The sequence below is a fragment of the Streptomyces sp. NPDC044002 genome (assembly GCF_056434525.1).
The window spans coordinates 157,296-214,620 of record NZ_JBWKEZ010000005.1; the positions used below are offsets into that span (position 1 = coordinate 157,296).

A 57,325-nucleotide genomic window follows, 5' to 3' on the forward strand; every position below is an offset into this window, starting at 1 on the left:
CGTGCGGTTGGGCAGCCCGGTCAGCGCGTCGTGGGTGGCCTCGTAGCGCAGCCGGAGGTTGAGCAGCCGGCGTTCGGTGGTGTCCTCCATCAGGGCCAGCTGGTACTGGGGCACTCCGTCGGCGTCGCGCAGCAGGGACACCGTCAGGTTGGTCCACAGCACGGTGCCGTCGTGGCGGTAGTAGGGCTTCTCGACGCGGTAGTGCTCGCGTTCCCCGCGCACGAGCTCCCCGTACATGCGCCAGACGTGCGGGGTGTCGTCGGGGTGGCCCCATTCGCTGACGTTGCGGCTGCGGACGTGGCCTTCCAGGCCGCCGAACATCTTCAGCAGGGTGTCGTTGACCTCGAGGACGTTGCCGTCGAGGTCGGCGATGCCGATGCCGACGGCCGCGCCCTCGAAGACCGCCCGGAAGCGCTCCTCGCTGGCGTGCAGGGCCTGCTGGGCGTCGGTGCGGGCGGTCAGCGCGGAGCGGGCGATGGCCTCCTGCTCGCGCAGGGTGCGCTCGCGCAGCGCGCGGGCGAAGCCGGCGGCTATGCCGTGCTGGAGCCGGGCGCAGCGGGAGCGGTACTCCTCCGTGCCCTCGGTCCCGGCGCCGTCGGGCCCGCAGTAGAGCACGAGGTAGGACTCGACCACCCCGAGCGTGCCTGCGAGCGCCTCGGGGTCGGTGCAGTGCACGGCGACGAGCTCGGCGCCGACACCCTGGGCGACGCCTGCGTCGAAGGGGCGGGCGTGCAGGGCCTCGGTCAGGGTCCGGGTGAGGGGGACGAGGTGCTGTTCGAACTCGGGGCGGGTCAGGGAGGTCGCCGTGACGGGGAAGATCGCCCGGCCCCAGATGGTGGCGAAGCGGGCGATCCGGTCCTCCAGCCCGCTGCGCAGTTCACGCACCGGCGCCCGGCCCTGGTGCGGGCCGGGCTGCCGGCCGGGGTCCGCCGTGGCCTGCGGGGGCACCTGCCGTCCGGCGGCCTGCGCCCCGCCGGCGGCGGAGCCGGCACCAGGAGCGGCGGTCCCGGGAGCGGCGGTCCCGGGAGTGGCGGTCCCGGGCGCGGAGGCGGGCTTCGCGGAGGCGGGGCCGGCCGGGCGCGGGCCGGCGGGCGGCGGCGTCGGGGCGGGGAGTCTCACGCCTTGCGTCCCACGCCGCCGTAGCCCGAGAAGGCGTACGGGTCCTCGGGCTGCTCGCCCTCCGCGAGGGGCCCGGTGTTCTCGGGGCGCCAGTCGGGCATGGACACCAGGCCTGGCTCCAGCAGCTCGAACCCGTCGAAGAAGCCGGTGATCTGCTCGTGGCTGCGCATGACGAGCGGGTTGCGGATGTCGCGGTAGACGCCTACGGCACCGCCCGCGACCTCTTCGCTCAGCGGGATGCCCTCGTAGGAGGCGTGGGTGAGGACCAGCAGGCTGCCCGGGGCCAGCGCGTCGCGCAGCTCGGCGACGGCCTCGTACGGCCGGTCGGTGTCCTCCAGGAAGTGCAGTACGGCGACGAGGAGCAGCGCGACGGGCCGTTCCAGGTCCAGCAGCCGGCCGACCTCGGCGGAGCCGAGGATGTCCTTCGGCTTGCGCAGGTCGGCGGGGACGACGCCGGTGCGGTCGTCCCCGGCCAGGACGGCGCGGCTGTGGGCAACGGCCACCGGGTCGTGGTCCACGTAGACGACGCGGGCCTCGGGGCTGGCGGCCCGGGCGATCTCGTGGACGTTGCCGAAGGTCGGGATGCCGGAGCCGATGTCGAGGAACTGGGTGACACCCTCGGCCACGGCGTGCCGGACGGCGCGGCGCATGAAGGCCCGGTTGGCCTGCATGATCTTGGGCAGGCCCGGCATGAACTCCATGGCGCGGCGGGCGGCCTGGCGGTCGACCTCGAAATTGTGGGAGCCGCCCAGGTAGTAATCGTAGATGCGGGACACACTGGGCACCGATATGTCGATGCCTGGCGGGGCCCAGGCGGGGCGTTCCATCGGGGTCTCCAAGCCTCGTCGTGCCGTGGTTCGGGCGGGTTCCGTCCCGGGCGGGACGGTGGTCGGACTGCTGTCCGAGCCGAATGTACTGATCATTTCCCAACAGGGCGAGCAAAAGCGGAAATTGGCGGTCCGTTCTTGGTCACACACCAAAGGCACGTGCGGACCCCGCCACCTGCGAAGAAGAAACCGACAAATACGATGTGAGATTTCGACCGCGCGCCCTTGGAAGCCGTCCGGGGCTGGCTCAAACATCTACGCTCCACACTCCACCCGATCAGGCGAACCGGAACCGGGCCTCGCGTGCGCGGGCGCGCGCGGGCCCATGCTCCCGGGGTGAACAGAGCCTTAGCCAGACGTCTGCTGGCGGTCCCGGTCCTGCTGTGGGCATCGCTTTCCGCCACGCCGGCCGTGGCCGATAGCTGCGCCTACGCGGCGGTCGGCTCCGCCGGCGGCGAGACCGTCGTCGAGCTGTACGCGTACGCCGGCAGCGGCGGCAGCGGGGCCGGCCGGGGTGGCGGACATCACGGCGGCCACGGCAACGGACACACCTGCGGCCACCGCGGCAAGGGCCACGCGCACGACTGCCCGCCGCCTCCACCGCCGTGCCCGCCCAAGCCGACCCCCAAGCCGCCGCCCCCGCCGCCACCCCCTCCGCCGCCGAAGCCGCCGCCCAAGCCCACCCCGCCACCGCCGCCGAAGCCGGCCCCCGAGCCGCCCCGGCCGGCCCCGGCCCCGCCGCCACCGCCCGAACCGGCGCCGAAGCCGCCACCGCCGCCCGCGCCGCCCCGGGTGTTCAAGGCGCCCGCGCCGCCCCCGCCCGCGCCCGCGCCGCCGCCCCCGCCGGCGCCGGCCCCCGCGCCCAAGCCCAAGCCCGTCGCCCGCCCCAGCTACCACACCCCCGCCCGCAAGCCGGTGGAGCACCACATCTCACCGGTCACCTTCACCCTCATGACCGCCGCCCCCGCCGTGCTCGCGATCGTCGCGCTGCGCCCGCGCTAGGCCGCACCCACCGCTCATCGATTGGGAGTCATCTTGTCGGAATGGCTCGTCCTGTCCCTCGCGATGGCCGCGGCCTGTGCCGTGGTGCTGTCCATCGCCTTCTTCAACCACCGCAGGATCGGCGAGGACGACGATCCGAACGAGACCCCGGACGTCATCGAGTACATGACGATGATGATCGGGGTGATCTACGCGATCGTCCTGGGCCTGGCGATCGCGGGCGTCTGGGAGGGCCGCGGGGCCGCCCAGGAGTACGTGCGCCAGGAGGCGCAGGCCCTGCACGAGATCAGCGTCCGCTCCCAGGTCTACCCGGCCGAGGTGCGCGGGAGGATCCGCGCCGACGTCGACGCGTACGTGACCTACGTGGTCGACACGGAGTGGCGGAGGATGGCCGACGGCGAGGACGTCACCGAACGCAGCGGGGAGCTGCTGGAGAAGATCCGCCGCGACGTCACCGACTACGAGCCGCAGACCGACCACGAGGGACAGGCCTATCAGCCGCTGGTCGACCAGGTCGCGATCGTGGACGACGCCCGCAACGCGCGCGGCCAGAGCGCCGGGGCCACCATGCCCGGCGTGGTGTGGTTCGGGCTGATCGCCGGGGCCCTGGTCACGGTGGGCCTGATCTTCACCCTGCAGATCCGCCGCTCCTTCCGCGAGATGCTGCTGGCCGGCCTGTTCAGCGCGCTGATCGCCTTCCTGCTCTTCCTCATCTGGGACTTCGACTCGCCCTTCGGGCGCGGCATCTCCGCCACCGCGGAGCCGTTCCTCGCCCAGTTCCCGCACCTGGGCCTCAAGAGCTGAACGGGCGCCCGCTCCCGGGAAACCGGGAGCGGGCCCCCCGTCGCCGGTTCGGCCTACGGCCGTGCCCCATTCGCCCGCTCCTGATCGCGGGTCACCGGACCGGCGCCTAGCGTGGCGGACAACGAGGCGCACGACCCCCACCTGCGCAAACGCTGCGCGAGTGCGTCCCGGGATCCGGAGGACCGACCATGGGTGCGATACGCGGCTCCGCCACCGCCCTGCTCAGCGCCGGCGCCCTCATCGCGCTCGGCGCGTTCTGCGCGCCCGCCGCCGTGGCGCCCGGGACCGCACCCGCGGCGCCGGCGCCCCAGGCCGCGCCCGTGACCTCCTTCGCCTTCGCCCTCATCCCGTCCACGGTCGCCCCGGGCGGTCAGGTGATCCTGTCGGTCAGCGACTGCGACGCCGCGTACGCCACCGCCTCCTCCGGCGTCTTCGACACCGTGAGCATCCCGCGCGGCCAGACCGTCCGGGTGACGGTGGACAGGGACGCCCGGCGCGGAGCCCTGTACTCCGTCACCTTCACCTGCAACGGGGAGAACGGCTCCGCCGACCTCACCATCGCCGGCGCCACGTCGACGCCCAGCACCAGCTCCACCGCCGGCGTCCGCCGCACCCCCTCCGCGGAGCCCACCATCGGCGTCCGGCCGCGAGCCACCGCCCCCACGACCGCCCCCACGGCCGCTCCCACCGCCGTGCGCACCGCCCCGGCCGCCCGGATCACGCCCACCGCGCGCGCCTCGGCCCCGGTCGCGGCCCAGCGCAGCACCCCGGCCGCCCTCGGCGTGCGCGGCGGTCTCGGCGGCAGCGTGGCCGGGATGGACCCCGTGGAACTCGGGGTGGGTGCCGCCCTCTTCGCCGCCGCCGCGGGCGGTACCGCGTACGCCGTGCGCCGGCGCCGCCCGTCGCGCGGCCACTGACCCCGCACCCCGCCCGTGCCACCGGCCGGTCGCCCCGGGTCGAGGACCCGGGGCGTACCGTGGCCGCGGCCGGCCGGCGGGCGCGTCAGCCGCGGGAGCCGGCGGGACGGCGGCGGCGGATCACGTGCGCGCCCGCACCGAGCGCGGCCGCGCCGACGAGGCCCGCGCCGATGGCCGTCTCGGCGGTGGACGGGCCGAAGGAGCCGCCGAGGCCGCCCTGCGCTCCGTTGCCCGGCAGGATCGTGAACCGGTGCGTGGCGACGAGGCTGTTGTCGTGGCACTTGACGGACAGCGTGTGGTTGCCCGGCGAGGCGTGGTTGAAGATCCGGACCGTCGCGAAGCCGATGGAGCCGGCCGAAAGGTTGGTCTGCGGAAAGTTGCCGTTCGACCAGACCGTGCCGCCGTGGCCGCAGCCGGAGGCGCTGACCTGCATCGAGGCGCCCTGGTGCACGGAGTACGGGTTGACGGTGACGTTGCTGGGCCCGTTGCCGCCGCCCTGCGGCGAGTTCGCGGCGGCGAACGGGGCACTGAGACCGATCGCGGCGCAGGCGGCCGCCGTCACGGTGAGAGCGCGCAGAACACGCATGGTGGAACCTCCAGCGGGAAGCGCCCCGGAGCGGTGGCCCGGGCAGATCGACGAGAACGCCTCCCATCACGAACCCTCGGGCCACCGTGCAACCAGCGCATTTCCGCCTTTGGGCCGCCCGGTTGAGCGACACGCCGAAGCGCGCACCGATCATCTGACGGATCCGCAGGTCATGAGCCGTCAGGCATTTATGTGACGAATACCTGGATGGGCGCACCCCGACCGGACGCGGCCACCCGTTCGCCCTTCCCCGATCGCCGTCCCGGGCGTGCACCCTTAGCGTGCGTGAAGAAGGGCGTACCGGGGAGGGACTGGAACGCGGGTCGGGACCCCCGCGTCGGGAAGGGAGAGCCATGACCGAGGACGAGTGCGAGCAGCGGCCGAGGAGACGCTCCCCCTGGGGAGCGCTCGCGCTGGTCATGCTCAGCGGCCTCGCCATGATGAGGAACGGGGCGAACGCCGGGGAAGGCCCGCCGCAGCCGGCCGCCGCGGCGGCCGTCGCGCGCGCGGAGCACCTGCCGGCCCAGGCGCCCAGGCCGCCGGCGGACCTGGAGGTGCTGGAGCACTCGTCGGTGCAGCGCATCCGGATTCCGACGATCAACGTGGACGCGCCGGTGATGACGGTCGGGCTGGACGCGCAGGGCTGGATCGACGCCCCGCCGCCACAGGACCGCAACCTGGCGGGCTGGTACCTCAACGGCATCTCGCCGGGCCAGCAGGGCTCCGCGGTGATCGTGGGCCACGTGGACAACGCGCAGGGCCCGGCGGTCTTCTACGGCCTCGGCTCGCTCAAGCCGGGGAGCCGCGTCGAGGTGGAGCGCTACGACGGGCGGACCGCGGTCTTCGAGGTGTACGGCGTGGAGGTGTTCTCGAAGGAGGCCTTCCCCGGCTCCCGGGTGTACGGGGACACCGGCCACCCGGAGCTGCGCGTGATCACCTGCGGCGGCAGCTACTCCAAGGCCAAGGGCTACGACGGCAACGTGGTCGTCTTCGCCCGGATGGTGGCGGCCCGCTGACGCGGCGGTTCACCACGCGGCCCGCTCCCCCGGCGGGAGCGGGCCGGGCCGCCGGCCTCAGCGGGTCGGCAGCGTCATCCGGTAGCCGCGCCCGATCAGCTGCGGAAGGTACGCCTCCAGCGCCCTGACGGTCTGCGAACGGTCGCCGCCGGCGTCGTGGTTCAGCACGACCACCCCCGGCCCGGCACCCGACAGCACCCGGGAGATGATCGTGGTGCTCCCGGGCTCCTTCCAGTCGAGGGTGTCCACGGTCCAGGCGAACGGCTCCATGTTCAGGTCGGCGCCGATCTCGAAGGCGGCCCGGTTCCACGCCCCGTAGGGCGCCCGGAACCACAGCGGGGCCTGCCCGGTCACCTGGTGCACGACCTCGCTCGTGCGCCCGATCTCGGCCTCCAGGGCGGACCGGGAGAGGCTGGGGATGAGCGGGTGCGTCCAGGTGTGGTTGCCGATGGCATGGCCCTCGGACGCCATCCGGCGCAGCAGGTCGCGGTTCTCGGTGGCCATCTCCCCGCAGACGAAGAACATCGCCCGGACCCCGTACCGGGCGAGGGTGTCGAGGACGGCGGGGGTGTAGCGGGGGTCGGGGCCGTCGTCGAAGGTGAGCACCATGGCGTTGGCGGTGTCCGGCCCGGCGGGCAGCTCCAGGATGGGCCGGGTGCGGACGGCGGGCTTGGCGGCGGGGGGCCGGGCGGGGGCCTCGGCGGTCATGGGCCGCAGCCGGTAGGACTTGTCCGGGGGCCCTTCGGGGCGCAGGCCCGGGGCGCCGGGGGCGGGCGCGGGGGTGCCGGGCGCGGGGGCGCCGGCCGTGGACCCGCCCTGGGGGCCGCCCTCGCCGGCGCTGAGCAGTCCGGAGGCGGCGGCGATTCCGAGGAAGACGGCGGTACGCAGGAGCACGCGTCGTCCCACTGTCGGCTCGTCATTTTTCATTATTACTACGTATCAACGACATCGCCGGAGATGTCGAGAGGCGCGGACGCGCCCCGCCCCCGTCACCCCCTCGGACCAGCCACCCCGTCGATCAGCCCTGTCGCACCAGGGGGAACGGCAGCGTCTCGCGGATCGTCAGGCCCGTCAGGAACATGACCAGCCGGTCGACGCCGATGCCGAGCCCGCCGGTGGGCGGCATCGCGTACTCCAGGGCGTCGAGGAAGTCGTTGTCAAGCTCCATCGCCTCGGCGTCGCCGCCCGCCGCCAGCAGCGACTGGGCGGTCAGCCGGCGGCGCTGCTCGACGGGGTCGGTCAGCTCCGAGTAGGCGGTGCCCAGTTCGGTGCCGAAGGCCACCAGGTCCCAGCGTTCGGCCAGCCGGGGGTCCTTGCGGTGCTGCCGGGTGAGCGGGGAGACGTCGGTCGGGAAGTCCTTGTAGAAGGTGGGCAGCTTCGTGCGCTCCTCCACGAGCCGCTCGTACATCTCCAGGACCACGTCCCCGCGGGTGTCGTCGGGGCCGTGCGGCACTCCCACCCGGTCGCACAGCACGCGCAGCACGTGCTCCTCGGTGTCGGCGTCGACCTCCTCGCCGAGGGCCTCGCTGATGGCCCCGTACATCGTCTTGACCGGCCAGGGCCCGGAGATGTCGTGGACGACGAGCTTGCCGTCGGGGCCCGCCTTGTGCGCGACCGGCGAGCCGAAGGCGGCCGTGGCGGCGCCCTGGATCAGCTCCCGGGTGAGGTCGAGCATCACGTCGTAGTCGGCGAAGGCCTGGTAGGCCTCCAGCATCGTGAACTCGGGGTTGTGCTTGTAGGAGACGCCTTCGTTGCGGAAGGTGCGGCCCATCTCGAAGACCTTCTCCATGCCGCCGACGCACAGCCGCTTGAGGTACAGCTCGGGGGCGATGCGCAGGTACAGGTCGAGGTCGTAGGCGTTGATGTGGGTGCGGAAGGGGCGGGCGTTGGCCCCGCCGTGGATCTGCTGGAGCATCGGGGTCTCGACCTCCAGGTAGCCGCGGTCCAGCAGCCCCTGGCGCAGTGCCTGCACGGCGCTGGAGCGGGCGCGTACGACGTCCCGCGCGTCGGGGCTGGCGACGAGGTCGAGGTAGCGGCGCCGGACCCGGGCCTCCGGGTCGGCCAGGCCCTTGCGCTTGTCGGGCAGGGGGCGCAGGCACTTGCCGGTGAGCTGCCAGGAGCCGACCACGACGGACGGCTCCCCGCTCCGGCTGGCGCCGACCTCGCCGGTGGCTACGACGTGGTCGCCGAAGTCGACCTGGGAGGTGAAGGCGTCCAGCACGTCGGGGCCGGACTCGTCGCGGGTGAACATCAGCTGGACGTCGCCGGTCCAGTCGCGCAGCACGGCGAAGACCACGCCGCCGAGGTCGCGCACGACCATCACCCGCCCGGCGAGGGTGACCCGCTCGCCGGTGCGGGCGCCGGGGGTCCGGCCGGGGTGCGCGGCCCGGAGGGCGGCGGCGGTGTGGGTGCGCTGCGGGATCCCGACCGGGTAGGGGTCGGTTCCGGCGGCCCGGATCCGCTCCAGCTTGGCGTGCCGGACCCGGACCTGTTCGGGCATCCGCTCGGCGGGGGCCCGGTCGCCGTCCTCGCCGACGAGGTCCAGGCCCAGGGAGTCGATGGAGGGCAGCCCGGCGGTGTTGGCGGGGGCGGTGAGGCCCTTGGCGTGGCCGTTGCCCCAGAGCTTGCGCATGCTGGGTACGGAGACGAAGCCCTCGGCGATGCCGGAGGCGAGGCTGACCCGGGCCAGCGAGCCGGCGTCCTGGTAGCACAGGAAGCGCGGGTACCACTCGGGGCCGTACTTGACGTTGGAGCGGTACAGGGCCTCCAGCTGCCACCAGCGGGAGAAGAACAGCAGCAGCCGGCGCCACAGCTTGAGCACGGGGCCCGCGCCGATCCGGCCGCCCTCCTCGAAGGCGGAGCGGAACACGGCGAAGTTGAGGGAGATCCGGCGCACGCCGAGGCCGGGGGCGGCCGCGCACAGCTGGGCGACCATGAACTCCATGACCCCGTTGGGGGCGGAGCGGTCGCGGCGCATCAGGTCGAGGGAGATCCCGTCCTTGCCCCAGGGGACGAAGGAGAGCAGGGCGATCAGTTCGCCGCCCGCGTCGAAGGCCTCGACCAGCAGGCAGTCCCCGTCCTCGGGGTCGCCGAGCCGGTCCAGGGCCATGGAGAAGCCGCGTTCGGTCTCGGTGTCGCGCCAGCGGTCGGCCCGGTCGACGATGGTCCGCATCTCCTCCTCGGTGAGGGCCGAGTGGCGGCGGATGACGGTGGTGGCGCCGGTCCGCCTGACCCGGTTGACGGCCTGCCGGGTGACCCGCATGTCGCGGCCGTCGAGGTCGAAGTGGGCGACGTGCAGGATGGCCTCGTCGCCGAGCTGGAGGGCGCTCAGGCCGGAGCGGGCGTACGCGGTCGCCCCGTCCTCGGAGGCGCCCATCACGGCCGGCTGCCAGCCGTAGCGGCGGGCGACGGCGAGCCAGGCGTCGATGGCGGGGGTCCACGCGCCGGGGTCGCCCACCGGGTCGCCGCTGGCCAGGCAGACCCCGGCCTCGACCCGGTAGGTGACGGCGGCCTTCCCGTTCGGGGCGAAGACGACGGCCTTGTCGCGCCGGGTGGCGAAGTAGCCGAGGGAGTCGGCCCGTCCGTAGGCGCCCAGCAGCGCCCGGATGCGGGGCTCCTCGTCCCCGTGCAGGGCGGCGGTCAGCCGCTGCGAGCGGAACAGGGTCGAGGCCGCGTTCAGCAGGGCGAGGGCGCCGAAGAGGCCGAGCAGGAAGTAGAGGGGGCGGGGCGGGCGGCCGTCGAACTGCCGGGCGGAGAAGAGCCCGCCGAAGACCTGCTTGGCGGCCCAGTCCAGCCACTGCCCCTTGGGCAGGGTCCCGGGGAAGAGCGCGACGAGGGCCCAGCCGAGGAACACGGCGCCGAGCAGCCCGAGGCCGAGCACCAGCATGGCCCGCCACACGGCGCCGGGGCGGGAGGCCGCGTAGAACTCCTTGCGGGCGGCGACGAGGACGCCGAGGGCGGCCACCGCGAGGACCATCGAGGGGCCGCCGACCCAGAAGTCCCCGTCGGCGATGATCAGCAGGTCGACCAGGATCAGCAGGGCCAGATAGGTGACGACGATCCACCAGGCGATCTTCTTGCGGGTGCCGAGGGCGGCGGCGAGGAGGAAGAGGAAGACGGCGTAGGCGAGGTTCTCGCTGACCGGCACCACGAAGTCGTCGAGGAAGCGCACCACGGGCCGCAGCAGTCTGCGCAGCGTCGGGGAGAGCGCCAGCAGCGCGCACACCAGGCCCAGAGTCCCGAAGAACGCCCCGAAGGCATCCGGGACCCGGTGCAGGAAGCGGTTGCGGGTCCCCCGGGTCTCCTCCAGCGTGGCACTCATGCTTGGCACTGTAGGGAGGGCCGCGCCGGTCCGCTCGCCGAACCCGATAGCCTCGGGAAGGTGACGGAGCACGTGAGCACGGGATTCGAACGGGGCACCGACGGGCCGAAGGTGATCCTCGCCGGGGTCGACGGCTCGGAGTCCTCGCTCCGGGCGGCGGCCTACGCGGCGGGGCTGGCCCGGCGGCAGAACGCGCTGCTGGCCCTGGTGTACGTCCAGCCGGTACTGGCCGGCGGGGCCGCCCTGGGCGCGCCGGTGGCCGACACGACCGGGGAGATCGCCGAGGGGCTGGTGGCCGAGATCCGTGCCTCGGCGGAGCGGCTGAAGGGCATCTTCGAGGTGCGCTGGCAGTTCCACACCTTCCGCGGGGACCCCTACGCGGGCCTGGTGGGCGCCGCGGAGGAGCTGCGGGCGGACGCGGTGGTGGTGGGCGCCTCCGAGCAGGCCGGGCACCGGATCGTCGGCTCGGTCGCGGTCCGCCTGGTGAAGGCGGGCCGCTGGCCGGTCACGGTCGTGCCGTAGGGCCGGCCCTCCCGCAGCCCGCTACCGGGCGCGTTTCAGGCCGTCCTTGGCGGCGCCGCGGCTGAGGACGGCCTCGGTTACGGCCTCGTCGGCGCTCTCGTACTCCTCGTCGCCCGGGTCCTCGGCGAGGGCGGCGGGCAGGTTGACGACCCTGCCGATGGACAGGTCCATCATCTGCGGGACGAACTCGGCCCCGGTCACCTGCCAGCGCTGTCCGGGGGCGGCGGGCGGGGCGAAGGTGAAACGGGCGATGGAGCCGTAGTTGCCGCGCATGTCGCGGGCGCCGGAATGGTTGAACATCTCGCCGGCGACCTGGTCGCCCATCCCGTAGACGATCCAGGTCCCGTTGACCTTCTCGTAGGCCTGCGGGATGTGGGCGTGCGTTCCGAGGATCATGTCGATGTCGGGGCGTCCGCCGGTCTGCGAGGCGGTGAGCGCCTTGCCCAGCGAGAGCTGGGTCCCGTCCGGTTCGGTCTGCCACTCCGTGCCCCAGTGGATGCTGACCAGCACCACGTCCGCCCCCGCCTTCCGGGCCGCGCGGGCGTCCGCGAGGATCTTGTCCTGGCGCATCAGGTTGACCGCCCACGGCTGTCCGTCGGGCATGGGGTAGCCGTTGGTGTCGTAGGTGTACGCGAGGTGCGCGACCTTCGCGGAGCCCGCCGTGTAGAGGGTGGTCCTCGCCGCCTCGGCGGCGGTGCGGGCGGAGCCCGCGTGGCCGAGGCCGACCTCGTCGAAGCGGTCGAGGGTGCGTTTCAGCCCTTCGGCGCCGTCGTCCAGGGTGTGGTTGGAGGCGGTGGAGCAGCCGTCGTACCCGGCGTCCTTGAGGGCGTCGGCGACGGTGGGCGGGGAGACGAAGGCGGGGTAGCCGCTGAAGGGGCCGTCGTCCTCGCCGTAGATGGTCTCCATGTGGCACAGGGCGAGGTCGGCCGCCGCGACGACCGGTTTGACCTTGGAGAACATCGGCCGGAAGTCGTACCCGTCGCCGCCCGCGTCGGCGGCCGCGCGCTTGATGACCGAGGTGTGCGGGAGTACGTCCCCACTCGCGACCAGGGTGAACCCCCGGGCTGCGGTGGGGGCGGCCGGGGCCGTTCCCGCGGGCGCACCGGCGGCGCTGGAGCCGAGGCGGGCCGGGGACCGGTCCCCGGTGGCGGAGCAGCCCGCCGCCGACGCCGGGAGCAGCAGGGCGGTCAGCAGGGCGAGGGCCCGCCGGGTGCGCTTGGTCATCTGTCCCAGCTCCCGTTCGTAGGACTGTCGAATCAACCGAAATCCATAGGAGAAGGGCTTTCAAGTCAAGGAGCGGCGCCGCCCTCCGGCCGTGCGCCACCCCGGTGGCCGATGGCCGTTCGCCGCGCCGTTCGACCGTTCGTCGCCCGGCGCGGCCGCCCACCGGACCACCCGGGGCCTTGGGCGCAACGCCCCCGCCGGACGGTTCCCGGGCGGCTCCGTGCAGGTGAGGGTGAGTGGGACGCCCACAGCCCGGGCCCACCGCCCGAGCCCCACGTACCGGGCCCCACGGCCCGGCGCGCGGCCCGGCCGCCCGCAGTGCGGGCCCGCGGCCCGGCAGCCCAGCGGAACCCCGGACCCGGAAGGAGCCAGTCGTGTCGCCCTCCCCCACCCTCCAGCGCACGGAACCCGAGGCGCTCGCGGAACTCCAGCGCGAACACGGGCGGGCCCTGTTCGGATTCCTGCTCGGCCTCACCGCCGGGGACGCCCAGCGTGCCGAGGACCTCGTCCAGGAGACCCTCGTACGCGTCTGGCAGCACCCGGAGGTGCTGACGACCGGGCACGAGTCCATGCGGCCGTGGCTGTTCACGGTGGCGCGGCGGCTGGCGATCGACGCCCGCCGGGCGCGGCTGTCGCGGCCGCAGGAGGTCGACCCCGACGGGCTGGAGCAGGCGCCGGCCCCCGAGGACGCGGTGGCCGGGTCGGTCACCGCCATCGACGTCCGGCGGGCGGTGGGCAGCCTGGGGCCGGAGCACCGGGCCGTCTTGATGCAGGTCTACTTCCAGGACCGTTCGGTGGCCGAGGCCGCGGCGGAGCTCGGCATACCCGCCGGGACGGTCAAGTCCCGCACGTACTACGCCCTGCGCGCCCTGCGGAAGGGGCTCCAGGGGTACGGGCTCGGCGCCTGAGCACCGCCCCCGCGCCGGCCCCGCGGCGGGGCGGTGGAGAAACACTCAAGGAACGCCCGCGATGCGCACGATCCGGACACGGAGCACACCGATATCGGCACCAGTGCGTGCAAGTTGAGTAAACATCCCCCGTTGCGCGAGCCGTCCGGTGAAGGCTCGGGGATGACGGCGGAAGGCTCGACACGCGGGAGAGGGTGGCACGGTGCAGCCCGAGGGTATGAACGGCACCAGCGACGGCGGACTGGCGGTTCCCATGGCGTGGCTCTACGCGGAGTACATCGCCGACGAGCTGCTGCGCACGGGCCGGCTGATCCCGGCGAGCACGCTGGAGTTCCGGGCCGGGCGCGACACGCTCGCGCTGACGATCTACCTCTCGGACGCGGCCGGCGAACTGTCCGGGATCCGGGTGGTCTCGCAGCTCGACGAGTGGCTCTCCCTGACGGCGTACGGTCACCCCTGGCGCGACTGGGTCCACACCCGGTTCCTCGCACTGGGCGAGGAGGCCCGCGAGCGCGGCCGCGGCGAGGACCCGGACCTCGAACTGGCCCGGGCGGCGTGGCGCTGGCTGGACCACACGGAGCTCTTCGCCACCAACCTCGACCCGGGCCGGCACGGCGGCGCCGGCACCCCGCCGGCCCTGGACGAGAACGCCCGCGTCTGGACCCCGGCCTGGCAGCTCGGGCTGCCGCTGGGGCACCTGGCGATGCACCTGTTCTAGGAGGTGCCCGGGCCGGTCCTAGGCCGACTCGGCCGGGTCCGTCACCAGGCCCGTGAAGTCGGCCTCGTTGCGCTCGGCCCGGCCCACGTACCAGCGGGCGATCAGCCACATCACCGGGTACGCCGCCAGCCCGAGCGCGGCCCAGACCAGCGGGCCCGCGGCCGGCCGGGGCAGCAGGAAGGCCAGCGGCAGCAGCCCGAGCACGAGGGCCAGCACGGCCAGCGCCCCCAGCCCCGCGCGCAGCTGGCTGCGCATCAGGGCCCGTACGTAGGTGGCGCCGAGGCTGGTCTGCTCGGAGATCTCCGAGCGGGCGGGGGTGTGCGCGGGCGGACGGCGGCGGGCGCCGCGCGGGACTCCGGTGACGATCTCCCGCCGGGGCGGCGGCTGCTGCTCGGCCATGGTGCCGAAGTCTAGGGGGTGCCCGCGAAGTGGCGCCGTCCGCCCGGAGGGCCGGCCCCGCGGCTCCCCCGGCTACCGCCGGGAGGTGCCCCCAGGTGCGTGCTCTCGGCGGGCCGGGCCCGGGCCACGGCCCTCCCGACGTCCCCTGCGCAGGACCCCGGTCACTTGAGGAGGCGGGAGAGCCTGCGGTCCGCGAGGGGCTTGCCGCCGGTCTGGCAGGTGGGGCAGTACTGGAGCGAGGAGTCCGCGAACGACACCGAGCGGACGGTGTCCCCGCACACCGGGCAGGGCTCGCCGTCCCGGCCGTGGACCCGCAGCCCGCTCTTCTTCTCGGCCTTCAGGTCCTGCGCCGCCAGTCCGTGGGCCCGCTCGACGGCCGCCCGCAGGGTGTCCCGCACGGCCCCGTACAGGTGGGTGACCTGCTCCTCGTCGAAGGAGGCGGCCAGTTTGAACGGCGAGACCTTCGCGGCGTGCAGGATCTCGTCGCTGTACGCGTTGCCGATGCCGGCGATCACGCCCTGGTCGCGGAGCACGCCCTTGATCTGCCGCCGCTCCCCCGCCAGCAGCGCGGCGAACTCCTCCCGGCCGAAGCCCTCGCCGAGCGGGTCGGGGCCGAGGCGGGCGATGCCCGGCACCTCCTGGGGGTCGTGCACGACGTACACGGCGAGGCCCTTGCGGGTGCCCGCCTCGGTGAGGTCGAAGCCGCCGCCGCCCTGCAGTACGAGGCGCAGCGCGAGCGGGCCCTTGCCGGGGCGGGGCGGCTGCCCGGGGAACTCCTCGCGCCAGCGGAGCCAGCCGGCCCGGGCGAGGTGGGTGACGAGGTGGAGCCCGCCGACGCGCAGGGCGAGGAACTTGCCGTAGCGGGCCACGGGGCCGGCGGGCTGCCCTTCGAGGGCGGTGGGGGGAGGGTCGTAGGTCTTGAGCACGCTGACGGCGAGCGGGAGGACGCGTTCGACCACCCGCCCGGCGAGGTGCTCGTCGAGGAACTCCCTCAGGGCCTCGACCTCCGGCAGCTCGGGCACCCTCCCAGCCTGGCGCCCCCGCCTGCGGCGCGCGACCGGAACGGCCCGGGGCGCAGCCGCCCGGAACCCGGGGCGGCCGCGCGGCCCGGCCCGCGTTGGCAGCGCGCCCGGAGCGGCCCGGCCCGGCGGCAGCCCGCGCCCCGGCCGCGCGGCCCCACAGCGCGGGCGACGGCTCGGCGGTCAGCCCATCACGAACTCGCACCACACGCACTTGCCGCTGCCCCGGGACTCCACGCCCCAGACGTCCGCCAGCCGGTCCACCAGCATCAGGCCCCGCCCCGACACCCCCGCCTCCCCCGCCTCGCGGCGGCGCGGGAGGGCGCTGGAGCGGTCCTCCACCTCCACCCGCAGCCGGCGCTCCGGGCCGGCCAGGACGCGCAGGGTCACGATCGCCGGGCCGTCGGTGTGCATCAGGGCGTTCACGATCAGCTCGTCCGCGACCAGCTCGATCTCGTCGGCCCGCTCCCGCGCGCCCCACGAGCGGACCGCCGCGCCGATCATGTGCCGGGCGGCGACCAGCGCCTCGGGGTCCCCGGGGGCCACGTGCTGCTGGAGCCGGCCGCCGCCGGGCCGGGCGTCCTCGCCCTGGCGGCGCAGCAGGAGCAGGGCCATGTCGTCGTCGCCGCCCCGGTCGTCGACGACCTCGCACAGCCGGTCGGCGAGCCGCTGGAGGTCGGCCGGGCCGCCCTTGACCAGGGAGGTCAGCAGGCTGACGCCGTCGTCGAGGTCGGCGCCGGGCAGTTCCACCATCCCGTCGGTGCACAGCACGAGCGTTTCGCCCGGGTCCAGCTCCACGGTGGTCACCGGATACTCCAGCCGCCCGAACTCCGCCGACAGGCCCAGTGGCATCCCGCCCTCCACCGGCAGCCTGCGGCACTCCCCGTCGCGGGTGCGCAGGAGCGGGTCGATGTGGCCGGCGCGGACCAGCTGGAGGACTCCGGTGGAGAGGTCCGCCTCCACGTAGGTGCAGGTCGCGAAGCGGTCGGTGTCCAGTTCGTACAGGAACACCGAGGCCCGGGCCATCACCGTGCCCGGGGAGTGCCCCTCGGCGGCGTACGCGCGCAGCACGATGCGCAGCTGGCCCATGACGGCCGCGGCGTGGGTGTCGTGGCCCTGCACGTCGCCGATGACGGCGCCGACCCGGCCGCCGGGCAGCGGGATGACGTCGTACCAGTCGCCGCCGATGTCCCGGCCCATCCGGGCGGACCGGTAGCGCACGGCGATCTGGGCCCCGGGGACGTCCGGGATCCGGCGGGGCAGCATGGCCTGCTGGAGGCCTTCGGCGAGGTCGTGCTCCTGTTCCAGCAGCATGGCGCGCTGGAGGCTCTGGGCGATGCTGCTGCCCAGGGCGACGAGCAGGTTCCGCTCGTCCTGGGTGAAGCCGTCCTTGTCCTGGTAGAGCAGCCCGATCGCGCCGATCGGCCGGGCCTGCGCGATCAGCGGCAGGTAGGCGGCGGCCGATATCTTCATGCCGGAGATCTTCGACCAGAGGTCGGGGTACCCCTCGGCGAACTCCTCGGCGGAGTCGAGGAAGCGGGGCTGGAGCGAGCGGACGACCTCGCTCATCGGGTACTGCTCGTCGACGCGGGTGTAGCGGGTGCCGGGGACGAAGCTGTCGGCGGGGCCTTCGGCCACCAGGTGGATCCGGCCGGCCTCGACGAGGCCCATCACCATGCCCATGGAGCCGAGCCGTTCCAGGCCGTGGGCGTCGCCGATGACGTCGATGACGTCGCGTACGGTCCGGGCGTGCGCGAGGGCGGCGGTGGTGCTCTCGACCACGGTGGTCTGCCGCTGCCGCTCCTCGTCGAGGCCGAGGCGTTCGGCGGAGTGGCTCAGCTCCTCGGTGGCGTCGCGGACGATGCCGATGATCCGGTACGGGCGGCCGTCCGGGTCGCGCATGACGCGGCCCTGGGTGTGGGTCCAGCGCAGGGCTCCGTCGCGGCAGCGGATGCGGAAGTACGCGCCGTACGTGTCGACGCCGCTCTTGAGGGCGCTGGAGACGAGAGCGTCCAGCCGGGCGGACTCGGCGGGCGGGACGCGCGGGGAGAGCGATCCCGGCCGTCCGTCGTACTCGTCCGGGGTCGTGTCGAAGACGTCGAGGGCCGCCGCGTCCATGTGCATGAGCCCGGTGACCAGGTCCCAGTCGAAACTGCCCATCCGGTTCAGTGACAGGGAACGGTCCGCGTGTGCGGGCCAGTCCTCCGGCAGCGATACGGTGCTCGGCACCGGTCCACCATGACACAGCGCGGCGTCAGGCGCTCTCCAGGTACGGCGGCTGGTCGGTGACCTGCTGCCCGTCGGGGAAGCCGTCGGGGAAGCCGTCCGGGGCGGCGGGATCGGCCGCGTCCGGGGGCGGGGCGGGATCGGTGCCGCCGGTGCCCGGGCCGTCGTCCGGGGTGTACGTCGGGGCCTGGTCGGGCGGGAGGCCGCCGCCCGCGTCGGGCGGGGTCGCGGCCGGGCCGTCGGACGGGGGCAGGCCGCCGGGGACGTCCTGCGGGGCGGCGGGGGCGCGCGGGGCGGTGCCGGCGGCGGAGGGGCAGGGGCTGGGGCTCGGCGAGGGGGTTGCCGCGCCCGGGCCGACGGGGTCCGCGGCCGGCGGGCCTGCGGCCCCGGGGGCGGCGGGGGGCGTGGCCGGGTCCAGGCCGGGCGGCGGGATCAGGTCCGAGGCGGGCGGCTCGGCGGGTGTCGCCGGGTCCAGGCCGGGCGGCGGGATCAGGTCGGAGGCGGGCGGCTCCCCCGCGTCCGGTGCGCCAGGGCCGGGGAGCGGGGGCTGGGCGGGCGGCCCGTCCGGGACCGCGGCCGGGGGGCCGGCCGAGGGGGCCGGGGGGCCGGCCGAGGGGGTCGGGGGGCCGGCCGGCGGCGGGAAGGAGGGCGGGGTGGTCCGCGTCCGGCCGTCCGCTTCGGCGCCGGCGCAGGGGTCGTCGGCCGGGGTCGCGGGGGCGTTCGGGATGCCGTCGGCCGGGTCGTAGGGGGGAAGGGCCCTGGGAGGCTTGTCCTGGGCGCCGTCGTCGCCCGCCTTGCGCTCGATCCAGGTGTTGTCGGCGACGTTGACGATGACCAGCCGCTTGATCACCTGGATGGTCGGCTCGATGACGATGACCTGCGTGGGCTGGTAGCCGTTCCACTGGTCGCCCTTGAGTACCGGGTTCCCCTTGGCGGAGCGCGGCGCGGCCAGGGGGTTGCCGCAGCCGCAGCGCACCCGGGGCATGCCGTGGTCGTCGACGAGGACGGCCGTCCCCGCCTGGAGCACCGACTGGTAGCCCTCGGCCCGGCCGTCCCGGAACCCGTGGTTGGTGACGCGGGTGTCGGCCCGCAGCACCACGGGCGTGAGGGCGCGCAGGAAGTCGGGGATCTTCTCCTGTTCGATCCCGGCGGCCTGGGCGAAGGAGCTGGCCTTGGCGGCGTCGGAGGTGAGGAAGGCGACCTGGCGTTCCACGTCGCAGCTGCCGAGCCGGTTGGTGCCGCCGTACAGGCCGGGGGTGGCGGCGCCGACCGTGCGGATGCCGCGGCCGCTCGCGTTGGGCAGCGGGGGCTGGACGGGGGCCGACTCGGCGGTGGCGGAGGAGGGGGTGAAGGGGTCGGGGCCGGCCGCCCCGACGGGCTGGAGGGTGAGCTCCAGGCTCTCGGGGACCGGGCCCTTGGTCTGTTCGGGGGCGGTGCCGGTGCAGCCGGCGGCGATCAGGCCGAGGGCCGCCAAGAGGGCCGTGCGGGCGGGTACGTGACGGCGCGGTGCCTGACGGCGCGCTGCCTGACGGGATGTCGGTGCGGGCACGTCGTTCAGGTCGTTCACGCTGCTCTCCCTTTTCGCCCCGGTTGCTCCCTCTTGTCTGCCCCATGTCCCGGGGTGCCGCAACCGGAGCGCCGCCGGATACTGGAGGCGATGGAGTGGTTCACCGCGCCCGGCTACTGGCTGGGCCGGCTGGTCTTCCAGCGGGCCCTGGCCGGTGTCTACGTCTTCGCCTTCGTCGGGGCCGCCCTGCAGTTCCGGGCACTGATCGGGGCGCACGGCATGCTGCCCGTCCCGCGCTACGTGCGGTACGTGCCGTTCCGCCATGCCCCGAGCCTGTTCCAACTGCGCTACTCCGACCGGCTCTTCGCCTGCTGCGCCTGGGCCGGGGCGGGCGTGGCCGCGGCGCTGGCGGCCGGGGTGGGCGACCTGGTGCCGCTGGGCGCCGCCATGGGGATGTGGGCGGTGCTGTGGCTGCTGTACCTCTCGATCGTCAACGTGGGCCAGACCTGGTACTCCTTCGGCTGGGAGTCCCTGCTGCTGGAGGTCGGCTTCCTCGCGGTCTTCCTCGGCAACGCCCGGGCCGGGCCGCCCGTGCTGGTGCTGTGGCTGCTGCGGTGGGTGCTCTTCCGGGTGGAGTTCGGCGCCGGGCTGATCAAGATGCGGGGCGACGCCTGCTGGCGCCGGCTGACCTGCCTCTACTACCACCACGAGACGCAGCCGATGCCGAACCCGCTGAGCTGGTTCTTCCACCACCTGCCGAAGCCGCTGCACCGGGTGGAGTGCGCGGCGAACCACGTCACCCAACTGGTGGTCCCGGTGCTGCTGTTCACCCCGCAGCCGGTGGCCTCGTACGCGGCGGGGGTGATGGTGGCCACCCAGCTGTGGCTGGTGCTGTCCGGGAACTTCGCCTGGCTGAACTGGCTGACGATCACGCTCGCCCTCTCGGCGGTGGACTTCACCGGGATCGCCGGCCCGCCGCCCGCCGCCGCCTCGCGAGGGGCGCCCGTCTGGTACGCGGTCCTGGTGTGCGCGGTGACCGTGCTGGTGCTGGCGCTGAGCCGGCATCCGGTGGCGAACCTGGTCTCGCGCCGCCAGGTGATGAACCGCTCCTTCGACTCCCTGCACCTGGTCAACACCTACGGGGCCTTCGGCACCGTCGGCCGGATCCGCGACGAGGTGGTCGTCGAGGGCACCGCCGACCGGATCCCCCGGGAGGACGGGGACTGGCGCGAGTACGGCTTCAAGGGGAAGCCGACCGAACTGCGGCGGATCCCGCGCCAGTTCGCCCCGTACCACCTCCGGCTCGACTGGCTGATGTGGTTCGCGGCCCTCTCCCCCGGCTACGCCCGGGACTGGTTCGGGCCGTTCGTGGAGCGGCTGCTGGCGGGCGACCGGGACACGCTGCGGCTGATCCGCCACAATCCCTTCCCGGACGCCCCGCCGCGGTTCGTGCGGGCCAGGCTCTACCGCTACCGGTTCACCACCTGGCGGGAGCTGCGCGAGACGGGCGCCTGGTGGCACCGCCGGCTGCTGCGCGAGTACCTGCCGCCGACCCGGCTCGCGGAGGCGGCCTCGTCAGAGCCCGAGTAGGGCCGCCTCCCGCTCGGGGGCGAGGCCCTTGGACGACCGGTCGGGGCGCAGCGGGGCCACGCCGCCGATCGAGCGGAGCCAGGCCCAGGTGTCGGCGACGGTCTCCTCGACCGGGCGGCAGACCAGGCCGGCGGCGAGGGCCTTGCCGACGTCGCTGCCGAACATGTAGTCGTGCAGTTCGCCCGGGGGCAGCCAGCAGGGCAGTTCCGTCCAGGGCTCGACGCCTGCCTCCGCGATGCGTTCCGGGCCGGTCCAGCGGAGCTCCGCGCCGCCTCCCGTGACGGCCGCGCAGGCTTCGAGGAAGCCGGCCATGGTGGCGTGGCCCGCCGGCGAGACGAGGTCGTACGGGCCGCCGAGGCCGGCCGCGGCGGCGTCCAGGGTCCAGTGCGCGAGGTCGCGCACGTCGATGTACTGGAGCGGCAGGTCGCGGGGGCCGGGGGCGAGCATGGGGCCGCCGCGGGCGGCGCGGTCCAGCCACCAGGGCAGCCGGCCGACGTTCTCGTACGGGCCGAGGATCAGCCCGGCGCGGACGAGCAGGGCGCGGTCGCCGAAGGCGTCGAGGGCGGCGAGCTCCGCGCCCCGCTTGTCCTCGGCGTAGGCGGTGGAACCGGCGTCGGGCGAGCCGTCGACCACGGGGCCGTCCTCGGTGAGGCCGGCGGGGGCCGGGTAGGCGTACACCGAGCGGCTGGAGACGTACGCGTACCGGCCGGCCCGGCCGGAGAGGAGCCGGGCGCTGTCCCGCACGGCCGTGGGGGCGCCGCTCCAGGTGTCGACGACCAGGTCCCACTCCCCTTCGGCGAGGGCGGTGAGCCCGCCGGGGGCGGTGCGGTCGCCGTGCAGAGCGGTGGTTCCGGGCGGGGGCGCGTGGTGTCCCCGGTGGAAGACCGTCACTTCCCAGCCCCGGTCCAGGGCGTCCTCGGTGATCGCGCGCCCGACGAATTCGGTCCCACCCAGCATCAGGAGTCTCATGGGTCCGACTCTGCCGGGCGCGGCAGGACGGCGGAAGGCGTGATCGCCCACGGCGATGACGCTGACGGCGTACGGCCTGCGGGAACCCGCGGCGGTGGGGCCGTACGTGCCGCGCCCCCGTCGCCGTCGGGCGCGGGGGCGCGGATCCGGTCTGCGGGGCCGGGGCCGTCGGTCGATGCCGTCGGTCGACGCCGTCAGTCGATGCCGGGCAGGATGTGCGGCTCCGCGAGGTCGTCCTCGTAGCCGGCCAGCCGGATGGGCGCGGAGCGGGCCCAGACCTCCAGGCTGCCGAGTTCGTCGGACCGCGTGCTCGCCCCCCGTCCCGGGAGCTCCAGAGTCGGGTCGGTCTTCTTGGTCTCAGTCACCGCGCACTCCCTTGTGTCGCGTAACCCGGCGGGCGCGACCGCACGCCGGATAGGGGGGATTCAGAGGTTCGTCCGGACGCGGTGGCGCCTTGGTGGAGCGGGGGCCCGGGTGGGGGCTCCTTGCGCCTTAGGGTACACATATGAGCGGGGGTCCGCTCGATGGAACGGTAAAATCCGCACCGGACCGCTTGTTTTCGCCCCGAGTTCAGGAAGTCGTACACCGGCGTGTCCGCCGGGGCTGATCTGCTCGTCGGCGGTGGCGCGTGCGCGCGGACGACGGAGGGAGCCGTTGTGGCTATGTCGGGGTTGCCCACGATCGACAGTGTCGACGAGCTGATGGAACTCCTGCACGCGCACCGGAGCGGCCGGGGGCTCCAGACCGCGGCCCTGCTGCGCCGCTCGCACCCCTTCGACAAGGAGCTCCAAGTGGCCGGGCTGGTGCACTTCCTGGGCCCGCTGCTGTCCGCGCGGGGAGGCGACGCGGCCGAGGCGGTCCGCCCCCTGCTGGGCGACCGGGTGGCCCGCCTGACGAGGGCCGACGGGCCGGACGCGGCCGGGGACGCGGCGGCGGAGGCGCTGCGCCAGGCGGTGCGGGCGGGCGGCACCTCGGGCCTGGACGCCGGGGTGGTGGAGGACTGGCGGCCGCTGCTGGAACTGGTCGCGGCGGGGGCCTACGGAATCCACGGGACGGTTCGCCCGTACGAGTGAGGGGCCGGCCGTCCCGGCGGGACGGCCGGCCCCTCGTGGGCCTGCTACCAGTTGGCGGGGGCGTAGTCCTTCAGGAAGACCCCGTAGAGGTCCTCGCCCGCCTCGCCCCGGACGACCGGGTCGTAGACGCGGGCGGCGCCGTCGACCAGGTCGAGCGGGGCATGGAAGCCCTCCTCGGCCAGGCGCAGCTTGTCGAAGTGCGGGCGCTCGTCGGTGATCCAGCCGGTGTCGACCGAGGTCATCAGGATGCCGTCGGCCTGGAACATCTCCTGGCCGCTGGTCCGCGTCACCATGTTCATCGCGGCCTTGGCGGCATTGGTGTTCGGGTGCCCGGCACCCTTGTATCCGCGGCTGAAGACGCCCTCCATCGCCGAGACGTTGACCACGTAGGCGCGGCCGCTGGACGCCTTGCGGGCGGCCTCGGCCATCGACGGACGGAGCGCGCTGATCAGGATGAACGGCGACGTGTAGTTGCAGAGCTGGGTCTCCAGCAGCTCGACCGGGGAGATCTGGTCGATGGTCTGCACCCAGGTGTTGGTGTCGACGACGTCCGGCAGCAGGCCGCCCGCGTCGATGGCGGTGCCGGCGAGGTGCCGCTCCAGGCTGGCGTTGCCCGCCACGAGGGCGAGGTCGGCGACCTTCTGCGCCTCCAGGCCGCTGACCCCGACGGGGAGCGCCGCCAGGCCGTCGACCGCACCCGAGTTGAAGGCGCCGATGACGTGGTGGGCGGGGAGCTCGCCGGCCGGCAGCGGGGCGCTCTCCCCCTCGACGAGCGCGGCGTACGCGGTGGGCAGGCGGCGCACGGTCTGCGTCGCGTTGTTGATCAGGATGTCGAGCGGACCGGCCGCGGCCACCTGCTCGGCGAGGGCCACGGACTGCGCCGGGTCGCGCAGGTCGATGCCGACGACCTCCAGGCGGTGCATCCAGTCGGCCGAGTCCTCCATCGCCTTGAAGCGGCGGATGGCGTCCTTGGGGAAGCGGGTGGTGATCGTGGTGTGCGCGCCGTCGCGCAGCAGCCGCAGCGCGATGTACATGCCGATCTTGGCGCGGCCGCCGGTGAGCAGCGCGCGCTTGCCGGTGAGGTCGGCTCGGGCCTCCCGCTTGGCGCGGTTCTCGGTGGCGCAGCCCGGGCAGAGCTGGTGGTAGAAGTAGTCGACCTCGACGTACCGCGTCTTGCAGACGTAGCAGGAGCGCGGGCGCTGGAGTATCCCGGCGATCCGGCCGGCCTCGGTGACGGAGGAGGGCAGGATGCCCTCGGTCTCGTCGTCGATGCGCTCGGCGGAGCCGGTCGCGGTCGCCTCGGTGACGGCCTTGTCGTTGGCGGTCTTGGCGGCGCGGCGCTCCTGGCGGCGGCGCTGCTTCACCGTGCGGTAGATGCCGGCGGTGGCGCGGCGTACGGTGATGGCGTCGGGGTGGTCGACGTCGATCTTGTCGAGTTCGTCGAGCACGCTGAGGCAGACGGCGAGGCGCTCGGGGTCGATGCCCGGCCCGTATGCGTGGTTGTCTTCGGTCACCGTCATGGCCGCTGCCGTTCCTTGTTCGCTCGTCCGCGTCCGCCTGCTGCGGAAGTCCCCAAAACGGAAACTGTACGGATCCGACACGCCCGGGTCCAAACCCGTTCCCGCTCGGCTCACGGACCGCGAGGGGCCTGTCACGGTATGGAGGGGATCAAGCCCCTTCGCCCCCCTCGGGCGGCTTGCGCGTACTCCCGCTGGTGTATGCCAGGAGGATGACTCGGCCCGCGATCAAGGGGTCTGCGGGCGGATGAACGGCGCGTCCCTTTGGGGCATGGTGGATCTCATGAGTGCCCTGGCCCTGTCGGTTCTGCTCTGCCTGGTCTCCGCCGTCGCGTACGCGGGCGGCGCGATCCTCCAGGAACACGTCGCGGCGAGTTCGCCGGACCGCCCCTACGCGCCGCTGCGCCGCGCCGGCTGGTGGGCGGCGGTCGCGCTGAACGGCCTCGGGGCGCTGCTGCACGTGGTGGCGCTGGCGTTCGGGCCGCTGAGCCTGGTGCAGCCGCTGGGCGCGCTGACCATCGTCTTCGCGCTCCCGATGGCGGCCGTGTTCGTACGGCGCCGGGCGGGTGCGGCCGCCTGGCGCGGGGCGCTGCTGGCGACGGCCGGGCTGGCCGGGCTGCTGGCCCTGACGGGCGGGGAGGGTGCGGGGCGGCAGGCGCTGGTGGGCGGCGAGCGGGGCCTGCTGCTGGCGGTGACGGCGGCCGGGGTGGCGGTGCTGGTCCTGGCGGCGGGGCGGATGCGGCGGGCGGTGCTGCGCAGCGTGCTGCTGGCCGCGGCGGCCGGTACGGCCTTCGGGATGGGCTCGGTGTTCACCAAGTCGGTGGCCGAGGGCTTCTCGCCGGGGGTGCTCGGCGCCCTGTGGCCGGACCTGGCGGCGATCGCCGTACTGGCGTCCGGCGGGCTGCTGCTGTCTCAGGCGGCCTACCGGGGGGCGGGCCTGACCGCGCCGCTGGCCACGGTGACCGTGGTCAACCCGGTGGTCGCGGCGGCGGTCGGGGTCTCGCTGTTCGACGAGGGCTTCAGGTACGGGACCGCCGGGGCGGTGGCGGCGCTGGTGAGCGGCGCGCTGGCGGCGGCCGGCCTGATCCTGCTCACGGCCGTGCCGCCGCACGTGCGGGGGTCAGATCCCTGGGCCCCCTCGGACCCTTCGCACCCCTCGGATCCCTCGCACCCCTCGGATCCCTCGCACCCCTCGGATCCCTCAGATGCCGACGCCCTTGTTCCGGAGGTACTTCAGGGGGTCGATGTCGGAGCCGTAGCCGGGGGCGCTGCGCATCTCGAAGTGCAGGTGGGGGCCGCTGGAGTTGCCGGTCGAGCCGGAGCGGCCGATGCGCTGGCCGCCGGAGACCTGCTGGCCGGCCTTGACGCCGAGCGCGGACAGGTGGGCGTACTGGGAGTAGCGGCCGTCGGTGTGCTTGATGACGACCTGGTAGCCGTAGGCACCGGCCCAGCCGGCCGACTCGACCGTGCCGGGTCCGACGGCCTTGACGCTGGTGCCGGTGGGCACGGGGAAGTCGACGCCGGTGTGGTAGCCGCTGGACCAGGAGGATCCGGCGACGCGGTAGGCGGTGCCGATGCCGGCGTCGACGGGGGCGGTGAAGGCTCCGCCGCCCGCGGCGGGCTTCTGCTCCGCTGAGACGGGCTTGCCGGCGGGCTTGGCGGCCGGCTCGGGCTTGGGCTTCTCGGCCGGCTTGGACTGCTCCGGCTGCGGCTTCGGCTGCTCGGGCTTGGGCTGCTCCGGCTTGGGCTGCTCGGGCTTCTGCTGCTCCGGCTTGGGAGCGGCCGGTTCCACGGGCTTGACCGGCTCGGCGGTGCGCGGCGGCTTCTCGGGGTTCTGGGCGGGCGGGGCGGTGGTCACCCTGAGGGTGAGGCGCTGACCCGGGAAGATCAGGTTGGGGTTGCCGCCTACCGTGGACCGGTTCGTCTCGTACAGGGCCTGCCAGCCGCCCTCCACGTGCTGCTCGGAGGCGATCGTCGAGAGGGAGTCCCCGGGGGCGACCACGTACGGGTTGGGCAGGACGGAGGTACCGGTCGGGCGGGGCATGGTGACGGGGGTCGGGGTGGTGGCCTTGGTCGGCTGGACCAGGTCCTTGTGCGCCTGCCCCGAGGGCTTGGCGGCGGGCTTGGCCGCCGGCTTCGCCTCGGGCTTGGCCGCCGGCTTCGCGGGGGCCTTGGTGTCGAGGGCGGGGGCCGGCCCGCTGCGGCTGAGCCCGGCCTGGGGTCCGCACGCGGGCCAGGCCCGGGGGCCCTGGCCCTTGAGCACCTTCTCGGCGACAGCGATCTGCTGGGCCTTGGTGGCGAGGTCGGCGCGCGGGGCGTAGGCGGTGCCGCCGAATTCGCGCCAGGTGCTCTGGCTGAACTGGAGGCCGCCGTAGTAGCCGTTGCCGGTGTTGATCTGCCAGTTGTTGGTGGACTCGCAGGCGGCGACCTTGTTCCAGGTGTCCACGGACGCGGCCTGCGCGTCCGTGGCGCCGATGAGGGGGAGCGCGATCCCGGCGCCACCTGCGGTGACGACGAGCGAGGCCCGGTTGATGCTGCTCGGCTGGTACCGGCGATGCCGGCCCCGTACACCCATGGGAGCCCCCTAGAAGACATCAGGAACCGCACAACCTAACGGCGGCCCGATGAGCTGACAAGGGCGACAACCAGCCGTAGGGCGGCGTGAGTTGACGATCGCACAGACCTGCGGCCGGAGTCCGGCGAATCCGCGGATCCGTGGCGGCACCCCCGCCGGGACCGGCATCCCCGCCACGGCCGGCACGATGCCGAGCGGATCGCCCCGGCGGCACAGGGCGAGGCGATGCCTGCCTGGTGGGCCCAGGACCGGGGCGCCGGCGGCCAGGGTCTCGGCGCAGCGCGGGCGACCGTACTTCGGGATGCAGCTGCTGCCCCCGCTCGGCGGTAACGCCCGGCGGCCCCACGGACCCGGGCGCCGCGCGCGCCCCCTCGCCGGCATCCCGATGCTCGTGCGCGAGGCGCTGCGCCGGCGCTTCACCGCGCTGCCGGAGCCGGCGCAGGGCGTGCTGCGGCTCTGCGCGGCCGTGAGCACCGAGGTCGACACCGGCCTGCCGCCCCGCACCGCCGCCGATGGCGGACCGGTGGCCACCGCCCTCGACGCCGCGTCCGCGCCGGGCCGCTCGGAGCCGACCCGCACGCCCCGGGCCGGCTGCACGTCGGAACCCCCCTGGACGAACTGCCGCACGGGGAGCGCGTCCCGCTGCACAGCCGCGTCACCCCGGGGACGCGTGCGCGGGGGCACGGCCGGACGGTGGGCGGCGACCGGGCGCCCCGCCCACCGCAACCGGCACGCCGAGGAAGCCCTGCCGGCCACCGCGGTCCTCGCCGACTGCTGCGCGCCGCCCAGCAGGCCGAACGGCGCCTCGCGCACGAATCGGGTCGAGACGCGGCTGCGGCGGGCCGCCGGGCTCACCGGACGACTGCCGCCCGGCAACACCACGCCCCCCTGCCCTGGGGCAGCGGCCGCTCGTCCGGCTCGGCCAGGTGCCGGCCATCGCCCGCTGCCACGGCGCCGCCGAGGCGGAGGAGCCGCTCGGCCGCAACCGCGCCCTGAGTGCCGTACCGCGCGCCCGGACTCGCGCCGGTTCACCGGCCTGCTACGCACGATCGCCGGCCGGGTACGGCGAGGGCGGGCGTCCTGCGGCACCTCCGGGGTCTGCTGCCGCAGGCGCCGGTGGAGGCCGCGGACCGCTTCGCGGACGAGGGCGTTCCCTCGCCCGGACCTTCCGGCACGCCCCCCGCGTCCTATGCCGTTCGTACGACGCGGCCGGGCGTTCGCCCGCCACATGGACGCGGTTCCGGCCGCCCGGAGCGGCGAGGGCGCGCGGCCCGCCGGGGAACGCTACCGGGAGGCGACCCCGATGGCCGGGGTCGTCAGCTGAGCGGGCCGGGCTGCGGGATCGGCGCGGGTCCCGGGGGCGGGGGCACCGGATCCGGCTCGGGGAAGGGGCTCGGCACGGGGGGCACCGGGCGCGGGACAGGCTCGGGGTCCGGCAGCGGGGGGAACGGACCGGGGACGGGGTCCGGCTCGGGCACTGGCGGCTGCGTCTGCTCAAGGTTTCGCACCATAAGCCCCACCTTCCCCCGATCTCAGCCGGTACGCTCCCCGGCGAGCGCGGCGGCGAGCCCCAGCGCCGGACTGGCCAGCACGGGGATCCGCGTCCGCACGAGGGGCACGGCCCCGGCCATGGAGGCCTGCGCCAGCACGATGACGTCGGCGTCCGTCACCCCGTCGGCGGCCGCCGCCACGGCACGGTGGTACGCGCCCTCGTCCCCGGCCTCGAACAGCTCCCAGGCCCCGGGAACCACCTGGCCGCGCACGTCCCGGCCCGCTCCTCGGCGAGCAGCCGGGCGCTCGGCCCCAGGGTCGACTCCACCGCGGCCAGCACCACGATCCGCGCCCCCGTCGCCACGGCCCGCGCCGCCATGGCCCGGTCCACGCGGTACACGGCACACCCCAGCTCGGCGGCGAGGGACTCGGCAACGCCCCCGATGGTCGAACAGGTCACCAGCACGGGCCCCCCGACCTCCGCCAGCACCTCCCGCACCTCCCCCCGCACGCCCTCCGGCCCCACTTCCCGGGCCCGCTCCAGCAGCCCGGGCCGCACGAGGTGCCGCAGCACGGCACCCGGATGATCCCGCTCCCCCAGGGCGTCGAAAACGGGCACGTGCACCGCGGAGGTGTGCAGCAGGGCCAGCGTCACCACAGGTCGGCGTCCTGCTCCAGCTGAGCCCGCGCGGCGGCGACCACCCCGGCCGGCGCCTCGGGCGCCAGCTCGGGATGCCGCCCGGCCCATGCGGCGGCGTAAGGGCAGAGCGGCACGACGGGCACGCCCTCCCCCTCGGCCATCGCGTAGAACCCCTTGACGAGCTCCCCGCCGATCCCCCGCCCCTCGTGCCCGGGCTCGACGACGGTGTGCACCGCCACCAGGGCGTGGGGGTCCGCGGCGAGCACGAAGTACGCGATGAACCCGACCACCCGCCGGTCCTCGACGGCCAGCAGCCGCCCGGCCTTCCGCTCGTCCACCAGCTCGATCGCCACGGCCCCACTCCCTCAGCTCAGACAGCCACCGAATGCGGGCTGCGCTCCTGATCCGTACCCGGCACCGGCGCGGAAGGATCCGCACCCAGCTCCACGATCCGGTTGTCCGCGTCCACGTGCACGACCCGCGGCTTCAGCGCCCGCGCCTCGGCGTCATCGACCTGTGCGTAGCTGATGAGGATCACCAGATCCCCGGGGTGCACGAGATGCGCGGCGGCCCCGTTGATCCCGATCACCCCGGACCCGCGCTCGCCCTCGATGACGTAGGTCTCGAGCCGGGCCCCGTTGGTGATGTCCACGATGTGGACGAGCTCCCCGGGCAGCAGATCGGCGGCGTCGAGCAGATCGGCGTCGATGGTCACGGACCCGACGTAGTGCAGGTCGGCCTGCGTCACGGTGGCCCGGTGGATCTTGGACTTGAACATGGTGCGAAGCATGAGGAAACTCCCGGTTTGTCTGCTCCCTGCCTGCTTCCCGCAGGTCAAGGGCGGTCTCCGGAGCCTACAACGATTCGCATGTCCGGTCAGCTTTCCCCAGGTCTTGCAGGACTCATACCTGACCGTTTGCTGACCACGTCTCGGCCGGTACCTCGTCGAACAGGCTGCGGGTGTGGCCGACCTGTTCCAGCCCGTCGGAGGTGAAGGGTGTGGGACTGCCCTGCACACCCTCGGAGGGCCCTTCGAAGATCGGCTGTTCCGCAACGACGGTGAGCTCCTCGGGCTGGTTGGATACAGCCGTGTGCGGACCGTTCGCGTTCGGCATGAAGACTCCTCGGGTGAGTCGCCTGAAGGCACGTAAGGGCATTCGAGATGTCCGGGTGCGCAGCGGTCCTCACCCCCAGGCCTGGGCCCTGAGGAACCTCGCCGGTGTGGTGGCCAGGTGCGGGGGTGGGTTTCGTACATGCGTGCCGCGACGAGGAGGCCGGCAGCTGCGGTGAGGGCGGCGATGGCGTAGATGGCGGTGGTGAGGCCGTAGGCGTCGGCGAAGATGCCGGCGAGGAGGGCGCCGACGGCGAAGCCGCCGTCTCGCCAGAGGCGGTAGACGCCGACTGCGCGGGCGCGCCAGGCGGGGTGGGCGACGTCGCCGATGACGGCGAGCAGGGTGGGGTAGACGAGGGCGGTGCCGATGCCGAGGAGGATCTGGGCGGTGGCCCAGACGGCGAAGGTGGTACCGGCGGCGACGAGGGCGATGGCGGCGGCCTGGAGCAGCATGCCCATGGTGATGAGGTGCTTGCGGCCGATGTGGTCGGACCACCAGCCCGTCAGCATCTGGCCGGCCCCCCAGACGGCGGGGTAGAGGGCGGCGAGGATGCCGATCTGGGCGATGGACAGGCCGTGGGTTGCGAAGAGCAGGGGGAAGATGCCCCAGGCGAGGGCGTCGTTGCAGTTGTTGACGAGTCCGGCCTGGCTGGCGGCGGAGAGGGCTTTGTCGCGGAGGCTGCACAGGCGGGCGATCTGGCCGGTGGTCAGTTCCCCGTCGTGACCGCCGGCTGCGGGACCGGTGTGGCGGACGGCTTCGAAGCGGGCGTAGTCGCGGGTCTCGCGTACGGCGAAGGCGGACAGGCCCAGGGCCAGGACGGCGTAGGCGGCCCCAAGGAGGAACGGGGCGGGGCGCAGTCCGGCGTGTTCGGCGATGGCGCCGGTGGCCACGGCGGTCGCCGCGACGGCGCCGTATCCGGCGGCTTCGTTGAAGCCCATGGCGAGTCCCCGGCGTTCGGGGCCGGCCAGGTCGATCTTCATGATGACGGTGGTGGACCAGGTCAGGCCCTGGTTGATGCCGAGCAGGATGTTCGCGGCGATGATCCAGCCCCAGCTGGGGCCCCAGGCGAGCATTGCGGGCACGGGCAGAGCGATCAGCCAGCCGGCGATCAGGACCGGCTTGCGGCCGTACCGGTCCGACCAGGTGCCGGCGAAGAAGTTGGTGACGGCCTTCGTCGCGCCGAACGCCACGATGTAGGTGAGGGCGGCGGTGTAGGCGGAGAGGTGGAAGACGTCGTCTGCGAGCAGTGGCAGGACGGTGCGTTCCTGGCCGAGCATCCCGCCGACGAGAGCGTTGACCGCGACGAGCAGGGCGAACTGGGGGAGGTTGGCCCGTAGTCCGAGGCGTATGCCGGAGCCGTTACCCGCATCGCCGTCTGCGTGGATGCTCACGCACCCTCCTGGAGGGGGCGGTGGCCTTGGCCCAGCCGACCGGGCCGCCGTCGAGGACGGCGAGATCGCCGGCCGGCTCTGAGGGAAGACAGTCCCCGGCGGTCCTCGTCGATCCCCATGAGCCATCAGCCGTCGCCGATGCCTCCCCCGGTCGACAAGATCCGTCGGGGGCCTGGCCAGAGCCTGGACAAGGGTCACGCGGGCCTCTGGACGTCTCCAGAAGGAGGTGCGGCTCTTTCCGGTATTCCGGTGTATCAGTAAGTTTCCTCCCCGTTTCCTCACCGTCAAGGGTTTGCTCCGCTTCCGTGCGGTGGCCAGATCCGGCACCACCGCACGGATGGGTCCCGGACGTAAGCTGAGAGGGACCCGTGTCGGGTTCGGTGTGCGCCCGACGGAAGGTGCCGTCATGACCGCATGGCCGATTCCACCCGGGCCCGGTGCCACGGCCTGGGCACCCGAGACAGTCACGGCCGACCCGTACAACGCTCAAACGCCGTCGGCCGCGCTGACCGAGCCGGTGACGCCCGTGGGCGCGTTCTTCGTACGCGATCACTTCGCCATCCCGCGGACCGCACCCCGCCGGTGGCGGCTACGGCTCGGTGGGGCCGTGGCCGCGCCGTTCGACATCGGCTACGACGAGCTGATCGCGATGGAGCACCGGGAACTGGACGCCGTCATGGAATGCGCGGGCAACGGCCGCAGCCTGATGACACCCCGCCCGCCGGGCCTGCCCTGGGGCCAGCGGGCGGTCGGCTGCGCACGATTCGCGGGCGTGCCGTTCCGCTCCCTCGCCACCCGGGCCCGGATCGAGCCGACAGCGATGGAAATCGTTTTCACCGGAGCGGACTCCGGCACGGCGCACGGCCGCCGGACGGCCTTCGAGCGCAGCCTCCCGCTCGCCGTGGCCCTCCACCCGGACACTCTCCTCGCCACCCACATGAACGGCGAGCCGCTCGCGCCCGAGCACGGGGCCCCGGTCCGCCTGGTGGTCCCCGGCCGGTACGCGGTCGCCGCCGTGAAGTGGCTGATCGAGGCGCGGGCCGTCACGAAGCCGTTCACCGGGGTGTTCCAGGCCGAGGAGTACGTCTACATCGCGTCGCGCGGGACCCCCGAGGGTCCCGTGACGACGGTGCGGGTCAAATCGCTCATCACCGCACCCGAGCCGGACACGGCCGTCCGCCGTGGTCACGAGACCGTCGTACGCGGCAAGGCCTGGTCGGGCGACGGGGTGCCGGTGCGAAGGGTCGAGGTGCGGGCCACGTGCGAGGACGACGGCGGTGACGAGGGCGACGGCGGAAACGGAGATCAGGGCTGGCGCGCCGCAGTGCTGGAGCCGCCGACCGGGCCGTACGCATGGACCGGCTGGTCGTACCGGTGGACGCCGCAGCGGCCCGGCCCGTACCGGCTGCTGGCCCGCGCAACGGACGGGCACGGCGACACCCAGCCGCCACGGGCGCCGTGGAACGCCCATGGATACGGCTGCAACCCCGTGGCATCCGTCGAGGTGGTCGTCGTATGAGGGGCTCAGGAGACGGCGTACGCCGCAACGAGCACGGCACGGGGAACGACGATGCGATGCCGCAGGGTGATGGAAATGAACGAGATCGAGGTCCTGACCACCGCGTCGCTGGGTGACACCAGCTATCTCCTCGTGAGTGGCGACGAGGCCGCGCTGGTCGACCCGCAGCGGGACAGCTGGGGACTGGTGGCGTCCTGTACGGACAGGGGGGTGCGGATCCGGTACGTCCTGGAGACGCATGTGCACAACGACTACGTCTCCGGCGCTCTGGAGGTCCGCGCGGCGACCGGCGCCACGGTGGCCGGCCCGGCCCGCGCGCCGTACGCGTTCGACCACCTGGCGATGGCGGAGGACGACGAGATCGCCATCGGGGATGTGACCGTACGGGCGATGGAGACACCCGGGCACACCGCCGAGCACACCTCGTACCTCGTCTTCGACGGCGCGGGAGAGACGCCGACGGCCGTCTTCACCGGAGGCAGCCTCCTCGTCGGCAACGCCGGGCGTACCGACCTGGCCGGCGACGACCACACGGAGGAACTCGCCCGCGCACAGTTCCGGACGCTTCGGCGACTGGCACTGCTGCCGGACACCACCCGGGTGCTGCCGACGCACGGAGCGGGCAGTTCCTGTGCGGCCGGCCCGGTATCGGCGGACAGGACCACCACCGTGGGCGCCGAGCGGCGTACCAATCCCACGCTGGTCACCCAGGACGAGGAGGAGTTCGTCAGCAGGCGGCTGTCGGGCCTGGCTCCGTACCCCGCCTACTACCGCTACATGGCGCCGATCAACCGATCCGGGCCGAGCGTGCTCGGCGGTCCGCCCACGCTCCGGCCGCTCACACCGGCCATGGTGGAGGGACTGGCCGGGGGCGGTGCACAGATCGTCGACGGACACGACCGCAGAACGTTCGCCGCGGCCCATCTGCCCGGCTCGGTCTGCGACGAGCTGGACGACCGCTTCGCGAGCCTGGTCGGCGAGTTCGTGCCGTTCGGCACCCGACTGGTGCTGGTGCTGCCGGAGCCGGCCGAGGACGCGGCCCACGAGGCGATGCTCCAGCTGTTGCGGATCGGATACGAGAACGCCGCCGGGTACCTGGCGGGCGGCACCGATGCCTGGGCCGCCGCCGGGCGGCCCCTGCGCAGCTTCCCCACTGCCGACGCGTCCGAGCTGGCCGGGCGCACGGCCGGAAAGCAGGTGCTCGACGTGCGGCCGGAGCGCCCGGAGGGCGGAATCCCGGGCACGCTCGCCGTGCCCCTGGCCGAGCTGCCCCGGCGGCTCGGTGAGCTGCCCCGTGACCGGGAGACCTGGACGGTGTGCGAGAGCGGACGCCGGGCGACCATCGCGGCGAGTCTCCTCGACGGGGCGGGCATCCCCGTGAGGGCGGTGATCCGGGGCGGCGTGCGGGACCTGATGACACACGTGTGACAGCGGACCATAGGAGAGAATCATGGGCACCAACGGATACGCACATCCGGAGACGCTGGTGGACACCCAGTGGCTGGCCGCCCACCTCGACGACGGGACGGTGCGCGTCATCGACGTGGACGAGGACACCACGGCATACGAACAGGGCCACATCCCAGGCTCCGTGGGCTGGAACTGGACCAAGGACCTGCACACGGCCGTGGGGCGGGACTACCTCGACCATGAGGCGCTCGGAAAGCTGCTCGCCGAGGCCGGCGTCGCGTATGACACCACCGTGATCCTGTACGGAGGCAACAACAACTGGTTTGCCGCGTACGCCTACTGGATCCTGCGGCTGCGCGGCTTCCGCAAGGTGAAGTTGCTCGACGGCGGCCGCAAGAAGTGGGAGTTGGAAAGCCGGGAGACGACTCAAGAGGTCAGGCAGTACGAGCACACGGACTTCACGGTGACGGGCCAGGAGAACCCGCAGTTCCGCGCGCTGCGCGACGAAGTGCTCGAGAGCGTGGGGTCCGCCGTTCGCATGGTCGACGTCCGGTCCCCTGAGGAGTACCGGGGCGAGAAGCTGGCGCCGCCCCACCTGCCGCAGGAACAGGCCCAGGTGCCCGGCCACATCCCCGGAGCGGCCAACATCCCCTGGGCGCAGGCGGCCAACGACGACGGGACGTTCAAGTCGGCCGACGAACTGAAGGCGCTCTACACGGGGAAGGGCATCACCCCCGACCGTGAGGTCATAGCCTACTGCCGCATCGGTGAGCGCTCCTCGCACACCTGGTTCGCGCTCCACGAACTGCTCGGCTACCCCGACGTCAAGAACTACGACGGCTCCTGGACCGAGTACGGGTCGCTGGTACGTGCTCCTGTCGAGATGGGGTGACGCGGAAATCCTTACACCGTCTGGATGTGCTCCCGGGGCAGCGCGTGGAAGGGGCAGTTGGCCAGAAGGATGGCCTCGCCCTCGTGGTGCGGCTCAAAGGCGTACCGCTCCAGTACGTCGAACGCGCCCGTTCTGTTCTGCCGGCCCAGTTGAGTGCCGAGTTCTTCGGCCTTGCGGTGTAACACGGCCCGCACCGGTTCGCCGGGCGCATCGGATTCCGCCACGGCTTGGGCGAGACGGGCTCAAAGTGACCTGCCCCGCCGCTCAGGGGGCGATCTCGAACTTCGGGGGCTCTATGTCCTTGAGGCAGTCGGTGTTCGGGGCCGTGGGGGTGTTGAAGAAGGAGACGGCGATGGACTGGGCGCACTTCGACGTGGCGAGGACGACGTGGGGGTTGTACGGGATGGTGACGACGGTGGCCCGGGGCAGGGTGCGGGCCACGTACGTGCCGCTCTCGGCGCCGGTCTGGGAGTCGAATCCGCCGGACAGGACGAGGGTGGGGATGTCACTGCGGGTGACGTCCCGGGCCGACGGCGGGACCGCGGGAATGTCCCAGCCGACGCAGTCCGGGCGGACGAAGGTGAATTGGGGGGGCTGTTCCAGTACCGAGCGGGGGAACGTGGGGTAGGCCGCCAGGGCGGCCCGCATGGATTCCGCCTCGGTGTCGTACGGCACCATCGAGCTGCAGAACACGCCGTACTCCAGGCCGTGGGAGATCCGGCCGTCGAGCTCCGGGGTGACCCTGCTGGCCGCCCACTGTTCAGCGATCCGCCGCGGATTGCCGTGGGCCAGTTCGTCGAGGGAGCGGGGCACGCCGGGGGCCACGTGGGTGGCGGTGGCCATCCAGTTCATCAGGGCTCCGCCGTCCAGAACGACCTTCACCGGCTCGGGGCTGCCGGGGGTCGTGACGGTGGTGGTGATCGGTTTGGCCGTGAGCTGATGGATCATTCTCTCGAAGGTGGCGGGCAGGTTCGGATAGCGGCGGTTGCACTCCGGCTGCTCCGCGCAGGCCTTGAACATGCTGTCGATGCCTTGCTTGGCGCTGCTCCATGCCTGCGCGAATGCCGGCTTGGACGGTGGCAGGACGCCGTCGAGGGCGACCGAGCGGATTCCCTCCGGGTGGTCGCGCATGTAGCCGAGCGCGAGGTGGGTTCCGTAGGAGATGCCGTGCACGTTCCATTGCGGGATGTTCAGTGCGCGGCGGAGGTCGGCGTAGTCGGCTGCGCTCTGCACGTCGTTGTACGCGCCCAGGTCGACGCCGCGGCCGGCGAGTTGGTCGTGGCAGGCCTGTATCGCCCCGAGGTGCTCGCGCTCGGTGGACGGCGCGTTGTAGACGAGGCCCACGGCACGTGCTTCGAACTCGTCGATGTTGCGGCAGGTGAGCTCCGGGTCGGCCGAGTAGGTCCCTCGCTGGGACATGAGGATCACGTCCCGGTCACTGTTCAGGCCGCCGTCGATGATCATCTTTGCCTGGCTTACTGCGTCGTTGCCGGGCCCGCCGACGAGTACCACGATCGGGTCGGGCTTCGGCTCGCTCGAGACCGCCGGCACGATCGCGACACCCAGGGTGATCTTCCGGCTGTCCGCCTTGGCGCGGTTCTCGGGCACGGTGAGCGTGCCGCACCGGGCCCCTTTCAGCTCCTCGACCGGTTCCGGCGTCCTCGGGCAGGGGCCCGGCTCGTATCGGGCGTCGCCCACGGTGCGGGCGGCCGTGCCGCTCGCACCTCCGGGCGTCTCCCCCTGTGCGCTCGCCGGCACCGCGAGCAGGCCGGTCACGAGGATTCCGGTCGCCGCTGCGGCCGACCTGGAGCGCAAGCGTCTTACACGTGGGCGTGACATCTGTCCTCCGGATCACTTCGGGGTGATCGTGAACGGCTCCCACCTCTGGTCCGCCACGCAGCCGGTGTCGGGCGCGGTCGGGCGGGCGAGGAAGGACGCCAGCACCTTCTGGGCGCAGGGCGACTGCGGGACCACCCAGTGCCCGATGCCGGGGACCTGCACGCTGGTCGAGCCGGGCAGCTGACGGGCCGTCTTCTGCGCCCAGCTCGGCCCGGTCTTCATGTCACCCGTCCCGTTGACGAAGAGCGTCGGCACCGCGCTGACGGGCGCCACCCGCATCTGGGCGGTGCGGTCCGGGACGTTCCAGACACGGCACACCTGCTCCTGGAAGGCCAGTTGGGGTGCCTGGGACAGGACCTCGTCCGGCCAGGCGGGGAACGCCTCGCGGCCCGCCTTCAGAACGTCGGATGCCGAGTGGTCCGGCACCCACTCGGCACACACCACCGAATGCGTCAGACCGTGGGCGCTCTGGCCGACGACCGGGGCCGAACCGGCGGCGCGGGCCCGGGCGAAGCGCTCCGGGTTGCCGCGGCCGAGTTCATCGATCGCCGCCGGGACGTCCTTGAACGGAATCGCCTTGGCGACCAGCAGGTTCAGCAGCGCGCCGCCGTCGAGGACGACCTTCACCGGGTCTCCGCCCTGCGGCGGCCGGACGCTCAGTGTCAGCGGCTGGGCCTCCAGCTTGCGCACCTGCTCGTTCAGGGTGCGCTCGATGTCCGGGTAGCGGCTCTTGCAAGCCGGCTCCGCCGCACAGGCCTTGTAGAGGTTCTCGAGGCCCTCCCGGGCACTGGCCCAGCCGAACGGCAGGGAGACGTACTGCGCAGGGGCGACGGAGTCGAGCGCCACCGCGCGGATCCCCTGGGGGTGCAGGCGCAGGTAGGTCAGGGCCAGGTTGCTGCCGTAGGAGTGGCCGTAGACGTTCCACTGCGTGATCCCGAGCGCCGTGCGCAGGTCGGCGAAGTCGGCGGCGTTCTGGGTGCTGTTGTAGGCACTCAGATCGGTTCCGTCGGCCGCCAGGCGGTCCCGGCACTGCTTCACCGCGTCGAGCATGAGCCGCTGCGTCTGCGGTGCGTAGGAAGGAAGCCCCACGGACGTGGCATTGAAGCGGTCCAGCTCCGGGCAGGCGAGGTTGGGCTTGTCGTAGAGATTGCCGCGCTGGCCCATGACGATCAGTTCACGGTCCCGGTTCAGGCCGGAGGAGACCAGGAACGGGATGTCGTCGAAGACCTCGCCACCGGGGCCGCCCGCCATGAACACCACGGGGTCCTGGGCGGGCTTCGCGGAGGCGGCCGGGATGACCGCCACGGCCAGCCGTATCGTCCGGCCACCGGGACGGGCACGGTTCTCCGGAACCTCCAGGAACCCGCACCGGGCCGTGTCCAGCGCCTCGATCCGCTCGGGCATCGTCTTGGGACAGGGACCCGGGACGAAGCGTGACGCGGGGGCCTCGCCGGGCCCGGCGATGTGGGTGGTACCGGCGCGGATCGGTGCCGCGCCCGCCGCACTCGGGGCCATCACTGTCAGGAGACCCAGAGCGGCCGCGGCAGCCGCCGCCCCGGTACGGAGGCTGCGCAGTGCCATGCGATCCCGTTCCTCTGCCGATCAACGGCTACCCCGCAGGGCTACGCCGTGGCGATATGAGTGGAACGCACACAATCGACGCTAACAGGCGGCCCAACGACCCGCACACGGACGGACAGCGGCCACGGGCACCCACCCCATGCCCCTCTCGGCCACGGCAGCATGACGGTGGCCGCCGCCCCGGCCGACCTTCCCCGGCTAGGGCGGGACGCGGCACGTGTTGACAGCCATCCCCCGGCTCCTCCGGCTCGGACCGCTGGGGAACAGACCGGTGACGGTACGCACGAACTCTTCGCAGACCTCCTGCTCAGCGCCCGCGCTTGTCATCGCACGCTGGGTACCGAAGCCGGGTTCGCTGCCTACCTGTCCGCCTGCGCGCCGACCGGAATCGCAAGCGGAAGCTCATGGCCCTTCTCGACCAGCACGGACTCCGGACGCCGCCGCGGGACACACTTCCGCGCCAGGCTGAGCGTTTGCTGACCTCAGTGTGACCAGAAGGGCCCTGACCTGCACGGATGCCCAGATGTCAGGTGTTGGACCTGAACATGGTGCGCATCATCGAGGTACTCCTGGATCAGCGCACGCGCCGGGGCTACCTGGCGGCGGCCTCAGCTCTGGGGCGCACGGTTCCCTCCACCCCGGATGACGCCAAGCTAAGGGCTGTCCCGCAACGGACTTGGAGGGACAGGGCTGGTTGAGCCCGGCGGGACGGGTGTAGGCGGATAGTGTGGAGCGGCGCATCGGAGTGGCGGTCTTGGGGGGACGAGTGGGACGCAGCAGGCTGCCTGTGGAGAACGCAGGCGAGGGCGATCTCTGTCTCTTCATCGAGCCGTACGGTGAGGACTTCTACCTGAAACCCGGCGAGGTCTTCACAGTCGCGCCTGAAGCCGAGGGGATCGATGTCTGGTTCTCCACCCTCGTCTGGGAGGGAGGCATCACGGTGTGGCCCTATGAGGACGGAGACCCGACCAAGATCGTCCTGGAGTACACAGTGACGGACGCCAACGGGACCCGGCTGGAGTGCGGTCACCAGAGGCCCCCAAAGCCGGCTGGCTCTGACGTGGCTGAGCTGGGTTGACCCTCTCGGTCACTGGGTCAAAGCAAGATTCTGCAGCTGGGCGATGCCCAGCACGGCGTGGTGGACGCCGTCGCCTCTGAGGCGGCAGTCACGGAGGATCTTCCACGTTTTCATACGTGCGAAGACGTGCTCGACTCGGGCGCGGACCTGTTTGTGAGACCTGTTGTGCTCTTCCTTCCAGGGCGTGAGTTCGGCCTGGCCGCGCTCACGGCGGTGGGGGATCACGAGGCCAGTCCCCGGGTAACCGCCGTCGGCAATCGTGACCACGTCACCGACGGAGGCCTTGGCACCGGACTCCTCCCAGGCCTTGCAGTCGTTGCGGTTTCCGGGCAGCGGCCGGCCGACAACGACCACCCGGCGGGTGTCCGCGTCGATGACGACCTGATGGTTGGTGGAGTAGCGGTAGTTCTTGGATCGCTGGGCGAGGGTGTGATCGCGAGTGGGGATGAGCGTGCCATCCACAATGAGCACAGTGCCCTTGCGGAAGCGTTGCCGCTGTTTCAATGCCAGGCGCGGCCCCAGGTCATCAACTACTCGGTCGACCGTGGACTTCGAAACGCCGAACAACAGACCGAGCTGTCGCATCGTCAGGTTGGTCCGCCAGTACGCAACGACCAGCAGTACACGGCCCTCGAAGCAGAGCGCCCAAGGACGTCCCGAGCGTGCTGCATGTGCACTTCGACGGCGCAGAGCAGTGACCAGCTTGCTGAACTGTCGAAGGGTGAGGCCGCTGAACGGACGTATCCAGGACAGCTCAGACGCAGTGATCACAACAGCCACGGGGCGATCGTCCCACCCATGAACACCGTTACGGGACAGCCCTTAGCCCCCGGACATAGCCGCGTCACGCGTGCCGAGGATCTGGTCGATCAGACCGTAGGACAGCGCCTCTTCGGCGGTGAGGATCCTGTCCCGCTCGATGTCCCCGCTGATCTCCTCCTCGTTCTTGTGGGAGTGCCGGGCGAGCATCCCCTCCAGCTGCGAGCGCATCCGGATGATCTCGTTGGCGACGATCTCCAGGTCGGACAGCTGCCCCCGGCCGGTGCCGCCGGAAGGCTGATGGATCAGGACCCGTGAGTGCGGCAGCGCCATGCGCTTGCCCGGCGTACCGGCGGCGAGCAGCACGGCCGCAGCGGACGCGGCCTGCCCCATGCAGACCGTCTGGATGTCCGGCTTCACGTACTGCATGGTGTCGTAGATCGCGGTCAGAGCGGTGAACGAACCACCGGGCGAGTTGATGTAGACGGAGATGTCGCGGTCCGGGTCCATGGACTCGAGGCAGATGAGCTGAGCCATGATGTCGTTCGCCGACACATCGTCGATCTCGGAGCCGAGAAAAATTATCCGCTCCTCGAACAATTTCGCGTAGGGGTCGTATTCGCGAATTCCCTGCGAGGTCCGCTCCGCGAACCGCGGAACGACATATCGCGCGGACGACCCTAAGAAAGCATTGATGCACCCACCAGATCCCCGCGTCTGCGTTTCGTCCATTTCCTTTCCCTTCTGCGAGTTGAACGAAGTCGCTCAGGCCGAGCACCCGCACGAGGTCACCCCACCCAGGTCATGGGTACACGGGGAAGCGGCGGGCGGGGAAGGTGTTCCGCTCTGGGCTCACTGGATCACGGCGCCCCAACCCTGCGGCCCGTACGCCTCCTTGCCCTGGAGAGCCTGGTACGCGCCTCTCCCACCAGCGGTCTCCCGATGGTTCCGGGCCGGCATCGGAGCATCCGCCATTACGCCCCGGGCGCCCGAGAGGTCCAACGGACCCGGATCTCGCCGCTGTCCGCTCGCGTGGCGGCCCGGGTCCGCTCGGGCGGGTCAGCCGACCTCACGACCGCCCGGGAGTGGAGTGGGGCGGGTTCTCGCGGCGAAGACCCACCGGTTGGCGGCGAGCACGTCGTTCGGCTCGGACAACGGACCGCGGCCGTGCAACGTGGTGAATTCGTACGGGCTGCATACCGTGACCGTCCAGCCCCGGGTCGTGAGTTCGGCGGCCGAGTCCGGCCGGCGGCCGGCGGCGAACAGCGCCGGCAGGTCGATGCCGAGCCGCTGCCGGGCAGCGAGATAGACCGGGGCGCTCCGGACCGCCGCGGATTCGGCGACGACTTCCTTCAGCTCGTACGCCAGTGTGCTGCCGGGGGCGCTCAGTGCGTGCACGCCGGCGACGAGCCGCCGCTCGGCATCGGCCGGCAGATAGAGCAGTAGGCCCTCGGCGAGCCAGGCGGTCGGTGCCGTCGGGTCGAAGCCCGCGCGGATGAGGGCTCCGGTCCAGTCCCCGCGCAGGTCGGCCGGGATCGTCCGGCGCGCCGCCGTGGGCCGTGCGCCGGTGTGCTCCAGGACCTCGTGTTTGAACGCCAACACCTGCTCGGTGTCGATCTCGTGGACTGTGCAGTCGGTCGGCCAGTCGAGCCTGAAGGCCCGCGTGTCCAGGCCCGCGCCCATCAACACCACCTGACGCGCACCCGCCCGTGCGGACCGGAGCAGATGGTCGTCCAGAACCCGTGTCCGCAGGCCGAAGTAGCGGCCCAGTCGGCCCCAGAGGGGGTCGGCCGCGCCATCGGGGACCTGGTCGGGGTGGGCCGGCCAGCCCGCCGAGACGGGGGCGGCGCGGACGAAGTGCCCGGCCAGCGGGTCGCGCGCCAGGGCGTCCGGTCGATGGGTCTCGATGGCGCGGGCGGCCGCGACGAGGAGTGCGGTGCGGCCCACACCGACGCTCACCCCGCCGGGGGCACCGCTGTCCGCGTGAGCACCCCCTGACGGGGCTTCGGACAGGGCCGTCAGCCTCCGGACGCCGGGCACGGCGGCTCCTCCCGCCGCTGTTCGGGCGCCGCCCAGGCCGCGGGATCCTCCCGGGACAGGGTCCGGGCACCGTACACGGTGCGGGCGAAGCCCAGCACCTCGTCGTAGGGCAGGTGGAGCGAGGTGGTGCAGTCCGAGAGGACGGTGATGTGGTGACCCTTCTGGAAGGCCGTGCGGGCCGTGGAATCCACGCACACGTCGGCGAACAGGCCCGCCAGGACGAGGTGACCGATGCCCCGGGCCCGCAGGTGCTGCTCGAAGCCTTCGGCGAGGAAGGCGTCGAAGCAAGCCCGCTTGGTGAAGACCCGCTCGCCCGGGGCCGGGAAGACCCGGTGGAACTCCGCTCCCCAGCTCCCCTCCAGACACTTGGGCGGCCTGCCCCGGCGCTGATCGCGCGAGCGCCAGGCGGGCCCTTGGTGTGCGGGGTCACCGAAGAAGCGGACGAACAGCACCTCCACGCCCCGGCTCCGCGCCTCGGCCACCGCCCGCAGGCTGCCCTCGGTCACGCGGTCCAGGTCGGTGGGATCCCCCGCGAAGCGGGCGGTGGCGACCGGGCCGGTACAGAAGTCGTTCTGCAGGTCCACCACCACCAGCGCGGTGGCGGTCCCGTCGTCCGTGTCCGGACCCGAGGCCGTGGCGCCGCTCACGAGCTGTGGTCCAATGCGGCGTGAGCCAGGCCGGCCGCCCGGGCCGTGGTCAGCAGGTCGACCAGCGCGTCGGCCACGGCGGCGGTGGAGTGCTCACCGCCGAGGTCCGGGGTCCCCACCCCTTGGCGCTCCAGCTCCGTGAGCGCTGCCTCGACTGCTCCGACGGCGCCCGGGACGCCCGCGTGCCGCTCGGCGACCAGCGCGGCCGCACGGATCGTGGCCACCGGGTTGACCAGATCACGGCCCGCCAGGTCGTCGGCAGAGCCGTGCACGGTCTGGTACTCGACGGGTCCTGCGTCGCCGAGACCGAGGTAGACGTTCTCGGTGCAGCGGTTCTCCTGCCGTTCGGCGCCGAAGCGGTCCAGCAGGACGACGTGCATGATGTCGGCCCACTCGTTGCCGGCGATGACCAGGGTGCGCTCGGGCAGGCCGTGGGCGATCAGGTTCCGGTTGACCGTGTCGGGCTGGAAGACCTCGATGCGCAGGCCGAGCCGGTCCGCGACATCTGCCACCCAATGGTCGAACGCACCGTCCAGCAGATGGAACTTGTAGGCCATGACGACACGGTCGATCCGCCCGTCCGGCCACTCCCGCCGGGCCCGCCGCACCGCGTACTCGATGACCGCCTCGGTGATGTCCCGGCTGAACGTGAGGGTGCGGGTCAGCCGGCCCGGGGCGTGCTGGTTCTCGCCCGTGTAGAAGCCCTGGGCTTGGTCACGCACCAGCAACACGGAGGTTCCGTCGGCCCGGAGCAGGTCCACCTTGACGGCGCGCAGACGTTGGCGCACCAGGTAGAGCGACTGGGCGTTGATGGCGGTACGGAAGAGCGCGGTGGCACCCCGGGCGGCGAGGTTCCTGCAGAAGTCCTCGTAGTGGTCCGCGTCCTGCGCGGTCAGCCACTGGACGCGGGCTGGATCGCCCTCGGTACGCAGCGAGACGTACGAGTGGTAGAGACGGTCGGGCCGTATGATCCGCACCCCGGTCGGGAGGTCGGCGGTGAGCGCGGCCAGCACCTGCTCGAAGACGAGGGCGAGCTCCGGGCCGGTACCCCGGCCGGTCGCGAGCCCGATCACGGGCACGGCCGGGGCACCGGCGCCGGGGCCGCCGGCACCGGTCTGGTGGCCGAGCACGGTCAACGTGCCACGCCTGAGACCAGCCGGTCTCCGGCGATGTCGGCCCTCTCGGGCCGGTAGTAGTCGCGGATCGCCTCGGCCCAGACCGCCACCTCGACACGGTCGCCGTCGACCGGGCCGAGAGCGTCGAACAGTGCCTGGATGTTGGGGAGTTCGAAGCCGATCGCGGTCATCAGGGCGACGAAGTCGGGGCGGGTGACCATCCGGTCGCCATCCGGGTCGCCGAGCCCGGCCAGAGCCTCGGCGAACTCGTCCACCACGGCGTCGAACCGCTTCGGGTCGAGCACCACGGCCGTGAACTCCTCGGGACTGATGCGGCCGTCGCCGTCCGCGTCCAGCTCACGCACCAGGGTCTCCCAGTAACGGCCGAGCGCGGCCGTGAGGCGGTCCTTCGCGTCGGCACCGGCGTGCGGCAGTGCGGCCGCGACCCGGCTGCTCATCAGGTCGAAGTCCGCCGACTCGATGACGCCGTTGCCGTCGACGTCGAAGACCGAGAACACGAGTCCGATGCGGTCGGTGGCCTCGAAAGTGGGCATGGCGGAACGCCTCTCAGTCCGAAGGAGGGGATCGCGGCCGGGAATCACGGCCCGGGCCGTTGATCAGTATCCGGTCCCAGCAGTCACACGAGGGCGCCAGCGGACATCAGGCGGACCATTGCACCCCATCGAGCTAATTCACCGTCAGTCGGATGACCCCCGGAGGAACAGGCGTCGGACCGAGCCGAGCTCCTCGCCGGGCGGACCCTCCGCCCATGTCTGCCTCAGACGCTCGACAACGCCGTCCTGCGTGCCGCGGCCGGCCGCCGTGGTCGGCCTGTACACGGAGGCGCCGGAGCAGGAGCGGGGGCTGCTTGTCAGCGGAAGATCGCCATGGCCTGTACCTCCAGCACCGCCTCCTCCGCGTTCCAGTCCTGGACCTTGCCCAGGCAGCGCGCGGAGAAGGGGCCCTTCGGCACCTCGTTGCGCAGCCCCTCCGTGGCACAGGTGACCCGTACCCGCGGCCCGCGGGCGGGGTCTTCGGGGTCTCCGTACGGGGCGAGGAAGACCGTGCCCTCCGGGGTGTCGTCGATCTTGCGGAACCGGCCCCGGATGAGCACGAAGTCCTCGATGTCCCGCAGCCGTATGTCCCGGCGTGCCGGGCCGGGACGGGCCGGCCGGGTCTCGGGGGCGGCGGCGAGGGCCTTCGCCAGGGCCTTGTTGCGCAGGACCGTCTGGTTGACGAGATCGACGTGGACGATCACGTCCTTCTCCTCCAGCACGTCCATGACCAGGCCGATCACCGATATGGGCTCGGCGACTTCCAGGTACCTGCTGACGACCTCGCGGTTCTCCCGCCGGCCCGCGTCCGCGCCGACCCCGAAGACCTTGGTCCGGATCGTCCCGTCCTTGCTGTCGCTGGTCCGCTGCTCGACCTCCCGGCGCAGCGCGGCCGCGTAGCCGCGCATCTGGTAGTGGTCCATGACGGACTTCTCGTGCAGGTAGAAGCAGATGCTGTAGGTGAGGTTCTGCCCGGCGGAGCGGCCGCCTCCGGTGAGCCAGGACAGGGCGAGCACCACGAGCGTGAGCGCCGCGCCCGCCGTCAGCAGCCACAGGAGCATCCAGGGCCACCAGACGCCCCACCACTCCTCACTCAGTACAGCCACGGGTCTCCTTGAAGGCGTTCAGCAGTGACTGGGCGGTGGCGTCGGCCATCCGTCCGCCGGTGGCCCGCGCCGCGCGGTCGAGTTCCCGGGGGTCGGCGTCGCCGTAGCGAACGGTGTACGTGTGGACGGCCCGGGCCGCCTCGGGCAGCGCCCGGTACCGGTCGAGGAAGGCGTCGAGCCCGGTCCCGGCGTTGTTCTCGCCGTCCGTCATGAGGACGACCGAGGCGCCCTGCCGGGGGGAATCCCGTACGAGTTCGGCCGCTCGGCCGTAGGCGTGGTCGAGTGCGGACCACACCGCGGTGTCCTCTCCGAAGTCGTCGGCGGCGACGGCCTGCCGCAGCAGGTCCAGATCGGCCTGCGTGCGGTAGGTGATGGTGCGTTCGTCCAGCACCCGGCCGGCGAAGCGGATCACCGTGAACGACTCGCCGCGGTGGAACCGGAGGAACTTGCCCGACCGGGAGTCGTCCGCGCCGCTGAGCCCGGCGAACGTGGCGCGGAGCGCGGCGATGCGCTCGCCCGCCATGGACATGGAGAAGTCGAGGACGAAGAACACCCGCGCGGGCGGCGCGCCCTCGGCCTTTCCGTAGTCGGCGAGCAGCCGGTCGAGCACCTCCTGCCGGTCGGGGAAGTACAGGGCGTTGCCTATGGGCGGGCGGAGGGATTCGATCCGGGGGACGGCGGGGTCGACGGGCCGGCGCAGCGTGCGTTCCATGATCTTCTTCTGGACCGGTCCGCTCTTCAGCCAGGCCACGAGCCGGTCGTAAGCGACTCTCTTCGCCGGGTCGAGGAGCAGCAGGGGGTAGTCGGCGAGCACCATGCCGTCCTCGGGGTGGACGATCTGCAGCGGCTCGCGCAGCCGCCCGCCGGCGTTGAGCGCGAGGAGCTCGGACTCGTAGGTGACGAGTGCGTCCAGCTCGCCCTGGCGTCGTACGAACCCGTCAGCGAGGGCGGGCGGCGAGTCCTCGGTGAGGAGGTGCCCGGTGAAGAACCCCCGGAGCCGTTCGCAGGAGACGTCTTCGGGCCGCAGGGCGGAGCCCGTCCCCGCGGCGGCCGTCGCGACGCCGACGAGCGCGGCCAGGCCGCTGTCGGTGTGCCTGGGGTCGGCCATACCGAAGGTCAAGGAGCCGTCGGCGGCGGCGTCGGCCACGTCGGCCCAGGAGATCCGGCCGTCGGGTGCGCGCTGCCGCAGCCGGTCCGCGGCGGCCCGCTTGAGGCCGATCGCCACCGGGGACCGCATGATGCTGGTGGCGAGCGGGTTCTCGGTGCGGGGTCCGGCGGCCTTCAGCCTCAGCTGGAGGGGGCGGTCGGAGGCGAGCCAGGCGAGGTCGTGCCCGTGGCGGGTGCCGGTGAGCGCCCGGACCACGTCGTCCGTGCCCCGGTGGTCCATCTCCAGCGTGATCCCGGTGTCGCGCCTGAGCTCGTCCAACAGGGGCTTCATGTCTTGGAGTTCGGCATCGGCCAGCACCCGCAAGGTGACCGGCCGGTCGCCGGACGGCGTGCATGCCGTGCCGGCGAACAGCCAGAGCAGGCCCAGGCACAGCGCGAGCAGTCCGGTCGTCCGACTGCGCCCGCTCATCCGGGTGGCCCGCCCGACACGTCGGCGGCCGGGCAGCCGCCGATGCGGGAGATCATCCGCTCCAGGTAGCGGATGCGGGGCATGGGCGAGCGGGTGTCGTTGCCGGCCACCGAGGGCACGGGGATGCGGCGGTCCTCCAGGAACCGGGTGAGCTGGTCGCCCGCCACCTTGCCGGCCGGGTCGAGGATCCGGAAGCCCAGCTCCATCGCGCGGCGCCGCAACCCGGGGTCGTGGGTGAGCAGTTCACCGAGCCGGTCGCCGTCCCGGTTCAGCGCGATGAACTCCGGCTGGGTGACGAACTGGGTGGAGGGGTAGAGCAGCACCCGTTGGGTGTCCAGCCGCTTGGACTCGGCCAGGACCTGCGCCTGGTAGGTGAGGTACTGGTGCTCGTACGCCACGACGAGCGGGGCGATCCCCTTGCCCTCCGGGGAGATGTACGTACGGAACACGTCGGAGGCCGGCAGCCCGTGCTCCATGAGGGGTGCGATGGCGTCGGCGCGGGCGTCTGCCTCCTGGTCGGTCGAGGGGACCTCGCTGCCGTTGCCACGCCGGGTGTACGAAACCAGCGCCAGGTAGGTGCCGGCCGAGTTGGACTCGCAGACGTCCGGCGACTGGACCACGATCCGGTTGTCGTTCGAGATTCCGTGCCGTTGGATGCCCAGGCCGTTCCAGCGCTTCCCCTCGTTGATGCCGGAGAGGAACATGCCCATGTCCAGCACGTAGTAGAGCGGCCGGCCCGGGGCGCCGTCGGCGGAGGAACCGGGCTGTGGGGTGGCGATCCCGGCTTCGCGCAGCGTCTCGGCGTACTCCCGGTAGGTGGCGAGCACGATCGGGCTGACGAAGGGGCGGTGCACCTTGGCGTACTTGTTCTCCGCGGCGAGCCGGGTCGTGATCAGGTCGCCCGCGGGCTGGCCGGAGGGGAAGACGAAGTCGTACCCGGACAGGTCGCGGACGGCGACTTCCCGCGATCCGGCGCTGGTGATGTGCAGCCGTATGTGGTGCCGCAGGAGGATGCGCTGGACTTCGGGGTCCTCGAAGTAGTCCCGCTTGGAGGCCATCCGGCCCTCCAGGGTGACGATGCGCTCGGCCGGCAGGGCCGCGTTCCCCGACTCGGCCAGCAGCGCGCCACCGATCAGCACGACCGCCAGAGCGGGTGCCAGGACGGCCCCGAGTCTGCGTCTGGGCCACCGTGAGGACACCGGCCGCCCGACGGCCAGGCGCGGTTCCTCGACGACCCGTAACTCCCCGCCCACCGACACGCTCCCCCCTCGGCGCTGCTCCCCCGCACCGCCGGGAGCGTACCCGCGCGATCTGGTGTCCGATACTCAGTTCGCCGAGAATTCGCATGCCCGCTCGAAGCGGCCGTCCCGGACCGGCCACGTGGTCGCCCGCGCCTTCCGCCACGGCGACGGGAGCCGCGCCGTCGACCTGCGCACCGTCACCGTCGCCGTCACCGTCACCCCGTGGCGGACGGCCCCGGATGGCCCTGGTGGCTGAAGGCGGCCCAGATCGCCGGGCGGTGCAGGTCCGGGCCGCGGGTCAGCTCTTCGAGCAGGCTGTCGCCGAGCGATCCCGGGTTCCGGCGCTCCGGGTCGAGCATCCACGTCTGAGCGGCGTGGAGCGCGTCGACCGGGCTCATTCCCCCGACGGTCAGGTAGTGGTGGAACACGGCCATCATCAGCGCCGCGCCCGAGTCCTGGGCTGCCCACCGGGAGCCCACCACGTCCCGTGCGCCGCTCGCCACGAAGGCGGTCGTCAGGGTGAGCGCCTCGTCGTGGTCGCGCCTGCTCAGGTCCGTCTCGCAGGCACTGAGCACGACCAGCGGCCCGTCCGGGGAGTCCTGTCCGTCCGTCTGGCGGTCGAGGAGCCGGGAGACGGTCAGCAGGTCGGTGGGCCTGCCCTCCTCCTCCCGGTCACCGTCGGGAGCCAGGCGCAGCGCGGAGGTCATCGGGTTGGTGCCGGCCGAGCCGTGGCACGCCACGTGGAGCAGGGACGGAGCACCGGCGAGTGCGTCGAGGAGGTCGTCCGGAGTGCCGGTGGCCGCGGGCTCGGCGGGCGGTTCGTAGAACTCCCCGTACAGGCGCGCCCGCGGGTAGAGGGACTGCTGCAGCGCCGCCACCTCCAGCTCCGCGTACGGCAGGCTCATGGTGGGGTCCGACACCAGGACGGGGGCGTCGGCCGGGGCGCGCCGGCCGCGCCGGACCGCGTTCAGGAACTGGCTGCCGGAGGCCGCGTAGCTGATGACCATGATCTGGCAGACGTAGTCGCCGGGGGCCTCCGCGGGCAGGCGGGCCGCGTGCCAGGGCACGATGCCGAGGCGGCCGCAGGGCACCAGCACGATCCTGGGCGGGCCGGGGCGGTCCTTGCGCCGGTTCTCGTTCTCGGCCAGCCGTTCCGCGATGCCGCTGATCACGGGGAGGATCACCGCCTCCGTCGCCCAGTCGCAGAGATCGGACAGGGCGCCTTCCCAGGTCTGCGCGGCGGCCGGGTCCCCGGGTCGCTCCTGGTGGGCTGCCGCGGCGTCGAGGTAGTGCTCCAGGGGGCCGCTCTGCTCTTCGGACAGGAGGGGCAGTGCCCGTACTCCGGTGCCGATGTCCGGGCCCACGACCACCGCCATGCCCGGTGTGCCGGCCTCGCCCGCGAGCAGGTAGACCAGTGCGTCCGCGTTGCCCTCGGCCACCCCGGCCTTGAGCTCGTCGACCGTGGGGGTGCGGAAGAGGGCGCCGCCCGGTTCCCGCGGCCCCAGGGCCTCCAGGGCGCGGCGCCGCAGGGAGCTGGGCAGCTCCCAGAGGAGCGTGTCGGGCGCCCCACCGGTTCCGGTTCCGGTGCCGGGTCCGGCTCCGTCGCGCCGGCGTTCCGCCGCCCGCCATTCGCCCGCGAGGTCGTGGTGGCCGCGGGACTCCAGCAGTTCGGGCACGGCCCGGGAGGTGGACGCCGCTTTCAGGACCAGGGCGCGGCCCAGTTCGAGCGCGGCGACCGCATCCTCGACGCGGCCCTGGGAGGCGGCCCAGATGGCGGCCCGCACTCCGCGGTCGGAGCCGGACCGGGCGGCCAGCAGGGCGTGGTCGGAGCCGGCCTGCAGGATGACCTGCCCGGCGAGTGCCGTCAGCGATTCCAGGGCCGCGTCCGTGGCGGCGTCCCGGTCCGCCGGGTCCTGGGTGTGGTGCCGGCGGCGGCGGTAGTTCTCCGCGAGCTGCCACAGGGCGGGGGCGGCGAGCTGCGGCGCCCGGCCCAGCCGGACGTCGTCGCGCACCTGCTCCAGTCCGCTGATGGCGGCGTCCAGATCGGCGGGGTCACCGGTGGTGGAGTGCCGGAGGGTCGCCGTCAGGGCGGCGAGGTAACGGGTGCCCGTCGCGGCGCCCGGGGCCGGCGGAGCGGCGTCGGGCATGAGGCCGGGGGTGTCGCCCAGCACGGACCGCGCGGCCTGGAGCGCTTCACGGAGCGCCACCAGCTGTTCCTGGGGGAACCCGTGTTCCGTCGCGGGCACGCCCGCGAGGGCGGCCTGCTGCCGCGCCAGGCCGCGCACGAGCATCCCGGCGTCGCCGGTGCGCTCGGCCAGCGTGGTGAGCGTGGCGCTGTGGACGAGCTCCACCAGCCAGCGGAAGGAGTGCTCCGGGGGCGTCTCCCGTTCGAGGGCCTCCACCTCGCCCACCAGCCTCAGGTACTCCTCCTCGTTCTGCGTTTCCTCCTGGGCGGCCATTCTGGTGAACAGTTCGTGTGCACGGACGGCGACGGTGAGTTCGGCCCCTGCGGGATCCCCGGCCGTCCACTGCGTGAAGTGCTCCATGATCGAGGCGAGCTGGGCATGGGCCTCGCCGGTGTCCGCCCGGCTGCCCCCGAGCGGCCCGGCGGTCTGGAGCACCATGCGCATCAGGTTCTCGATCTCGGAAGCCCGGCCGTGCCCCGTGGGCAGGCTGTCGAGCTGCCCGCCCAGCCGGTGCAGGAGCCGGCTGAGGGACTCGGGGTCGCCGGTTTGCAGGGCCTCCTGCAGGCCGAGCAGGGAGGCCAACCAGGCGCCGGTGACCGCCGTGTCGGCCTCCGGCTCCGGCTGCTGCTCCGACTCCGGCTCCGGCTCCGGCTCCGGCTGCTGCTCCGGCTGCTGCTCCTGGCCGACGGCCCCCGGTGCCGACGGCTCGCGCGATCCGGCCGGGGCGGCCGGATCCGCCGGGTCGGGCATGGTTGCCACGAGGCCCAGCAGGGTCCGCAGCTGATCGCCGAACGGCAGTCCGGGGGGCAGCATGGCCAGCAGCTTCTCGGGTTCGGAGAGGTCCGTCTCCACCATGTACGCCAGTACGTCCTGCGCCTGCCCCAGCATGGCGTGGAGTTCCGGCGGCAGCGGCAGCTGCCCGGCCTCGGCGGCCAGCGCGGCCATCCGGCCCGCCTCTGCGGCGGCACCCTCGGGCCCGGCCGCCATCGCCCGGTCGAAGACGGACCAGAAATCCGGGGGCGCCCCCGCCGGACGGCCCGGCTCCGCATGACCCGACACCATCATCAGGAACATCGCCGCCCACCGCCTGGCGTCCTCCGAGGTGCACTCCCCGGCGGCCGTCGTCCGGTCCCGCACCTCCTCGAGGAGACGCCGGGCCCGTTCCGGGTCGTCCGGTGTGCCGCGTCCGGTGGCGTGGCGGGTGGCGAGCAGGCCGCCGAGCACCAGGGTGACCCTGCCGAGCAGCTCCGGGTCGTGGTCCAGGAGGGGCCGCAGCCGCGAGAGTTCGGTGACGGACGCCTCGAACTCCTCCCCGGACACGGGGGCGCCCTCGCCTCCCCCTCCCATCAGCCGGGCGGCCCGTTCGGCCGCTTCCTCGGCCCAGGCTCGAAGTGCCCGGACCCCGCCGCTCTCCCCGTCCACCGCCATGTCCCCAAGCCCCCGTCCGCCTCGGTGCTTCCGTCCGGCCGTTCCCGCGGCCCATCATCGCCGCATCGTGCTCCCGTCGAACCCGATCGTGGTCAACTCACCCTTCCCGGCCGGAAATCGACCGGTCGCTGCCCCGGCGCCGACCACGACGCCGCCCGCTCCCGGCCCTTGTGGGCGCCGACGGGGCAAACACCGGTCGAACTCCGGGCCGGCCCTTCACCGGACGCCCGCTCCGCTGCTTCGCTTGTCGTACGGGGAACGAGGGGGGCTGCGTGGACATCGGTGTGCTGACCGCTCCGCTGACCGCGATCGCGGGTGTCGTCGGCACACTGATGTCCGCGCTGCTGACCCAGCGGGCGGCCGATCGCAGCCGGCAGCGCGAGCAGGAGCGGGCCGAAGAGCTGTGGGACCGGCGCGCCTCGGCCCAGGAGCTGTGGTCGTGCTACGTGGCGCTCAACACCTCCGGCCGGCAGTATCTGGCCGCACTCACCGACCAGTTGCACGCACTGGGGAGCGACGCGGAGGCGTCTCACGCCCGGCAGCGCCTGGCCGGTGCGCGCGACCACCACCGGGAGGTGTACGCGCAAGCGCAGATACGACTGCCGGAGCGGGTGCTCGAACACGCGGCCGACGTCAGTCACGGTCTCGGGGCCGTCTACGGCATGCTCCGGCGGCTGGACGAAGGCTCCGGACGTCCGGGGGACTCACCGGCGGCCGCACACGCGGCCATCGAATCGCTGTGGGCCCGGCTGCGGGAGATGCGGCGGGAGATGCGGGCGGACCTGGGCGCCTCCAGGTCGGACCCGGGTCGTTGACGGGGAGAAGCGGGGGAACTCGCCGCGACGCCCGCCACGGATGTGCATAGTGGGTGGAATCCATGGCTGTTGGGGCGCGTGAGGGCCGTTCGTGGCCCGGAGGGACGGAATGCCGGTGAGCCGGGAGGAGAGCGGTGGCGTCGAGGGCCTGCGGGCCTGGGTGTCGGACGCCGTGGAACGGGTGAAGCGGCTGCTCCCCGGCATGCAGGCGGCAGCCGGTCCGCCGACACCCCGCGCCTGCGACGCGTCGGTCGCCGAACTGGAGCAGCTCGCCGTGCTGCTGGACCACGACGAGGAACTGCGCGGCTCGGTGAGCGTGTGGCTCGCGGGTGCGCTGACCGTGCGGCACGCGCACGGGGGTGGTACGGGCGCGGACCGGGACCGGGCCGAGGCTCTGCTGAGGGAAGCCCGGGACCGCGAGACCCCGCTGGGGGCGGTGGTGGCCGAGGAGGACCGGCGATGGGCCGCGCTGTTCCTGGTCAGCCACGTCTCGCCGATCCAGCCCCAGGAGGGGCCCTACGGGGCCGCGCCCGACCTCTCCGGCTACCTCGACTGGCTCGCCCGGGCCGGCCCCGCCGGGATGCTCACCATGGCGACGGAGATGCGCGAGCTGATGGACGACCTGTCACAGCTCCCGCTGCCGGCCGAGGTGCGGGGTCAACTGGGCCAGGTCCAGGACGTCCTCTCGGCTCCTTCCCTGCAGGGGCTGTCCGACATGATGGCGGCCATGGTGCCGGCCGGTTCGCCGTTCGCGGATCAGTTACGGCAGATGATGGAGCGGGCGTTCGCGGGCGCCGGGGGATTCGGCGGAAGCCCGGCACACGGCAGGGCGACGCCGCCCGGCCCGCCCCGGCAGCCGGAGCCCGAGCCGGAGCCGGAGCCGGAGCCCGAGCCGGCTCCGACGCTCACCCCCGACGACTTCCGGAACATGGTCCGCGCCCTGGACGCCGTGAACGCGACCACCGAGGGGCTCGACCCCGTGCTGCGCAGCGGTGACCCGCAGGCGCTCAACGACCTGCTCGGCAAGCTGCGTTCGGCACAGGACCTGCCGCTGCCGGGCCCGGACCAGACCTCCGCCCTGGAGGGCCTGAGGGCACTCCTGCTCGGCATCAGTCCGGCGGTGGGCGGCACCCGCCAGGACATGTCCGCCGGCCGCGCCCACCTGGACTCGGTCATCGATCATCTGGAGTCGGTCTCGGGCTCGCTGCCCCAGGGCATGGGTGACCCCGTCGCCCTGGGCCGTGCGATGTCGATCGCTTCCCGGGCGATGGAGGCGCGGGAGGCCGAGGACCTCCGGGCGCTCCACGCTCTCGTGGCGGAGGCGGAGGCCCTGGGAGCGGCCGTACCCGAGGGCGATCCGCTCCGGTTCGTGGTCGACGGTGCGCTCGGCGCGGCTCACGGCTCGCTCGGGGCCGTGACCCGGGACCGGGAGAGTCTGCTGCGGGCCCTGCCCTACTTCGAGCAGGCGATGGACCGCGCCAAGAAGAGCGGACTGCCCTTCGCGGACGAGCTCCCCGTCGCCTGGACGGGGGACCTCGGCCTGATCCGCGACGCCCTCGCCGGGGTGCCGGCGACCTCGCTCCCCGATCACGTTCCGCCGCCCCCGGACGCCTCGATGGAGGACCTCTACGCGTCCACGCTCTCCCTGGGCGTGCGCTTCGGCCTCGACCGCGACCCTGCCGTACTCGATGTCATGATCGGCGAACTCGAACGCCTCCGGGACGGCGTCCGGGAGGGCAGGGCACCACGGGTCGCCGCCGACGCACTGTGGCACCTGGCCGAGGCCTACCACCTCCGGGGCCGGCTCGGGAAGGACTCCGACCCGGCGCCCGGCGCGGACGGCGTCGTGCTCGAAGCCGCCAAGGAGGCACTGACGGCCCTGGCCGGCGACGTCCTCCTCCAGGCGGGCGCCGAGCACGGCCTGCTGGCCGCCCGTACCGGAGCGAGCCGGGGGGTACGGGCGGCCCGGATGGCCGTCTCGTACGGAAGGCTGCACGAGGCCGTGTCCGCGCTGGAGCTGGGCCGGGCCCTGGTCCTGCAGGCGGCCTCGGCCTCCTCGGCCGTGCCCGAACTCCTGGCAGCGGCAGGGCGCCGGGACCTCGCCGAGGCCTGGCGGACGGCCGCCGGCGGCGCGCGGGGTGAAGGAGGCGCCGCGGGCGACGGCAGCGGTCCGGGCGACGCGGGCGAGGTTCCCGGACTGCTGCCGAGCACCCTGCGCCGCCAGGCCCTCGACGCCCTCGGCTACCGCCGGGACGGTGGCCTGCTGGGCACGCCCACGCTGAGCGAGCTCGCGGACGGGCTCGCCGACGCGGGTGCGGACGTCCTCCTGTACCTGGTGGCGGGCGACGCGGAGGGGCCGGGCCTGGTGATCGCGGTGGGGCCCCGGCTGGGAGCTGGTGCGGGCGCCCTGCCCCAGCTCACCGACGACGAGGACGGCCCGCTGGCACGCTACGTGGAGGCCGCGGCGGCGCGGGACCGCGACCAGTACGACGCCGCAGCAGCCCGGGCGTGGGAGGACGCCCTGGAGGAACTGTGCGACTGGGCGTTCCAGGCGCTCGGCCCGGTCCTCGGCGGTATCGAGGAGCGCCTGGCGGCGGACCGCGAAGGGCGGGACGACGAGGACCGGCCCCTCCGCGTCGTACTGGTGCCCTGCGGGCGCCTGGGGATCGTGCCGTGGCACGCCGCGCGGCTCCCGGCCGAGGCCGCCCACGAGCGGCTCTGCCAGGTGGCGGTCGTCAGCTACGCGGCGTCCGGCGGCCAGTTCCTGCGGACGGCGGCACGAGCCCCGCGGGACCCGGCGGCCGCCCCCGTGGTGGTCGCCGACCCGACGATGGACCTGGGCTTCTCCGATCTGGAGGTCACCGCCCTGCGGGACGCCTTCTATCCGCATGCCCTGCTGTGCGGCACGCTCTACGGCGAGGAGCTGCCGCCCGGCACGCCCGACGCGGTCCTGGGGTTCCTCTCCGACGGCACCTCCCTGCTGCACGTGGTCTCGCACGGGTCGGCGGACACCCGCCCCACGGTCTCGGCCCTGACCCTCGCGGCCGACGACCAGTGCACACCGGCGCCCCTGACCGTGACCCGGCTGCTCGACCGGAAGGACCAACAGGACAAGCCCGACGGGCCGTTGGTCGTCCTGAGCGCATGCCAGACGGATCTGAGCAAGGGCGACCACGACGAGGCGCTCACCCTGACCACGGCCTTCGCCGCCGCCGGAGCGCGGGACGTCGTGGGATCGCGGTGGCTGGCCCAGGACAGCGGCTCGGCGCTGCTGATGGCGGTGTTCCACCACCACCTCGTCGTCGACGGGCTCAGCCCCGTGGACGCCCTGAGGGCCGCGCAGCTGTGGATGCTCGACCCCCACCGCGAGAACCCCGGCTCCCTCCAGGGCGACCTCCTGCGGGAGATGGGACGGCCGGGACTGGAACGGACCGCGATCTGGGCCGCCTTCATCCATCAGGGGCACCCGGGTCCGGGCACGACGAACACAGCGGAAGGGACAGCATGAACGAGGAGGGCCGCGGACCATCCGCGGAACCGCTGCTCGCCCTGATCGGCGAGCACTGGGAGTCCATCCGCGCGGCACTCGACGACGAGCAGCACGCGCTGCTGCTCACCCGGCTGACCGCGCTCGCCGAAGCACCGGCGGACGACACCATGGCGGTGCGCAGGGCGCTCCAGGGCATCCGGCTGGCACTGCGGCCGCTGCCGTTCGGGCATCCGGTACGCGTCCTGGTGGACGGGTCACGGCTGATGGCCGCGCCGCCCGGGCCGGCGGCCGTGACGGAGGCGCTGGCACTGCTCAGCCTGATGACGGCCCCGGAGCCGGCACCCGCCGGGCCCGCTCCCGCCGCCACGCACGCCGCGGGGGCCGGCGACGGCCGCGGGCCCGATCCGCTGCTGCGGGAGCCGGCGCTGTCCGCCGCCGAGGCGACGGCCCGCTGCGGTGGTGTGCCACCGTCCGAACTGATCAGGCTGGCGGACCCGCCGAACGGCGACCGCTATCCGCGGTTCCAGTTCCCCGCGGGCGGCGGCACCCCGCACGAGGTCGTCCTCGAAGTCAACC

The 57,325-nt window shown here is 73.3% G+C and carries 47 protein-coding genes and 3 pseudogenes (2 of these 50 only partly in view); 19 read left to right on the plus strand and 31 right to left on the minus strand.

Annotated features, from left to right (window positions below; genetic code table 11):
• Window positions 1–885 carry the 5' portion of a putative bifunctional diguanylate cyclase/phosphodiesterase gene (locus AC07A6_RS05715; RefSeq protein WP_478776275.1) on the minus strand. 1,284 nt of this gene lie to the left of the window's left edge, so only the first 885 of its 2,169 coding nucleotides appear in the window; its start codon is at window positions 883–885; its stop codon lies off the left edge, out of view.
• Between the two features lie 230 nt (window positions 886–1,115).
• The gene (locus tag AC07A6_RS05720) at window positions 1,116–1,946 is read right to left on the minus strand and encodes an SAM-dependent methyltransferase (protein WP_362464970.1); all 831 of its coding nucleotides are present in this window, start codon (window positions 1,944–1,946) and stop codon (window positions 1,116–1,118) included.
• 336 nt (window positions 1,947–2,282) lie between these two features.
• On the opposite strand from AC07A6_RS05720, the gene AC07A6_RS05725 reads away from it, so the two are divergent.
• The 3 genes from AC07A6_RS05725 to AC07A6_RS05735 all read left to right on the plus strand — a co-directional run bounded on the left by AC07A6_RS05725 (window position 2,283) and on the right by AC07A6_RS05735 (window position 4,669).
• On the plus strand, window positions 2,283–2,948 hold the full coding sequence (locus AC07A6_RS05725; RefSeq protein WP_478776221.1) for a hypothetical protein: 666 nt from the start codon (window positions 2,283–2,285) through the stop codon (window positions 2,946–2,948).
• A 33-nt stretch (window positions 2,949–2,981) separates the two neighbouring features.
• Window positions 2,982–3,752 carry a bestrophin-like domain gene (locus tag AC07A6_RS05730; protein ID WP_362464977.1) on the plus strand — a complete coding sequence of 257 codons (771 nt, stop codon included), beginning with the start codon at window positions 2,982–2,984 and terminating at the stop codon, window positions 3,750–3,752.
• A gap of 188 nt (window positions 3,753–3,940) precedes the next feature.
• On the plus strand, window positions 3,941–4,669 hold the full coding sequence (locus AC07A6_RS05735) for a hypothetical protein (protein WP_362464980.1): 729 nt from the start codon (window positions 3,941–3,943) through the stop codon (window positions 4,667–4,669).
• Between the two features lie 85 nt (window positions 4,670–4,754).
• On the opposite strand, the gene AC07A6_RS05740 is transcribed toward AC07A6_RS05735, so the two are convergent.
• Window positions 4,755–5,255, minus strand: coding sequence for a hypothetical protein (locus tag AC07A6_RS05740; RefSeq protein ID WP_386274173.1), 501 nt, complete (start codon window positions 5,253–5,255; stop codon window positions 4,755–4,757).
• Window positions 5,256–5,608: 353 nt separating this feature from the next.
• On the opposite strand from AC07A6_RS05740, the gene AC07A6_RS05745 reads away from it, so the two are divergent.
• On the plus strand, window positions 5,609–6,271 hold the full coding sequence (locus AC07A6_RS05745; RefSeq protein WP_362464985.1) for a class F sortase: 663 nt from the start codon (window positions 5,609–5,611) through the stop codon (window positions 6,269–6,271).
• 57 nt (window positions 6,272–6,328) lie between these two features.
• Here AC07A6_RS05745 and AC07A6_RS05750 read toward each other — a convergent pair whose 3' ends face one another.
• Both AC07A6_RS05750 and lysX read right to left on the minus strand, forming a co-directional pair.
• Window positions 6,329–7,198, minus strand: a complete 870-nt coding sequence (locus tag AC07A6_RS05750) for a polysaccharide deacetylase family protein (RefSeq protein ID WP_362464989.1) — start codon at window positions 7,196–7,198, stop codon at window positions 6,329–6,331.
• A 91-nt stretch (window positions 7,199–7,289) separates the two neighbouring features.
• Window positions 7,290–10,592, minus strand: coding sequence for a bifunctional lysylphosphatidylglycerol synthetase/lysine--tRNA ligase LysX (lysX, locus tag AC07A6_RS05755; RefSeq protein ID WP_478776222.1), 3,303 nt, complete (start codon window positions 10,590–10,592; stop codon window positions 7,290–7,292).
• 60 nt (window positions 10,593–10,652) lie between these two features.
• Between lysX and AC07A6_RS05760 the strand changes: the two genes are divergently transcribed.
• Window positions 10,653–11,114, plus strand: a complete 462-nt coding sequence (locus tag AC07A6_RS05760; protein WP_478776223.1) for a universal stress protein — start codon at window positions 10,653–10,655, stop codon at window positions 11,112–11,114.
• A 21-nt stretch (window positions 11,115–11,135) separates the two neighbouring features.
• Here AC07A6_RS05760 and AC07A6_RS05765 read toward each other — a convergent pair whose 3' ends face one another.
• Complete coding sequence (locus AC07A6_RS05765; RefSeq protein WP_478776224.1) at window positions 11,136–12,338, minus strand: CapA family protein; 1,203 nt, start codon at window positions 12,336–12,338, stop codon at window positions 11,136–11,138.
• 374 nt (window positions 12,339–12,712) lie between these two features.
• On the opposite strand from AC07A6_RS05765, the gene AC07A6_RS05770 reads away from it, so the two are divergent.
• Together AC07A6_RS05770 and AC07A6_RS05775 are read left to right on the plus strand one after the other, a co-directional pair.
• Window positions 12,713–13,246, plus strand: coding sequence for a sigma-70 family RNA polymerase sigma factor (locus tag AC07A6_RS05770; RefSeq protein ID WP_042802354.1), 534 nt, complete (start codon window positions 12,713–12,715; stop codon window positions 13,244–13,246).
• Window positions 13,247–13,463: 217 nt separating this feature from the next.
• A complete protein-coding gene (locus AC07A6_RS05775) occupies window positions 13,464–13,964 on the plus strand; it encodes a hypothetical protein (RefSeq protein ID WP_362465002.1) in 501 nt (166 codons plus the stop codon).
• A gap of 18 nt (window positions 13,965–13,982) precedes the next feature.
• On the opposite strand, the gene AC07A6_RS05780 is transcribed toward AC07A6_RS05775, so the two are convergent.
• From AC07A6_RS05780 to AC07A6_RS05795, 4 genes are all read right to left on the minus strand, one after another.
• Complete coding sequence (locus AC07A6_RS05780) at window positions 13,983–14,363, minus strand: hypothetical protein (RefSeq protein ID WP_478776225.1); 381 nt, start codon at window positions 14,361–14,363, stop codon at window positions 13,983–13,985.
• 161 nt (window positions 14,364–14,524) lie between these two features.
• Window positions 14,525–15,385, minus strand: coding sequence for an Fpg/Nei family DNA glycosylase (locus AC07A6_RS05785; protein ID WP_362465007.1), 861 nt, complete (start codon window positions 15,383–15,385; stop codon window positions 14,525–14,527).
• 180 nt (window positions 15,386–15,565) lie between these two features.
• Window positions 15,566–17,629 (minus strand): SpoIIE family protein phosphatase, encoded by a 2,064-nt coding sequence (locus tag AC07A6_RS05790; RefSeq protein WP_362465030.1) that lies wholly within the window; start codon window positions 17,627–17,629, stop codon window positions 15,566–15,568.
• 7 nt (window positions 17,630–17,636) lie between these two features.
• Window positions 17,637–19,175 carry a DUF6777 domain-containing protein gene (locus AC07A6_RS05795; protein WP_478776226.1) on the minus strand — a complete coding sequence of 513 codons (1,539 nt, stop codon included), beginning with the start codon at window positions 19,173–19,175 and terminating at the stop codon, window positions 17,637–17,639.
• A gap of 90 nt (window positions 19,176–19,265) precedes the next feature.
• On the opposite strand from AC07A6_RS05795, the gene AC07A6_RS05800 reads away from it, so the two are divergent.
• A complete protein-coding gene (locus AC07A6_RS05800) occupies window positions 19,266–20,705 on the plus strand; it encodes a lipase maturation factor family protein (protein ID WP_386274181.1) in 1,440 nt (479 codons plus the stop codon).
• Here AC07A6_RS05800 and AC07A6_RS05805 read toward each other — a convergent pair.
• Window positions 20,691–21,674 (minus strand): NAD-dependent epimerase/dehydratase family protein, encoded by a 984-nt coding sequence (locus AC07A6_RS05805; RefSeq protein WP_478776227.1) that lies wholly within the window; start codon window positions 21,672–21,674, stop codon window positions 20,691–20,693. The genes AC07A6_RS05800 and AC07A6_RS05805 overlap by 15 nt on opposite strands.
• Before the next feature lie 194 nt (window positions 21,675–21,868).
• Window positions 21,869–22,039, minus strand: coding sequence for a hypothetical protein (locus tag AC07A6_RS05810; protein ID WP_362465032.1), 171 nt, complete (start codon window positions 22,037–22,039; stop codon window positions 21,869–21,871).
• Between the two features lie 297 nt (window positions 22,040–22,336).
• Between AC07A6_RS05810 and AC07A6_RS05815 the strand changes: the two genes are divergently transcribed.
• A complete protein-coding gene (locus AC07A6_RS05815) occupies window positions 22,337–22,747 on the plus strand; it encodes a hypothetical protein (protein WP_478776228.1) in 411 nt (136 codons plus the stop codon).
• A gap of 44 nt (window positions 22,748–22,791) precedes the next feature.
• Here AC07A6_RS05815 and AC07A6_RS05820 read toward each other — a convergent pair whose 3' ends face one another.
• Window positions 22,792–24,267: an SDR family NAD(P)-dependent oxidoreductase gene (locus AC07A6_RS05820; protein ID WP_478776229.1), complete on the minus strand. Its 1,476-nt coding sequence runs from the start codon at window positions 24,265–24,267 to the stop codon at window positions 22,792–22,794.
• Between the two features lie 280 nt (window positions 24,268–24,547).
• On the opposite strand from AC07A6_RS05820, the pseudogene AC07A6_RS05825 reads away from it, so the two are divergent.
• Window positions 24,548–25,273, plus strand: a pseudogene (locus AC07A6_RS05825) (DMT family transporter); the annotation flags it as partial.
• A 192-nt stretch (window positions 25,274–25,465) separates the two neighbouring features.
• Here the strand turns inward: AC07A6_RS05825 and AC07A6_RS05830 are convergent.
• Window positions 25,466–26,839 carry a transglycosylase family protein gene (locus AC07A6_RS05830; RefSeq protein WP_478776230.1) on the minus strand — a complete coding sequence of 458 codons (1,374 nt, stop codon included), beginning with the start codon at window positions 26,837–26,839 and terminating at the stop codon, window positions 25,466–25,468.
• A gap of 1,189 nt (window positions 26,840–28,028) precedes the next feature.
• On the opposite strand from AC07A6_RS05830, the gene AC07A6_RS05835 reads away from it, so the two are divergent.
• Window positions 28,029–28,163, plus strand: a complete 135-nt coding sequence (locus AC07A6_RS05835) for a hypothetical protein (RefSeq protein WP_478776231.1) — start codon at window positions 28,029–28,031, stop codon at window positions 28,161–28,163.
• 208 nt (window positions 28,164–28,371) lie between these two features.
• On the opposite strand, the pseudogene AC07A6_RS05840 reads toward AC07A6_RS05835, so the two are convergent.
• From AC07A6_RS05840 to AC07A6_RS05855, 4 genes and pseudogenes are all read right to left on the minus strand, one after another.
• Window positions 28,372–28,985: pseudogene (locus AC07A6_RS05840) on the minus strand (arylsulfatase).
• Complete coding sequence (locus AC07A6_RS05845; protein ID WP_478776232.1) at window positions 28,982–29,323, minus strand: GNAT family N-acetyltransferase; 342 nt, start codon at window positions 29,321–29,323, stop codon at window positions 28,982–28,984. The pseudogene AC07A6_RS05840 and the gene AC07A6_RS05845 overlap by 4 nt, the downstream one beginning before the upstream one ends.
• Before the next feature lie 17 nt (window positions 29,324–29,340).
• A complete protein-coding gene (panD, locus tag AC07A6_RS05850) occupies window positions 29,341–29,760 on the minus strand; it encodes an aspartate 1-decarboxylase (protein ID WP_386274959.1) in 420 nt (139 codons plus the stop codon).
• A 429-nt stretch (window positions 29,761–30,189) separates the two neighbouring features.
• A pseudogene (locus tag AC07A6_RS05855) lies at window positions 30,190–31,881 on the minus strand (MFS transporter); the annotation flags it as partial.
• Between AC07A6_RS05855 and AC07A6_RS05860 the strand changes: the two are divergent.
• The 3 genes from AC07A6_RS05860 to AC07A6_RS05870 all read left to right on the plus strand — a co-directional run bounded on the left by AC07A6_RS05860 (window position 31,880) and on the right by AC07A6_RS05870 (window position 35,294).
• Window positions 31,880–32,992 carry a molybdopterin-dependent oxidoreductase gene (locus tag AC07A6_RS05860; protein WP_386271649.1) on the plus strand — a complete coding sequence of 371 codons (1,113 nt, stop codon included), beginning with the start codon at window positions 31,880–31,882 and terminating at the stop codon, window positions 32,990–32,992. The pseudogene AC07A6_RS05855 and the gene AC07A6_RS05860 overlap by 2 nt on opposite strands.
• A gap of 75 nt (window positions 32,993–33,067) precedes the next feature.
• The gene (locus AC07A6_RS05865; RefSeq protein WP_478776233.1) at window positions 33,068–34,420 is read left to right on the plus strand and encodes an MBL fold metallo-hydrolase; all 1,353 of its coding nucleotides are present in this window, start codon (window positions 33,068–33,070) and stop codon (window positions 34,418–34,420) included.
• 22 nt (window positions 34,421–34,442) lie between these two features.
• Window positions 34,443–35,294, plus strand: a complete 852-nt coding sequence (locus tag AC07A6_RS05870; RefSeq protein ID WP_362466028.1) for a sulfurtransferase — start codon at window positions 34,443–34,445, stop codon at window positions 35,292–35,294.
• Between the two features lie 11 nt (window positions 35,295–35,305).
• Here AC07A6_RS05870 and AC07A6_RS05875 read toward each other — a convergent pair whose 3' ends face one another.
• The 3 genes from AC07A6_RS05875 to AC07A6_RS05885 all read right to left on the minus strand — a co-directional run bounded on the left by AC07A6_RS05875 (window position 35,306) and on the right by AC07A6_RS05885 (window position 38,714).
• Complete coding sequence (locus AC07A6_RS05875; RefSeq protein ID WP_478776234.1) at window positions 35,306–35,479, minus strand: hypothetical protein; 174 nt, start codon at window positions 35,477–35,479, stop codon at window positions 35,306–35,308.
• Window positions 35,480–35,558: 79 nt separating this feature from the next.
• Entirely contained in the window at window positions 35,559–37,070 is a 1,512-nt protein-coding gene (locus AC07A6_RS05880; protein ID WP_478776235.1) for an alpha/beta hydrolase, read from the minus strand.
• 75 nt (window positions 37,071–37,145) lie between these two features.
• Entirely contained in the window at window positions 37,146–38,714 is a 1,569-nt protein-coding gene (locus AC07A6_RS05885) for an alpha/beta fold hydrolase (protein ID WP_478776236.1), read from the minus strand.
• A 787-nt stretch (window positions 38,715–39,501) separates the two neighbouring features.
• On the opposite strand from AC07A6_RS05885, the gene AC07A6_RS05890 reads away from it, so the two are divergent.
• Window positions 39,502–39,792, plus strand: a complete 291-nt coding sequence (locus AC07A6_RS05890) for a hypothetical protein (RefSeq protein ID WP_478776237.1) — start codon at window positions 39,502–39,504, stop codon at window positions 39,790–39,792.
• Window positions 39,793–39,801: 9 nt separating this feature from the next.
• On the opposite strand, the gene AC07A6_RS05895 is transcribed toward AC07A6_RS05890, so the two are convergent.
• The 9 genes from AC07A6_RS05895 to AC07A6_RS05935 form a co-directional block, all read right to left on the minus strand.
• Window positions 39,802–40,572, minus strand: a complete 771-nt coding sequence (locus AC07A6_RS05895; RefSeq protein ID WP_478776238.1) for a transposase — start codon at window positions 40,570–40,572, stop codon at window positions 39,802–39,804.
• A 42-nt stretch (window positions 40,573–40,614) separates the two neighbouring features.
• Complete coding sequence (locus AC07A6_RS05900) at window positions 40,615–41,283, minus strand: ATP-dependent Clp protease proteolytic subunit (RefSeq protein ID WP_478776239.1); 669 nt, start codon at window positions 41,281–41,283, stop codon at window positions 40,615–40,617.
• A gap of 327 nt (window positions 41,284–41,610) precedes the next feature.
• On the minus strand, window positions 41,611–42,510 hold the full coding sequence (locus tag AC07A6_RS05905; RefSeq protein ID WP_478776240.1) for an SAM-dependent methyltransferase: 900 nt from the start codon (window positions 42,508–42,510) through the stop codon (window positions 41,611–41,613).
• Between the two features lie 59 nt (window positions 42,511–42,569).
• Entirely contained in the window at window positions 42,570–43,238 is a 669-nt protein-coding gene (locus AC07A6_RS05910; RefSeq protein WP_478776241.1) for a cysteine hydrolase family protein, read from the minus strand.
• Entirely contained in the window at window positions 43,235–44,374 is a 1,140-nt protein-coding gene (locus tag AC07A6_RS05915; protein WP_478776242.1) for an isocitrate/isopropylmalate family dehydrogenase, read from the minus strand. Before AC07A6_RS05915 ends, AC07A6_RS05910 begins: the two co-directional genes overlap by 4 nt.
• The gene (locus tag AC07A6_RS05920; RefSeq protein ID WP_478776243.1) at window positions 44,371–44,907 is read right to left on the minus strand and encodes an EF-hand domain-containing protein; all 537 of its coding nucleotides are present in this window, start codon (window positions 44,905–44,907) and stop codon (window positions 44,371–44,373) included. Before AC07A6_RS05920 ends, AC07A6_RS05915 begins: the two co-directional genes overlap by 4 nt.
• Window positions 44,908–45,224: 317 nt before the next feature.
• The gene (locus AC07A6_RS05925; RefSeq protein WP_478776244.1) at window positions 45,225–46,013 is read right to left on the minus strand and encodes a hypothetical protein; all 789 of its coding nucleotides are present in this window, start codon (window positions 46,011–46,013) and stop codon (window positions 45,225–45,227) included.
• A complete protein-coding gene (locus AC07A6_RS05930; RefSeq protein WP_478776245.1) occupies window positions 45,997–47,589 on the minus strand; it encodes a vWA domain-containing protein in 1,593 nt (530 codons plus the stop codon). Before AC07A6_RS05930 ends, AC07A6_RS05925 begins: the two co-directional genes overlap by 17 nt.
• Window positions 47,586–48,842, minus strand: a complete 1,257-nt coding sequence (locus AC07A6_RS05935; RefSeq protein ID WP_478776246.1) for a hypothetical protein — start codon at window positions 48,840–48,842, stop codon at window positions 47,586–47,588. Before AC07A6_RS05935 ends, AC07A6_RS05930 begins: the two co-directional genes overlap by 4 nt.
• A gap of 61 nt (window positions 48,843–48,903) precedes the next feature.
• Between AC07A6_RS05935 and AC07A6_RS05940 the strand changes: the two genes are divergently transcribed.
• The gene (locus AC07A6_RS05940; RefSeq protein WP_478776247.1) at window positions 48,904–49,086 is read left to right on the plus strand and encodes a hypothetical protein; all 183 of its coding nucleotides are present in this window, start codon (window positions 48,904–48,906) and stop codon (window positions 49,084–49,086) included.
• Here AC07A6_RS05940 and AC07A6_RS05945 read toward each other — a convergent pair.
• Window positions 49,046–52,444, minus strand: a complete 3,399-nt coding sequence (locus AC07A6_RS05945; protein ID WP_478776248.1) for a CHAT domain-containing protein — start codon at window positions 52,442–52,444, stop codon at window positions 49,046–49,048. The two genes, AC07A6_RS05940 and AC07A6_RS05945, sit on opposite strands and share 41 nt — an antisense overlap.
• Before the next feature lie 272 nt (window positions 52,445–52,716).
• Here AC07A6_RS05945 and AC07A6_RS05950 point away from each other — a divergent pair, with 272 nt between their 5' ends.
• From AC07A6_RS05950 to AC07A6_RS05960, 3 genes are all read left to right on the plus strand, one after another.
• Entirely contained in the window at window positions 52,717–53,259 is a 543-nt protein-coding gene (locus AC07A6_RS05950) for a hypothetical protein (RefSeq protein WP_362466074.1), read from the plus strand.
• A 115-nt stretch (window positions 53,260–53,374) separates the two neighbouring features.
• Entirely contained in the window at window positions 53,375–56,767 is a 3,393-nt protein-coding gene (locus AC07A6_RS05955) for a CHAT domain-containing protein (RefSeq protein ID WP_478776249.1), read from the plus strand.
• Window positions 56,764–57,325: the 5' portion of a hypothetical protein gene (locus AC07A6_RS05960; RefSeq protein WP_386271638.1), read on the plus strand. Its footprint extends 152 nt past the window's final position; only the first 562 of its 714 coding nucleotides appear in the window; the start codon lies at window positions 56,764–56,766; its stop codon lies beyond the right edge, outside the window. The genes AC07A6_RS05955 and AC07A6_RS05960 overlap by 4 nt, the downstream gene beginning before the upstream one ends.

What these genes read in the sequence shown, in the direction of transcription:
- AC07A6_RS05720 (WP_362464970.1), bottom strand. Translation starts at nt 1,946, where the DNA reads ATGGAACGCCCCGCCTGGGCCCCGCCAGGCATCGACATATCGGTGCCC.
- AC07A6_RS05735 (WP_362464980.1), top strand. Translation starts at nt 3,941, where the DNA reads ATGGGTGCGATACGCGGCTCCGCCACCGCCCTGCTCAGCGCCGGCGCC.
- AC07A6_RS05740 (WP_386274173.1), bottom strand. Translation starts at nt 5,255, where the DNA reads ATGCGTGTTCTGCGCGCTCTCACCGTGACGGCGGCCGCCTGCGCCGCG.
- AC07A6_RS05745 (WP_362464985.1), top strand. Translation starts at nt 5,609, where the DNA reads ATGACCGAGGACGAGTGCGAGCAGCGGCCGAGGAGACGCTCCCCCTGG.
- AC07A6_RS05750 (WP_362464989.1), bottom strand. Translation starts at nt 7,198, where the DNA reads ATGAAAAATGACGAGCCGACAGTGGGACGACGCGTGCTCCTGCGTACC.
- lysX (WP_478776222.1), bottom strand. Translation starts at nt 10,592, where the DNA reads ATGAGTGCCACGCTGGAGGAGACCCGGGGGACCCGCAACCGCTTCCTG.
- AC07A6_RS05765 (WP_478776224.1), bottom strand. Translation starts at nt 12,338, where the DNA reads ATGACCAAGCGCACCCGGCGGGCCCTCGCCCTGCTGACCGCCCTGCTG.
- AC07A6_RS05775 (WP_362465002.1), top strand. Translation starts at nt 13,464, where the DNA reads ATGAACGGCACCAGCGACGGCGGACTGGCGGTTCCCATGGCGTGGCTC.
- AC07A6_RS05780 (WP_478776225.1), bottom strand. Translation starts at nt 14,363, where the DNA reads ATGGCCGAGCAGCAGCCGCCGCCCCGGCGGGAGATCGTCACCGGAGTC.
- AC07A6_RS05800 (WP_386274181.1), top strand. Translation starts at nt 19,266, where the DNA reads ATGGAGTGGTTCACCGCGCCCGGCTACTGGCTGGGCCGGCTGGTCTTC.
- AC07A6_RS05805 (WP_478776227.1), bottom strand. Translation starts at nt 21,674, where the DNA reads ATGAGACTCCTGATGCTGGGTGGGACCGAATTCGTCGGGCGCGCGATC.
- AC07A6_RS05815 (WP_478776228.1), top strand. Translation starts at nt 22,337, where the DNA reads ATGTCGGGGTTGCCCACGATCGACAGTGTCGACGAGCTGATGGAACTC.
- AC07A6_RS05820 (WP_478776229.1), bottom strand. Translation starts at nt 24,267, where the DNA reads ATGACGGTGACCGAAGACAACCACGCATACGGGCCGGGCATCGACCCC.
- AC07A6_RS05830 (WP_478776230.1), bottom strand. Translation starts at nt 26,839, where the DNA reads ATGGGTGTACGGGGCCGGCATCGCCGGTACCAGCCGAGCAGCATCAAC.
- AC07A6_RS05835 (WP_478776231.1), top strand. Translation starts at nt 28,029, where the DNA reads ATGCCGTTCGTACGACGCGGCCGGGCGTTCGCCCGCCACATGGACGCG.
- panD (WP_386274959.1), bottom strand. Translation starts at nt 29,760, where the DNA reads ATGCTTCGCACCATGTTCAAGTCCAAGATCCACCGGGCCACCGTGACG.
- AC07A6_RS05860 (WP_386271649.1), top strand. Translation starts at nt 31,880, where the DNA reads ATGACCGCATGGCCGATTCCACCCGGGCCCGGTGCCACGGCCTGGGCA.
- AC07A6_RS05865 (WP_478776233.1), top strand. Translation starts at nt 33,068, where the DNA reads ATGAACGAGATCGAGGTCCTGACCACCGCGTCGCTGGGTGACACCAGC.
- AC07A6_RS05870 (WP_362466028.1), top strand. Translation starts at nt 34,443, where the DNA reads ATGGGCACCAACGGATACGCACATCCGGAGACGCTGGTGGACACCCAG.
- AC07A6_RS05885 (WP_478776236.1), bottom strand. Translation starts at nt 38,714, where the DNA reads ATGGCACTGCGCAGCCTCCGTACCGGGGCGGCGGCTGCCGCGGCCGCT.
- AC07A6_RS05900 (WP_478776239.1), bottom strand. Translation starts at nt 41,283, where the DNA reads ATGGACGAAACGCAGACGCGGGGATCTGGTGGGTGCATCAATGCTTTC.
- AC07A6_RS05920 (WP_478776243.1), bottom strand. Translation starts at nt 44,907, where the DNA reads ATGCCCACTTTCGAGGCCACCGACCGCATCGGACTCGTGTTCTCGGTC.
- AC07A6_RS05930 (WP_478776245.1), bottom strand. Translation starts at nt 47,589, where the DNA reads ATGAGCGGGCGCAGTCGGACGACCGGACTGCTCGCGCTGTGCCTGGGC.
- AC07A6_RS05945 (WP_478776248.1), bottom strand. Translation starts at nt 52,444, where the DNA reads ATGGCGGTGGACGGGGAGAGCGGCGGGGTCCGGGCACTTCGAGCCTGG.